Here is a 52,126-nt window from a genome sequence, read left to right on the forward strand (position 1 = left end):
TGGTAGCGGAAAGATGGGAGCGTATCGGACGTATCCACACATCAAATTCAGTTACGGATGAAGAAGGATTTATCTATTTGGCGACGGGACTGCAACCCGGCGAGGCCGAGCCGGAGGAAACCGAGGAGCTCCAATTGAAGCGGGTACCGCTGACTGAGGCGGCCGAAATGGTAATGCGCGGTGAAATCACTGATTCCATTTCCATGTGTGGCATTCTGATGGCGGCGCGGATTGTGGGCATATAATTGCTGTATTCTACTGCTCATGCAGGTTTCATAAAACGATAATTTATTGTGCGGGCTTACCCTTGCCAGCACCTAAGTTTACACCAAACTTACTATTTACTCGGTTTAAATTCGTATTTTATTCGGAGTTTATTCGGGTCTTATTCGGTAGTTAACCGAATAAACTAAAAGTAAAACAAGAAGAAAAAATAAATTTTCTAAAAGGTATAAGTGAGGTTGGTGTAGGGAAAAAGTATGGGAGGTTTAGGCAAAGCAAATAACATTGCGGTTTTTTTATTTAACGATTATCATTGCATAAAAAAGCAACTTTATCTAAGTTTGCTTCACATGAATAACATCGTTGTGTTTTGCGGTTCGAGCATAGGCGCCGATCGCATTTATGAGGAACAGGCTTACCTGTTGGGTAAAACGCTGGCCGAGTTGGGCATCGGGTTGGTATATGGCGGGGCGAAAGTGGGGCTTATGGGGGCTGTAGCCAACGGTGCGGTTCAGCACGGCGGAAGGGTAGTGGGCGTGCTGCCCTATTTTCTGCAAACCAAGGAGATCGCCCATGAAGGGCTCACGGAACTGTTCATTGTCGATACGATGCACGAACGGAAGACGAAAATGAATCAACTTTGCGATGGTGTCATCGCATTGCCGGGCGGTTTCGGCACCATGGAAGAGTTTTTCGAGATGCTTACCTGGGGGCAATTGGGGCTCCATCGTAAGCCTATGGGACTGCTCAACACCGAAGGTTTTTACGACGAACTGATCGCGCTCGCGCAGCACATGGTCGATAAGGGATTTCTGAAAGAAGTGAATCATCAGATGCTGTTGTGGAGCGCGGATATTCCGGATTTACTCCATAAGATGCAGAATTACCAAGCTCCTACGGTCGGCAAATGGATCAGTAAAGAAACCACTTGATGGCTGTCCTGCCTTATTTTTTCTACTTACAAGCCAAAAGAATACACCGCGCCATTGATGAATGGGGTATAAATCCCTGGCTTGTATACGTCGGTGCACCCGTATTGTTTGTCGGAGGTTCCATCGCGTTGTTTTCCCGTATGGTGTACGCCAGTTGGGTGTATGTAGGCGTTGCCGCCGTAGCCCTCCTTCAATTGTGCAATTCAACGCGCCTGCGTTTTCTTCGACAGGCATTCGACCGGCGGACGTACCGGCGTGTCCGTATGCTGGAGCATACGCTGCTAGTCACACCTTTCCTTGCGTTCCTCCTTTGCAGGGGTGAAATCTGGTTTGCATTGGGCTTGTTGGTGTTGGCAGCAGCCACAATACCGCTCCGCATCGGTACTGCCCGATCGGCTACACTGCCTACACCGTTTTCGGGTCGTCCTTTTGAGTTTGCTGTGGGCTTCAGAACCTCTGTCGGCCCGCTATTCATCGCCTATGGGCTGATGCTTATGGGGATGTATGTAGGCAACGGGTACCTCAGTATCGCTACGCTGTTGCTGGTTGTGTTAATATGTTTCAATTACTATGCGTGGAGCGAACCCCTGTTGTATGTTTGGATTTACCGTCTGCCACCCCGGTCCTTTCTTTTGCTGAAAGTACGTACAGCTTTTCGGTACCTGACGGTGATGCTACTCCCCATGGTGCTGGTTGTTACCTGTGTTTTTCCGGATTATTGGCCTGCTGTACTAGCCGTTGCGGCGATGGGGTATGGTTATCTTGTCCTGGCCGTGCTGAGTAAGTACGCCGCTTTTCCGCAGCGTGTAGGTATTCTGCAGGGTATCTTTATAACTTTGTCATTGGTATTTCCCCCTTTGTTGGTGATTTCCATACCTTATTTTTACCAACAGGCAAAAAATAATATAGCGCTGATTTTATGAATGTTGAAGTATTCCAATTAACGAAATCATTTGGTACGGATGAGGTGCTCAAGGGGATTGATCTGAACTTCCAAACGGGGCAGGTATATGGCTTGGTGGGGCAGAATGGGGCCGGGAAGACCACCCTTTTCAATTGCTTAGCAGGGCTGGAAACCCACGGTGGTAATGTGATTGCCGAAGGCGGGCGACTGAAAGACCGCCTTGGATTTTTGCAAACCGAACCTTATTTTCCATCAAGGCTTACCGGACGTGAATATCTGCGGTTATTCTGTAAGGCGCGTGGGGTGCCGGATGAGGGCTTGGATACGCAGAACGTATTTGACCTTCCGCTTGATCGGTACGCGCAACAATATTCTACCGGCATGAAGAAAAAGCTGGGCCTGCTGGCGGTCCTCTTGCAACGGAACGAATTTTTTATCCTGGATGAACCGTTTAATGGGGTGGATATCCATAGTGCGTTGTTGATTACCGAGATCATCCAACGATTGAAAAATGAGAAAAAGACCGTCCTGATTTCTTCACATATCTTTTCAACCCTTAAAGACACCTGCGACATTATCCACGTGTTGGACGGCGGTAACATAACGGAAATCATCGGTAAAGATGATTTTGAGCGGTTGGAGCGTGATATGGCTGCTTTTGCCATCGGGAATCGGCTTGATGCAATTCGTTTTTAGCTGAATTGGGGATCCATTTTACGGTACTTAGATTTAGCGATGGCCACTTCTTTTTCAAATTCCACTATCAATACTGCCTTATGCTAACCAATTCGATTTGAGGCTTCTCGCGACTCTTCTTTGTTAGTGTAGCATCTAAATTAACCGAGTATAAAAATCTACAGAAAGGGGAACTGTCAACCACCAAGGAGGCATTGAATTAAATTTTTGGCTTATTTATCAGTAAGTTATAACTTGGTATAAATTTTGATGATAAATATTTGCTTTGAAGAACATTACTATTTACCTGTGATTAACAAGATTTTAATAATCTATGTCTCGTACAATCTACCCCCTATTTTTGGCGCTATTCCTGTCTTTTTTTGGTTCGTGCTCAAAGGATAAATATGCAATCCAAGCGGATGATGACCCTGATGTGGATTTAAATCCAAAGCCCGATCTGGGAACACCTTTGGGGTTAGGGGGGCTATTCTTGTATGGTTCCAACATGGGATATTATTCTGGTTGGTCCGATGAACAATTGGCGGAAATGTTGATGGGCAATGCAGCAAAGGATATCGCAGGAGCAGGGGTGAACAGCCTGCGTCCAGCTATGTATGATCATTTTGTAGAACGGTGGGGTTATGACATCCGGGTACATACTTTTGAAACTTACCGGACACTGGGTGGTAAAAATCACACCATCTTTCTTAATGGGCCTGCGGATGCACATAGGGATCAAAGCCGATACTGCGATGGCGTCCAGTCGCAGACCTTTGCCAACTTGTATGAACCCATATGGTCATCAGATGGAGAAGTGAATCCGAATAACTATTATGCCAGCTATGTATACAATGTGGTAAAAACGTACAGTCCTTATGTGAAGTATTGGGAGGTCTGGAACGAACCGGATTACACCAACAACTGGTCGGCTACCCAAACGTGGTCCAAATCAGATCCCAACCCCTGCGACCTTACTAATTTTGCTGCACCTATACAGTCCTATGTGCGGATGCTTAGAGTCACCTACGAAATTGTCAAACACCTAGATAGCGAAGGAGTGGTCTGTGTCGGTGGATTGGGCTACTCCGGTTTTTTGGAAGCCATATTACGTAACACCGATAACCCAAGTGGAGGAAGTGTAAGTGCCGATTATCCAAAAAAAGGTGGTGAGTGGTTCGATGGGTTAAGTTACCACGTGTATCCGATGTATTACTTGGGCAGTGATCAACATTCCGATGCAGCGGCTGCAGCGGTAGTTAGCCATAAAAATGGGTTTCAGGATGTGCTGGATAAATATGGCTATGATGGAACGGCTAATCCAGCAAAAGAATTTATTGTCACAGAGGTCAATATTCCTCGCAAAGCCATTAATGGCTATGTTGGCGGAGATGAAGTGCAGCGAAACTTTTTGATCAAAGCGGCTGTTGTTGCGCAGAAGGCAGGCGTTCGTGGACTGTATATTTATGGCCCTGCTGAAAGTAAGTCCTTGGCTCAAGCTACTGACCCTTATCAAGCGATGGGACTTTATCAGCAGATCACGTCCGGTCCTTACCATGCAACCATTACGCCGGGAGGGGTTGCATGGCGCACAGTTAGCCACTTGCTAAGCAGCCGCCAATACGATCCGGCTGCAACAACCCGCCTGCAATTGCCCTCTCATATCGACGGCGGAGCGTTTTATTCTGTTAATGACAAAGATTATATCTATGTATTGTGGGCAAAAACCAGCGGCACATCGGAAACCACAACGGCCGAATACAGTTTCCCTGCATCGTTCAATATAAAGAATGCTACGCAGTTCAATTGGGAAAATAAGCAGACCGGTGTATCCAGTCCCCTTAAATTGACTGGTTCACCGGTGTTTATCAAACCCTAATACCGACGATAATGTTAACTACTTATCCATTTCCTGTGCTACAGGTACCGGTGGTTTTCCTTCTTTAATGCCCAGTTTCATTAGGACAGGCACAAAGAAGGAGACAATGCCGATGATACCGATTACACTGCCGAGGATCACAAACGTCAATGTGATGCCGATGTTATCGGCAATAAATCCAGTGCCCAGTAAACCGAGCATAGAGGGCAGGAGTGCAATGCTGAAATACATCGAAAATACCCTTCCGAGCATGGAGGCATCTATCTTTTCCTGAAGTACGGTGGTAAAGCTAGCATTATAAATGGATGCAGCGATCCCTCCGAGGACGGTAAGTGCCACGAAAAGAATGAATCCCGAAGCTGGTAGCAAACCTGAAGCGGCCAGACTGACCCCCAATAGGATGTGCATACCGTTGATGATGGTAATTTTATTCAGCGAAGGCTTAAAGATGCCCAGTAATCCACCACCTACTAACATACCGACACCCCAGACCACTTCGATGAGGCTCATTTCAAATTTGCCGCCACCAAAGTGCTGCAAGGTAAGCAACGGGAACAAAACGGCTACCGGCATAATGCAGAAGGTGGCCAACACGGAAAACCCGAAGAGCCACGAAATCCCTTTGTTTGACGTTACAGCGCTGATACCCAGTCGGAGATCGCGCATGACCTGCTTTATCCCCGCGCGCTGTGCTGTCTCGGCCTTTTCCGGATTCGGGATATGGACAAAAAGCAAGGAGGCAATGGCGAATAGGGCACCGCCGATGTCGAGCAGTAGGACATAGCCAATATCCATCAAGCCAATGGCCAACGCACCCAATGCCGGTCCGGCAATACTGGAAACCGATTGGATGACCTGGTTGATCCCGCTGATGCGTAGCAGCTCCGATTCCGGGGCTAATAGCGGCACAGAAGCCTGCATCGCTGGCATGTGAAAGGCCGATCCTACCGAGCGAAGGGCCAACAGGATGTAGATGAATAGCAACTCGGAATAACCGAGGTAAAAAAGCATGGACATAATACCTGTACAGGCGGCTATAAAACCATCTGCCAATATCATGGTACGCTTGCGGTCCCAGCGGTCGATATAAACACCTGCAAAAGGCCCGATAAGTGTTTGTGGCAGGAAACCTGCGATCGCGGCAAATGCCAATACTTCGGCCGATCCCGTTTCCAGGCTCAACCAGATGATGATGGCGAAGTTGACCGCGGAACTGCTTAACAGTGATATAAATTGGCCACTCCAGATGATGGCAAACGTTCGTTTCCACGTAGGTGTCATGGTATCAAGAATTCGTTATCGCCTTCTGAAAATGCAACGTCGCAAATCCGGGAAAGGCAAGGGTTAAAACTAAAACATAAAAAAACAGATTGTTTCAGGAGAAAACCTGAAAAAAGGGAACACCGAAGGCTACGCTGTCGGTGGCCTCAAGCCCTGTCCCGATAATGTGGGGCTACTTGAATGCTTTGTGCCAATTTCATTGGGATCAATTTTGTGCGTGCGAAGATACGGCAATTATTCTTAAATTTGCTTTTTTTTATAAAAATAGTGCCACATGAAGAAGTATGTAATCCTGGTAGCTTTTACGCTCGCTACCGCAGCAGCCTCTGCCCAACAGCCTCACGCCATTAACCTGGAGTTTATGGACACTTCGGTGCGCCCCCAGGACGATTTCTATAATTACGTGAACGGAAATTGGATGAAAACGGTGGAGATACCCTCAGACCAATCGCGTTGGGGGAGCTTCAATGAACTCATTGAGAAGACCAATGAAGCTACCCTGAAAATCTTACAGGAATCGTTGGAACAAACCAATCCAAAAGGATCGGACAGGCAAAAAATTGCAGATCTGTACCGGAGTTATACCGATTTCGATGCGCGGGATAAGGTAGGTATCGGGCCGATTAGGCCTTTCCTTCAAAAAGTAGATGCCATTCGGGACTTCGACGACCTGTATCGGTACCTCGTAGAAATGGCACCCATCGGGGGGAATCCGTTTTTCAGTGCAAGTGTATCGGCGCACATGAAAAACAGCAACGTTAATGCAATTTACCTGGGTGCCGCCAGCCTTGGATTGGGAAGAGCCTATTACCAAAAAGAAGACGAAGCCAACGCCAAGACCTTGGTAAATTATCAAAATTACATCAATACACTGTTTCCCAAGGTTGGGCAACTGACGCGCGACTTAAAAGGGCCAAAGATTGTTGCGTTTGAAAAAGAACTGGCAAGCCACATGCTCACCGTAGAGCAGGTCCGCAATGCATCGCTTCGCTACAATCCGGTGGCGGTGTCCGATCTGAAAAAGATGGTAAAAAATATTGATCTCGCGCAATATCTTTCGGATTTGGGATTCAGAGCGGATACGGTCATCATCGGTGAATTGGCTTATTACAAGGCGCTTGACAAGGTGCTGAAACCTGAAAACCTAGAAGTGATTAAAGATCTTCTGCGTTTTGAGATTGCAAATGGTGCGGCCACAAGCCTTACCCGAGAGCTGGATCAAATCAGTTTCGATTTTTGGGGAAAGACATTGAATGGGCAAAAAGAACAGCGTTCTTTGGATAAGCGGGGACTGCAATTCGTAAATGGAACGGCAGGGGAGCTGCTGGGAAAATTGTATGTGGACCGTCATTTTCCGGCAGAGGCGAAAAGTGCTGCAGAAGAATTGGTTACCTACCTTAGAAAGTCTTTCGCACACCGGATCGGCCAACTGCAATGGATGTCTGCCGAGACCAAGGAAAAGGCATTGGAGAAGTTGGATAAGTTTAATGTGAAAATCGGATACCCCGATAAGTGGAAAGATTATTCTAAACTTGAAGTCGGTACTTCCCTGTTTGAAAACGTGCTGAATGCCCGCCGCTGGCGGTTTGAGGAAAACCGGGCCAAGCAGGATAAGCCGGTAGATAAAACCGAATGGGGGATGACGCCGCAGACGGTTAATGCATATTACAGTCCCCTTTACAACGAGATTGTCTTCCCTGCCGCAATTTTGCAGCCACCGTTTTACGACTATAAAGCGGATCCCGCAGTCAATTTTGGAGGTATCGGCGCCGTGATCGGCCACGAGCTATCGCACGGATTTGACGACAGCGGTTCGCAGTATGATGGAGACGGAAATCTTAACAACTGGTGGACCGAGGAGGATAAAACCAAATTCGAAGCTGCAACAGCTGCGCTGGCAGCCCAGTTTGAAGCCTACGAACCGATACCGGGTGTTTTTGTGAACGGACGGTTTACGCTGGGCGAGAACATTGGTGACCTGGGAGGTGTATCTGTTGCTTATGAAGCCTTGCAGATGTACCTGAAAGACAAGGGCGAGCCCGGGAAGATTGATGGTTTTACGCAGCAACAGCGTTTCTTCCTTTCGTGGGCAACTATCTGGCGTACCAAAACCACGGAGGCATTTGTGGTCAATCAGGTAAAAACAGACCCGCATTCCCCTGCCCAATACCGGGCTGTTGGTCCGCTCGTAAATGTTGATGCGTTTTATGAAGCATTTGATATCCGGGAGGGTGACAAATTGTTTGTTCCGAAAGAAAAGCGCATCGTGATCTGGTGATGATTCGCTGCTGATACACAAAATGGCCGATCCATTCCGGGATCGGCTTTTTTTGCAGGGATCAGAGCCTACGGATTGTCGTAGATATTTTTGATTCGTGTCCGGAATTCGCCGTATCTTCGTGCGTCGTTTTTCAAAATATGTTAAAAAAGGCCATCCTGACCGTGGGGCTGCTGGTGCTGTCCAACGCGTTTATGACGCTTGCCTGGTACGGGCACCTGAAGTTCAAGGAAATGAACTGGTTCAATAACTTAGGGTTGGTTGGCGTAATTTTCATCAGTTGGGGTATTGCGCTTTTTGAGTACTCGCTCCAGGTGCCTGCCAACCGGATCGGCTTCAGTGAAAACGGCGGACCGTTCAACCTGTGGCAGCTGAAAGTCATTCAGGAAGTTATCACGCTGACGGTCTTCTCCGTATTCGCCATCGTTTTCTTCAAAAACGAACCCCTCCGCATCAATCACCTCATTGGTTTCGTATTTCTGGTATTGGCTGTGTACTTTATCTTTAAGAAGTAAGACCATTTCAACCTGGGGAGATAAGGCACATCCGGATACGTTGCGGAACGGATAAAAAGCAAAAAAACCTTGTTAGTTTAAATCATTTCCGTCATTTTTGTAGTGGAGATAGCGAATGCAAATGGCATTGCGTACTTTATTTCGTGAAACCGATTCCCTGATTTATTGCCCGCTATATGAAGTGGGAACGCTCCGCACGATAGGGAATTGAAGCAATTTTTTCAGGTAACGATTGCTCGTTTGTATCCATGCCCTTGTTTAAAGGGTGTTCCCTTTTATTTTTTTGCGTAGCCATCGATGCCCAAAGCGATTTCGGATGAAGTTATTTTGGAAACATAAATCACCAAAGCATTTGGTATTCATTGCAGGTTGTCCCCGTTCGGGTACGTCGTGGACCTGGGGTTTGTTGTCGTCCTTCAAACAGGTGGAGCCGCTCCTTATCGAGGATTTTCCCACCCTGGCAAAACGACACAGCGTCAAACAGATGAAAACAGGTGCGGGGTTTGTCACCACGGAAACGGGCATTTTTCATTGGAACCTCACAGACCGCGAAATCCGTCAAGGTATCGCCGAAAAGGCGCGCCGGTATCCCGGTGCGGTATTGCTGGAGAAAACACCGGCTAACGCGTTGCAGCTCGATCGTATCACGACCTTGTTTCCGAAAGCGAAAATCATTCATGTCATCCGCGATCCGCGCGCCGTCGTCAACAGCATGTTGCGGAGTACATTCAGCAGCGGACTGCGGTTAGCCCATACGGTTTCAGAAGCCATTGCGTTATACCGGCGGTATGCGGAGGCCGCTGAACCTTATAAGAGCTATGAACATCTGATGCGTATACACTACGAGTCGCTTTGGCGCGATCCGTTTAAGGAACTGGGAAGGATCTGCCGTTTTATTGGGGTCGATGCGAGCAGGGAAGACCTGGAACAGGTGGTTAAAGCCAATACTGCAAAAGCACAGACGCTAGCAAGCAATGATTTCAGAAAAGGAAAAATCAATTCGTATTGCGAGGAATTAGATAAACGGGGCTTGCTGCAGATTGAGCAAGAGCTGGCGGATGTGTTTGACACATATGGCTACCCATTCGAGGTGAAACAGATTTGAAAATATGATTATCCAACTGACAGGGCTTTCCGGCGCCGGTAAATCGACCATTGCACAGCATGTAGCAGGGAAGCTGGTCTCATCGGGTATACCCGCGGAGGTGATTGATGGCGACCGCTACCGAAAAACCGTATGCAAAGACCTGGGGTTCTCCAAGAAAGACCGGTGCGAGAATATCCGCCGTTTGGGTAAAATTGCAGCGGAGAAAGCCCGGGCGGGCAATGTGGTCATCTTAGCTGCCATTAATCCCTACGAGGAAGTCCGCCGTGAACTCGCACAGCAGTATCAGGCGAAGACGGTATTCATTGACTGCAACCTGCCAACGTTGATCAACCGCGACACCAAGGGGTTGTACTACCGGGCCATGCTGCCCCCGTCTCATCCTGACAAACTTCTGAATTTGACGGGCGTAAACGACACGTATGAAGCCCCCAACTGCCCCGACCTGGTACTTAGGACCGATCAGGAGCAATTGGAGGAATCCGCAGGTAAATTATACCGGTACATCGTGTCCCGGCTTCCTGCTGCGTTTATTTCGCGGTAGCCCACATAGGTTTCAACTTCAGTATTTGTGAATGCACGGGGCAATGGGTGGCGTGCGCACCTGGCAGGTAGCCCGTACTCATCAGAAACTCGTTGACGATTTCCCCTCCGGTGAATTTAAAGGTCTTCTTGAACAGCTTCATCCACTCGGGCAGTGTTTTGGGATGATGATGTTCCAGCCATTTTTCAAAGGATCCATATTCTTCTTGCAGTTGAAGTATCGCTTTCGCATTTTCAATCGCTGCGTTGATTTTAAGACCATTGCGGATAATTCCTGCATCGGCCAATAGCCGCTGCCGGTCCGTTTCGGTATATGCTGCTACTTTTCCGATATCAAAGTTATCATAGGCTTTGCGGAAGGCTTCTTCCTTACGCAGAATGGTTTCCCAGCTCAGTCCGGCTTGGTTGATTTCCATAATGAGTCTTCCGAACAGTTCGTTGTCATCGTGGAGGGGGAACCCGTAGTGGTTGTCGTGGTAATTTTTGTGCAGCGCCTGGCGTGTTTCGGGCTGCATGGTGGGTATGTAATCGCAGTAGGACATCGTTGTAGCGTGTTGGAATATGGATGCGAATTTAAGCAAAAAAAATTAGCATAATCCGACAGACTTACGTTTTATGTCATTTTTTATATAAGTTTAAGCATGGATAAATGGTCGTCATTGATACAGGATGCTTTTTCTGACTTCTCGGTTCCCCAGCGTTGGGCCGATTTGGGATGCGGGGAAGGTACTTTTACCTACGCACTCGGCAGCCTGTTGCCTGATGGCAGCATGCTATATGCGATCGATGCCGAACCACAGAAATTGAACAAACGGGAAGGAGGGACGGATATTACTTTCCGGCAAATGGACTTCGAACGGGAACCTTTACCGTTGCAGGATCTGGACGGTATTATGCTCGCAAATGCCCTCCATTACGTGCACGATAAAAAAACCTTAATTGGCAGGCTGTCACATAGCTGTAAACCGCAACATGCATTCCTCATTGTGGAATACGACACCCTGACCGCTAATCCGTGGGTACCATATCCCATTGATTTCCCGACATTGGTAACACTGTTCCAGCGGGTAGGCTATCGGAAGGTGGTACGACTGGGTGAACGCAAATCGCGGTATGGCGGAAAGATGTATGCTGCATGGATTGAAAATGACTAAATCAGCGTAAGAGTCCGTTCGGTATGGACTTGCTTTAAAAAATAGTCATCGTGGGATACCACAATCAATGTGCCCTGGTATTCGTTGATGGCTGCCGTCAGTATTTCAACGTTTTGTATATCCAGGTTATTCGTCGGTTCATCCAGCACAATAACATCGGGCGATTGGTTGCCGATCGTCAGGCAGCAAAGCATCAGCCGCATCCGTTCGCCGCCGCTCAGAGCACTGCAGGGTTTGTTCCAGTCGTTTTTCGTAAATAAAAAGCGATTGAGCCGGATTTTGATTTCATGCTCCTGCAATGCGGACGCATTGAATGTTTGGGCCTGTTCGTAAACGTTGAGCCTGTTGTCAATCAGTGAATAATCCTGGTCTATGTAGACTGAACGGGTAATTGACCGGTGTATTGTTCCCGTTTGCGGTTCCAGTGCGCCCAGCACGATCTTGATAAGTGTTGTTTTGCCGGAACCATTCAATCCGCGGAGTGCAATCCGTTCGCCACTGGCAATTTGGAACGTCAATTTTTCTTTCCAAAGCAGCTGGTTATGGTACGAAAAATTGATAGCATCTGCTGAAAACAGTAGCTTTCCGCGATGTAAAGCGGAATTGTCAAAACCGAATTTCATTTGGTCAATGCCGGGTAGTTCTTTCCGTAAATCTTGTAGTTCTCTCGAAATACCACTGATTTTTTCGGTATGTACACCTTTTAGTTTTGCGGTGCTTTTTTCGGCACTGTTGCGCAGCGTGTTCATCATAATTCGCGCGACACCGGCTTTCTCTTGCTTCTTTTTTCCGCGTACATCCTGCCGCTGTTGCCTTTCCTGGGTTTGCCGCTCTTTTTCCCGGGCTTTCCGAAGTGCTTTTTCCCTGGTAAGGATATCATGCTGCCGTGCATGGTCTGCCAGTTGTTTTTGTTCCCTATAAAAGTCGTAATTGCCCCCGTAGGTAGTGATCCCTTGTTTATCCAATTCGGAGACCGTATCCAACAGGTTCAGCAGGACCCGATCGTGACTCACAACGATCAATGTGCTGGATGTGGATTCAACCAAATTATAGAGCAGATTCCGGCCAGCCGTATCCAGGTGGTTGCTGGGCTCATCCAGTAAGATGAGCTTCGGCTGATGGATGGAAATTCCCGCCAGGAAGACCTTAGTCTTTTGCCCACCGCTCAGGAATGCCAGTTGCTGGGATAAATCCAGGTCGGCCAACTCCCATTTGCTAAGCGCTTCGGTGCAACGGTCTTCAATGGTCCAGTCATCGTCCAATACAGTAAGATTGTGTTCGGTCACATGTCCATTCAGGATTTCATGGAGTGCATTGATCTTTTCAGCCACCTGCAATGCCTGTGCAATGGTCAGGTGATTCGATTGCCCGAACAACTGTGGCACATAGTAGGGCGAGGCATCGACGTGCAAAAGGCCGTCAGCAGGGGGAAGTTCGCCCGCAATGATTTTCAGCAATGTGGATTTTCCGGCACCGTTGGGGCCGATCAGGGCAACTTTATCGGTTTTGTTGACCGATAAATGGATATTGCTGAATAGTAAGTCTTTATTGGGGAGTAAATAAGTTATATTTTCTAACGTAATCATCATTTCTTTCTTTAGCGTGTGGGTATGGTAGCAACCGTGTTTTTGGAACGATCGGGGCTGTTACTGCGCGAAAGAAATGACTATTACATAAATATGTTGTCTGTTATAGGGGCAAAGATAAGAGAATCTTCACTATTTCTGTGCTTGGCGTTAATAATAAACGCAAGTTATAACGATTCTGCAGGGAGTCATCATTTCAATCCAGATCAAAAGACATGGATACCGGTCGCTGCTTTGAGAAGAGCGACCGGTACCGTGGCCTTTATTTGTGAACAGCCTTCGCGTATTCCACAAAAATAAGATTGTATTCGGGGAGAAAAATGGCGGAAATCAGGGGTTTTTAAGCTGTGCTGCCTCGATTTGGGAAAATATGGCGAATTTTGTGGTCAGAATTTGCAGACTATGACATCCATTTTCATCACCGATGACCACCCACTTGTATTGGAGGGACTGAAAAATATACTGGCGGAGGCAAATACACTACAGGTTGCAGGATGTTTTGCCAATGCCGCAACCACCTTGGAAGCGATCAAAGAAACCTTTCCCGATGTACTGTTGCTGGATATCAACCTGCCTGACGCCAACGGGATTGAGCTGGTGCAAAAAGTGAAATCTTTGTCGCCCAATACTCGTATCATTGCGCTTAGCGTGCATAATGAATATGCCGTAATTAATAGCATGTTCAACGAAGGGGCCGACGGCTATATCCAAAAAAATGCGTTGGGCGATGAGATCATCGAGGGTATTAAGACGGTGCTGGAAGGCAGGCGTTTCCTCTGTTCACAGTCGGCCGCAATTATGTGCCAGAAAGACAAAGATGGCCTGCAAAATGTGCCGAAAGTGACCCGGCGGGAGAAAGAAATTCTGCAACAGGCTGCCAAAGGGTTAACCACGCAGCAGATTGCTGATGTACTGTTTATCAGCCCACATACGGTAGAGAGCCATCGTAAAAATCTGATGGAGAAATTCGAGGTAAAAAACCTGGCCTCGGCCATCAAACTGGCCACGGAATACGGCCTTATCCGCGAATGATCGGATACAGATCAGCCCACTTTTCTCAGCGTATCGTTGGTTGCGGTGATGGGGCATTCGACCGTGAAAGTGGTGCCTACACCTATATCCGACCGGATTTCCAGGGTGCCATGAAGTAACCCTACCCGCATGGCAACGTTTCGTAAGCCGGCACCTGCGTAGGGTTCTGCCGTATCAAAGCCCACTCCGTCGTCTTCGACCGTCAGCGTAATCGCCTCATCCGTTTGCTGTAACTGGACAAGTATTTCTTTGGGATGCGCATGTTTTACGCAGTTGTTTACTAATTCCTGAACAATGCGGTAAAGCAGCAGTTGGCGGGGTTGTTCCATGGAGTTTTCATAGCGAAAAGCCTGAAAGAAAATGGGGCATCCGGCCCGTTTCAGTTTGTCGCAATATTCCCGCAATGCTTCGGCAAGGCCATAGTTGGTCAGCATGGAAGGCATCATGCTATGTGCGATGCCCCGAAGTTCCTCTACGGCATCATCCAGATTATTTACGACGATGGCAAGACCTTTTCGCTGGGCGACGTCTGCAGACATGGCGGTAGAAATCCGTGATAAATCCATCTTGATACTCGAAAGAATACCGCCCAAACCGTCATGGAGGTCGCGCGCCAGGCGTTCGCGCTCTTTCTCCTGTCCTTCCAGCAGGGCGGATAACAGTGAATTCCGGTGCACATGTTCGACCCGTTCCATGTCAATGGCGTGTATTTGTTGTTGCTGCACCAATAACTTCTTTTTATTTCGATACAGCAGGAATACGAGAATGCAACAAATGAAGAGGGGAACGGCGATGCCGATCAGCAGCCCGATGTATAGGCGGTTCCGTTCCAGTACAAAGTCTTTTTGCTGATTTTCCCGCTGTAGCACCAATAGTTTGTTCTCCGCTTCTGAGAGGTTGTATTTTTCCTCCATTTCATGCAGTTTTGCGGTCACCTCATTGTAATGTAAGCTGTCAGAAAGTTCAATGTAGGCGGTTAGGTAGCGATATGCTGCTTCCGGTTTTTTCAGGCGGTATTCCATGCGTGAGAGCGTACGGAGTGCTTTCAGTTGGTAGGTACCCACTTGATTGGTCTGACCGATGGTCAGCAGTTCGTCTAACAACGGGCGCGTATTTGCAAATTCGCCGCGCTGCTCGTACAATTCGGAAAGGTGAAGCAAAATATCGCTGGTTGTATAGGTGTCGTTATAGAGCCGGGCGATGGGCAATCCCTGTTGAAAGGACTGTTCGGCTGCGTTCAGATCGCCTGTTAGCAATTGGTAGCGACCCCGCATGCTGTAATAATCGGCCCAGACGCGATGTTGCCTGTCCACATGCTGCAGGTGATTGAATGCGCTGTCCAGATCCATCATTCCTTTTGCTTTTGAGAGTGTATCGGCATTCAGGGCATTCATGGAAAGCATAACGTATACATCCGCGATTTCAGCGTGGCTATCCGGCAATAAGCACTTATACTGCTGGACGCTTTCAAGAAAATACTGATTGGATTTATGGTATTGTTTTTGGTTGCTGAATAAAATCGCGATATTGGTGTTTACTAGCGCAAGGGACTCCGTGTCTGCCAGGTGAGTAAGCAGGGGGATAACCTCGAGGTATCCGCGCAGTGCCTCTTCGATGCGGTTACGCTGCCAGAAGATATTAGCCGTGTTGATCTGGCTTTTTGCCAATAGGATACGGGCTGAGTGGGATGTATCCTGTTTCACCATTTTCTGTGCAATCTCGTTGTAGCGTTGGGCCTCTTCCGTGCGGTAATGGTCGTAGTGCCAGGATCCGATGTTGAGGTAGGTCTTCGCTTCGCTGAGCGGATCACGGCTTTCACGGGATAATGTCAATACTTTTTTCCACAACGCCATTGCGCGGGCAGAATCTCCATGGGGCACCTGCCTTGCCATTTCGGTTAACAGGTTTATTTTAGCCGAATCAGTCTTCACCTGCTCTAGTTCCCGTGACAAACTGTCAACCGAGTTTGGTGCGGCTCCTACTACATGGGTGGCAGGGAAGTACACCAAAACAACTAAAGTTAACCACTGGTAGGTAATGTGCATCTTCATTTAACCGTTTTGTTATTTTCAGTTACAAAATAAATAATTATTTGAATAGCAGGGGATGAATGCCTAATTCTGCAAGAAATTGGCTGAAATCAGGGAGCTGGCTTATTTTTTTGTACCTTTGTCATTGGCTTTAGGGGTATTCTGTGAAAAGAATTGAGAGAGACCCTTCGAACCTGATCCGGTTTATACCGGCGTAGGGAAAAGTTCAATCATCACTTCCTAGCGTGGTGCTGTTGCGCTTCTTAATCCTTCCGGAGAAACCTGCTTTAGCCGTTGAATTTTTTGAGATTTTGGATATGGAAAAGCGACTTTGGAATCATGTACTAACGGTCAGGCGGCAAGCTCCGCTGGTACAGAACATCACGAATTTTGTAGTTATGAATAATACGGCTAACGCGCTGCTGGCGGTAGGCGCTTCGCCTATTATGGCGCACGCGGAAGGGGAGCTGGCTGACATGACCCAGATCTGCCAATCGTTGGTCATCAACATCGGTACGTTGGATGAACACTGGTTTGAATCCATGTTGCAGGCATCGGCCACGGTCCGGCGTGCCGGTAAACCGTGGGTGTTGGATCCCGTCGGTGCAGGTGCTACCCCGTACCGTGACCACGCCATTAGCCAACTACTGGCGATGCGGCCCACGGTGGTCCGGGGCAATGCCTCCGAAATTATGGCGCTGGCCAAGTCAAATCACAACGCTACCAAAGGGGTGGATAGCACCGCCGCGAGCATTGATGCGCTGGATGCTGCACGGTTTATCCGGAAACAATATGGTAGCGTTGTATGTATTTCGGGTGAAGCCGATATTGTTGTGGGTGAGGACCAACCGGTATACATCCGCAACGGCCACCCATTGATGACCAAGGTCACCGGCTTGGGGTGCTCTGCCACTGCCATCATCGGAGCATTTTTGGCGGTGGTGGAACATACAGAGGAAGCCGTAAGTGCAGCTATGGCACTATTGGGCGTCTGCGGTGAGTTAGCGGTTGCGGTGAGCAACGGACCGGGCAGCTTACAAGTAAACTTATTGGATAAGCTATACAACATTACCGATGACGAGTTTATCACGAAGCTCCGCATAGCGTATGAAGCCTGATCTTTTATTTCCATACCGGCTGTATCTGGTAATTTCCGAAGCAGACTGCCAGGGAAGGGACCCGCTATGGGTGGCTGAACAGGCGATTCTTGGCGGAGTGGATATCGTTCAATTGCGCGAAAAGCAGTTGGATACTGACGCTTTCTTATTAAATGCAGCTCGGTTAAAGGCGGTTACCGACCGGTATGGTGTGCCCTTGGTCATCAACGATAACCTGGCCGTGGCGGTGCAATTGGGGGCCTGGGGTATCCATGTGGGGCAGCGGGATCTGCCTCCATCTTTAATCCGAAAAGTATGGACCGATGGCTGCTCCGTCGGTTATTCAATTGAGCAACCGGAACAGTTGTACAGTAAGGAAACAGAAGCATCCGATTATTTAGGGATCAGTCCGGTTTTCAGTACGGCTACCAAAACCGACACGATAATCGAGTGGGGGACGGACGGCATCCGGCAGATCCGGCAGCGTACCAGCAAGCCCCTTATTGCCATTGGCCGTATGGACCGGACGAATGCCGCGGATGCCATCCGGGCAGGGGCCGATTGCATCGCGGTTGTCTCCGCCATCTGTTCGGCAGATAGTCCCCGTGATGCAGCCGCTGAACTGAAGGAACTTATCAATAACGCGCTATGAATACGAAGAAATACCGATACCCCTCGGTCTTGACCGTTGCAGGGTTTGACGGCAGCGGCGGAGCGGGGATACAAGCAGATATCAAGACCATTTCGGCTTTGGGATGCTATGCCACATCGGCACTGACGGCACTGCCTGTGCAGAATACACAGGGGGTCCGGACCATCTACCCGATTCCCTACCAGGCTGTGCAGGAGCAGATCGAGACCATTCTCGATGATATTTTTCCCGATGCCATCAAAATCGGCATGGTGCATACGTCCGAGCTGGTAGATACCATCGTGGATACGTTCGCGCGGTACGCGGACACACCTCCGGTGGTATTTGATCCGGTGATGGTGGCAACGAGTGGCGACAAGCTTATTGCGGATCAGACGATCACTACAATTGTAGAACGGCTGTTTCCCATCGCAGCCGTGATCACTCCGAATATGGATGAAGCCGCCATCCTCGCCGAAATGCCGGTGCGTACGCTGGATGATATGTACCTTGCGGGAGAAAAAATACAGAAATTAGGGTGCCGTTCGGTGTTGCTGAAAGGCGGTCACTTGGAGGCACCGCGTCTGATTTCGCTGTATTTTGAGGCAGGAGGTGCCGTTCATGAGTTCAGTTTTGACAAGTTCGATACCAATAATACGCATGGCTCTGGCTGCACACTGTCTTCGGCAATTGCCAGCTACATCGCATTGGGAAATAACTTGTTGGATTCGGTATCCAACGGACAAAAATACGTCCATGAAGCCATTTTCCGGGGGCGGGATGTACAGATTGGCAAGGGAAATGGACCGTTGAATCATTTTTTTAATCCGCAGCAACTTACAAAATATGACCTGGTCTGAACAAGCTTGGGTGGCCATTGAGCCTATTTATCAATCCATCGTTGCCATGCCGTTTATCACCGAATTGCAGGAAGGCAACCTACCGCTGGAGAAATTTCAATTCTACATGACACAGGATTCCGGTTATCTGGAGCATTTCGGGCGAGCGCTGGCGCTTATCGGTGCCCGGGCCAGCGATATCAACGATGCATTGGCTTTCATGCGTTTTGGGGAAAATGCAATCGTTGTGGAAAATGCATTACATGCGTCTTATTTTCAGGATTTCGGTATCGTCGAACGCGGCGTGCTCGAACCGGCGTGCCACCACTACGTGCATTACCTGAAAAGCACCGCTGCCTTGGATGCCGTGGAAGTGGCGATGGCTGCCGTACTGCCTTGTTTCTGGATCTATAAGGAAGTGGGCAATTACATCTACACCCACCAACGGGCAATTGGTAATCCATACCAACGGTGGATAGATACCTACGCCGGTGAAGATTTTGCGGTATCGGTGCGGCGGGCCATTGAATGCTGCAACCGGGTGGCGGACACCGCGACGGACTACATGCGTGTGCGGATGATCGATGCCTTCGTTACCGCCAGTCGACTGGAATACCGGTTTTGGGACAGCGCTTATAGGCTGGTCAGGTGGGAGTAACTTTTCTGCCATTTGTGATCTGACCAAAATACCCTACATTTGGAGCCATGTATAACAGGAAAAATTTATTTCTCCTACTTTGTTTATGGGGAATTTCGGTGTCTGCCTCATGGGCACAGCGCTATCAGTATACCGTGGATTTGACGCAGCTCCAGGACGATAAATTCAAGGTATCTCTGCTGGCACCCAAGGTAACGGAACGCAATGTCATTTTCGCGTTGCCAAAGATTATTCCGGGTACCTATGCCATCAGCGACTATGGTGCATTCACATCCAACCTCGTGGCTACCGACCGAAAGGGGAGGCGCCTGCCGGTGAAGCAGCTGAATACCAATCAATGGGAAATTGGCAAAGCCAAGAAACTCTATAAAATCAGTTACGAAGTGGAGGATATCTTTGATACGGGCAAAGAGCACAACATCTATCCGATGGCGGCCACGAACATCGAAGATAAAAATATTGTTGTCCACACACCCGGTATTTTCGGATACGTGGAAGGACAGAATAAGTTACCCATTGAACTGACCTTTGAAAAGCCAACCGGTTTCTATGGCTCGTCGGCCAAGCTCCCCGTAGAAAGCACGGCTACGCGTGATGTTTTCCATATGGAGAGTTTGGATGATCTATACGATACACCCATCATGTATGGCGTTCCCGACACGACAACGGTACAAGTGGGTAATTGCGAGGTGCTGGTATCCGTCTATTCGCCGAATAAGCTGATCCAGTCGCGGGAAATTGCCAACTGGCTGACCGATTTGCTTCAGGGGGCTAAAAAATACCTTGGGGGCAAACTGCCCGCGGATCGTTATGCTTTCCTGTATTATTTTAAAGATATGGGCATCAAGCAGTCTTTTCCGCTTGGATTAGCCGGTGCGTTGGAGCATACGACTTCGTCTTTTTACTACATTCCTGAAATGCCGTCGGATGTATTAAAAAACATGATTGTCGATGTGTCTTCGCATGAGTTTTTCCATATCATTACACCGCTTACTATCGCTTCAAGGGAGGTGAAAGAATTTAATTACGACACAGCAGTTCTGTCCAAACACCTGTGGTTGTACGAAGGTACGACCGAATATACAGCCCATCATGTGCAGGTACAAAACGGTATAAATACCCCTGAACAGTTTTTGGATAAACTTGCCGAAAAAATCGCAGATTCACGCGAGAACTATAACGATACATTGGCGTTTACCCAGTTGAGTAAATACGCAGCTTCGACCTATGCCGATGAATATGGAAATGTTTATCAAAAAGGAGCATTGATTGGCGCTTGCTTGGATATGTATTTATTGCATTTATCTGACGGGGGATACGGACTGAGAAACCTGACCCATGACTTGGGGATCCGCTATGGAAAAGAACGATTTTTTGAAGACGATGAGCTTTTTGACGAAATTGCCAAGCTAAGCTTCCCGGAAGCCAAGGAGTTTCTTGTAACCTATACACAGGGAAATCGTCCCATTCCGTATGAATATTACTTCAGTTTAGTTGGAGTGCGCTATCAGCCGGACGGAGAGAAGAAATTGGTGATGGACGAATCTGCAAGCGACCAGGCAAAAAAACTGAGGTCAATCTGGCTAACGGGTACCACTCCTTGCGAGTAGCCTTCCGTTTTTCGCGGTCTTAGTCGAGGTGTTTTTCAAAAAAAACTTTCATGTCGTTCCATGAGGCTGTATCTGCCGCTGCGTTGTAAGCAATGGGAATATTGAGTTTCTGGCCTGTTTCAGTAGCTTTCGGGTTGGTAAACGCGTGCGTGGCACCTGGATATTCCTTGAATACATAGTCGGCTCCGATTTCATCCAATTCTGCCCTGAACGCCTTTACCTCACTTTCGGGTACATTGGCATCCTCAGCACCGTGGCAAATGAGAACAGGGGTTTTGAGTAGTTCCTTATCGGCGGGCACACCTTTGAACCCACCATGGAAACTCACGGCCGCTTGCAAGGAATCGCCTAATTTAACAGCATTCAGCACCATAGATCCTCCGAAACAATAACCAATGGCTGCAATCCGGTTTGTATCCACCTGTGGAAGTGCTTTAAGCTGAGCCAATGCGGCATCGAAACGCTGTTTGGCGGCTTGCGGATCCTGGTAGTTGGGGCCAGCCAAAGCCATCGCAATTTCGGGATTATCGGCAGTTTTACCCTGTCCATACATATCCACCGCAAAGGCCACATACCCTAGGTCGGCCAGTTCGCGTGTTCGGCGTTTGGTATAATCGTCAAGTCCCCACCATTCGTGTACGACCAGCACGCCGGGCTTTTTCTCGGTGTCTTCACAAAATGCAACATAGCCGACCATGGTATCGCCCAGTGCTTGGTAGCTTACTGATTTTGCCGCCACCGAGTCGGTGAGATTCAATTTTTGTGCCGTTGATGTACGATTGTTTGATGCACCATCACATCCGATAGCTAGCAGCGCTGCGGAAATTGAGGTTATTATTGTTGTTTTCATCGCTTTTGGTATACAGGTTTTATCGATTGGATTTTCAATGCTTTGAAGGTAAACAATTTTACGAGGATAATGTTTTAAGTCGGTGATGGAATTAAGCTATAAATAGCTGAAATTCTTTATTTTTGAATAAGAGGTATTGAAGGAAACCTCAAACACATATCCGACCATACGGATGAATAAATTATGAAGAAAATACTTGCCTTTAGTTTTGCCGCCATTGGATGGTTTGCCATCGTCGCACAGTATGTGCTGATGCTGGGGAATCGCGTAACTTCCGTAGGAGAAGCCACGATCCGGTTTTTTAGTTTTTTTACCGTATTGACCAATATATGGGTTGCGCTTTATTTCAGTTTTCGAGTTTTTGGAACGAAGCATCGGAAATCATCCATCCACAGTGGGGGAACATTGACGGCCTTGACGGTTTATATCACCGTGGTGGGACTCGGTTATCAGATTTTGCTAAGGCACCTTTGGAATCCAACCGGCCTGCAATGGCTTGTTGACGAATTGCTCCATTCTGTCATCCCGATTTTGGTAATCTTATACTGGTATGGGTATGAGCGTACAACCGACATTCATTTTAGGCAGATAACCGGGTGGCTGTTGTATCCTTTTGTTTATTTGATATATGTATTGATAAGAGGCAGTTATTCAGGTTTTTACCCTTATCCATTTGTGAATGTTATTCATCTTGGACTTATTCAGGTATTAATCAATTCGTTTTTGTTTGCATTGGTTTTTGTTGTGATCTCCTGTGCGTTTGTCGGTTTAGGCAGGAAAATCGGACGATAAATGGGGTCAGTCAAAAACGTCTTTTACGAATGTTGGGGCTCGCGGCCAAATGCTTTTCGCAGTTCATCCTTTGCTTGCTCCAATATATCCTTCTGTTGTTTGTCGAGATTTTTTCCGGCGCGATTGATGTAAAACGTCAGCATAGACATGGCCGAACGGAACGGTTCCGATTTCTTACGGTCGCTTCGTTCGGCAGACTGCTTCAGCGATTGGGCGATTTTTTTTGGATCTTTTGTTTCAAAAATATGCGCTTCCAGATCCAGTGCGTCGCTCTTTTCGGTCACCTTGGCAGACCATTTTCTGCCTGTTCCGGTTTTCTTCTTTTGTGCCATGTCGTTACACTTTTGGTTCCCGGTGTATGCATGCCGGGGCTTTTAAAGAGCAAACCATTTAACACGGTCGATGTTTGGAGTTATTGCAAATAACCTGTGTGATTCTTCTCAATCCAATTCGATCCAAACCGGCGCATGGTCACTGGTTTTTTCCCATCCCCGTACCTGGCGGTCTACACCGGCAGCACGAAGCCTAGGCACTACGGCGGGGCTGAGCAGGAAATGATCGATGCGCATACCGGCGTTGCGGCCAAATGCATTACGGAAATAGTCCCAAAAGGTGTAAATGGTTTCATCGGGATACAATTTCCTCAACGCATCGGTCCATCCCTGGGTAACCAGTTTGCGGAAGGATTCCCGGATTTCGGGGCGGAAAAGTGCATCGTCCACCCAACGTTCGGGTTTATACACGTCAAATTCAGTGGGGATAACGTTGAAGTCACCTGTCAATATCACGGGCGGGCCCTGTTCGAGCAGGGACTGACCATGGGCAATGAGACGATCTAACCAGCGGAGTTTATAGTCAAACTTTGGCCCGGGCGCCGGATTGCCGTTGGGAAGATACAGGCAACCAATCACTACTTCATTAATCTTTGCTTCGATGTAGCGACTATGTGTGTCTTCGGGGTCTCCGGGTAGCGTGCGGCAAATTTCTTCAGGTTGCCCGATCCGCGAAAGAATGGCCACTCCATTCCAGCTCTTTTGGCCATGCCAGATGGAGGTATAACCGGCGTTCTCCAACGCTTCTGCCGGAAAATTTTCCTGGACAGCTTTTAATTCTTGGAGGCATACAACGTCGGGCTGGCATTCGTCCAGCCAGCGTAATACAACCGGGAGCCGCGCATTGATGCTGTTTACGTTATAGGTGGCAAGTTTCATTTGAAATAAAATAATTGTTTTTACGGCCTCATGAAACCTGCGCTTTCGGCCCCTTTTTTATGGGGTGCTGACGTGGCAGGTTTCATTTGAGAGTTATTGTTCTTTATGGTTTCAAGCGCTAAATATGGCAAAATTATTTGATTGGTTGTTCAATTCAGGTTGTCATAATCTATTTTTACACCTGTCTTTTCATCGACTTCAGCAATGAGCTGCCCCACAACCCTGCAATATCCAAGTCCGTTCGTCTGACAGAATCGTGTCGCCTCTTCCCAGGTCAATGCATCAATATGTGGCCCGCCGTAGGTTTTTAACTGACCGCTTACGGGATCAATAGCCAGAATTTCGGTTACCCACTTTTTCATCTTTCGTGACACTTGTTAATTGGTTCACAAAGAATGATTGATATTGTTTGGAAAAGCCTACAACGGATGTGTGGTTTGGGGTTAACAAATTTGGGGTTAACAAATAAAGCGAAAAGCCCGGTATTTTGGGATAACCGGACTCTTCAAATCAACCTAAACCTATCAAAGTAACAACACCGGAGCCGAATTGTTTTCGATGTCAGAATTTTTTTACTACGATCTTTCACAGGGTGTCAGATGACTGTAACGAAAAAAAGAAATACCTATCTTTGCATATCGCACCAGATCCAACGTAAAAATGGGGCATATCAGGGTATATTACGAACGTGTAGCGGATTTAAGCCAATCCGATTGGCAATATATTGCTGCATTATTTGAGTGCGTAAGGTTTTCGAAGGGTGAAACCGTTACGGAGCAAGGTGATGTTGAGCAATTCCTTTATTTCATCGAAAGCGGTATCATTCGGTATTATGTCTGTGATGATACCACGGAAACTACTTTTGACTTCTGTTTCGAGAAGGCATTTGCCAGCGCATATGACTCGCTGGTTAATCAAACTCCATCGTCATATCGGCTCAGCACGCTGTCTGACACAATTGCCTGGCGGATATCCTATGATAACCTTCAAAAGATGTATCAAAAAACCCAAGTGGGAAATGTTGTCGGCCGTGTCCTTGCAGAAAAGTTATATAGCGCCAAAAACCAGCGGGAATTGGCACTGCTAAGGCTAACGGCCAAAGAACGTTACCTCAGTCTTTTTTCAGAACGTCCCGAAATTATCAGGCAGATTCCACTGAAACACATTGCATCTTACATAGGCATTACACCGCAGGCACTTAGCAGAATACGCAGGGAAATTTGTTAACATAGATTCATTGTGCCTCGCTGCATTTCTTCGGACCTTTGTTCCAAAGATTGACTGGACAATGATTTTACCCATACTATCCTACGGACATGCCATTTTAAGGCAGAAATGCCAACCCGTTACCGTAGATTATCCGGAATTGAATGCCCTGATAGACAACATGTGGCATACCATGTATCGTGCGAATGGATGCGGATTGGCTGCTTCGCAGATCGGAAAACCGATTACCTTATTTGTCGTGGATAGCAAACCGACTTTTGAAAATTACACGGCCGAAGAACGCTCGCGTTATTTTCCGCAGGGAGACGAAGGAATCACGGAAACGTTCATCAATGCCCGGATAACCCAGCGGTTTGAAGAAACCTGGGAAGACGAAGAAGGCTGTTTAAGCATTCCTTCCCTGCACCGAAAAGTGGAAAGACCGTGGAGCATTGAGGTCGAATACACAGATCGTCATTTTGTCAAGCAGCACAGAATGTTCAGTGGCATCACCGCCCGCATGATACAGCACGAATACGACCATACGCAGGGGATTTTGTATCTCGATTACCTGCAGCCGCTTACCCGGAAAATGCTGGAAAGCAAACTCAGGAAAATCTCAAAAGGACACATATCGGTCAATTACCCCATGCGGTTCAGGAAATGATTGCTCCGTTTTCCAAAGCGGCTAATTGAGAAATCCCATTTAAACCTATTTCCATGAAATAATATTTTTCTATATTTGCACCAGAATCAAAAAACACCAACGATTACAGCAGACTCCGTAGCTCAGTTGGTAGAGCAACTGACTCTTAATCAGTGGGTCGAGAGTTCGAGCCTCTCCGGGGTCACCTCTTGGGACAAGTCTAAAAAAGAAAGACTTGTCCCATTTTTTTTGCTCTGTAACTTACTGTTATTCTGATAGATAAGAGCAATCACAGAATTTAGCCTCGGAGTTCGATGTTGTGTTCCGTCAAATTCCAAAAAATCGGGGAACATCGAACTCACTATAAGCCTTTTTTCCTCAATATCGCCGTTTTCATAGCGTCTATCAATGTTTGCGACCTTTTTTAAGGTGGATGCTACTAAGTCTTTTATCTCCGTTCCCACTACTGCCAAGTCGTTTAATCTACGTTCCAAAACCTCAATCTTTCCTTTGGTCAATTTCTTTACTTCTTGGAAATCGTCATCTGCCATTTCTCCATCGGCATTTTTTAAAAGCGCATTTTGATAACGTTTATTCAACGCATCAATCTCACCTATGATATTTGCCCGTTCGGTGTTTTGGGCTTTGGTTTTGTTGTTGAAGTCTTTTATAAAGGCTTCGATAAAAACATCGACCATGCCCTCTTTTGGCGACATATACCGTAATTGCTTTAGGAAAGCCTCGTTGGCGGTTTCGGCTTTGAACCGTACTCCGCAGGAGGAAGTGCAATGATAGTAGTAATAGTAATTGCCCATCTTTCCCTTTGAGGCACTCCCTGTGAGCATCCTATTACAGTTAGGGTTAGGGCATTTAATAAACCCTCTAAGCGGTAGATTGTCCATAGCCACGATTTTAGGCTTTACAACCCTCTTTCTCCCATCGAGAATATCCTGTACATCCGCAAACGTCTTTTCGCTGATTAATGGCTCATGTTGCCCTTTGACAAAATATCCCTTTTCCTCTTTGTAGGGAGGAATGAATATTTTGCCACAGTACAAGGGGTTTCGGACGGCTACCCTAAAGTTATTTTTGCTGAACCGACCTTTTCCATTGGCTTTCTCCCGAACCATTTTCCATATCTGTTCGGTATTGAAGTTATTGGAAACGATTTGTTCAAACGCCCATTTCAAAAGCGGTGCTTCAAAATCATGGGGTGCAATGAACTTCTTTTTGCCCTCTGTTATCTTATTGACATATCCCAAAGGAGCAGTACCCATATACCGCCCCTCTTTCTTTGCCCTGCGCATCCCGTGAAAAACGTTCAATGCACGTCTGTCGTTCTCAACTTCCGGTGAAGCGAGATAGAATGCAAGCATGATTTTATTTTCGGGAATGGTAAGGTCTAAGGGCTGTTCTATCGCAACAGGCTCAACACCATGTTTCCGCAACTGGTTAATCATTTGATACGCATCCCCTGCGTTCCTACTGAACCTATCCCATTTGGTAAATAATATTATTGACCCCGCTTTGTTGTTCTTTGTTTTACGTAGGTTGGATAAATATTTCTGCCACTCTGGACGTTTGAAAGATTTTGCCGAATGGTCTTCTATGTAAACATCCCTTACCGGAATGCCCTTTATCTCACAATATTTTCTTAATCGGTCTTCTTGGTCACGTTGCGAATATCCTTTGTCCGCTTGCTCGTCTGTCGATACACGTATGTATAAATCTGCCTTTCTCATCACAACAATTTTCCTTTTTCATTAGATTAAAGTTTTCCTCTTAAATACTGGTTAACTGCAATGTGAGCTATCTTCTTGACAAACTCCAAAATAGCTTGTGCTTCCTCTAAATCGACTTCCGTTCCTTTCTTTTTCAAGATTTGCTTAACTCTTTCGGGGGTTAAATCGTTCGTTTTTTCTTTCTTCATCTTCACTCATTTTGCCTGTTAAACAGAGCGGTTTTAATCCGCACAGACAAACTTATTGCACTGATGGAGTGGATATTGGATTGTGTCTTTGGGTTGAATTACTTGGCATAGTATGCCTGTTTAGAACCATTTCGGCAATGCTGTTCCTCATTACTTCCACGTTTGGTTATGCCTAAAAAGCGAGTATGCCTGTTGTTCACGTTTCATGGAGCAAAGGTTGGACGTGTTCTTAACGGAAGCAAAAGGTCATGCAAGTTTGAAAAAAAATCTCCACCCGTTGGGTAGTATTTGTTTTCCAAAACCTTGTGCATCCTAAACACTAACCTAAACTGCTCCCGAAACGAAACACAGCATACTCCGGCTCTTTACACGAATAAAAAAAATGTCAGGCATGAGGAATATAAGCATTGGAAATGGTATTGAAACAAAACAACAGCACCACCTCTCATTGCCGAATAAATCAAAAAAATTAATTCAAAACAGTAAAGAAATGACACATCAAATAAACACATCGGAAGCAAGGGTATATGTCGGCACATACGCAAAATATAATGACGGTTCAATCTTCGGGGAATGGCTAACGCTATCCGACTATGCGGACAAAGACGAATTTTACGATGCTTGCAGGGAGTTGCACAATGACGAGGAAGACCCCGAATTTATGTTTCAAGACTACGAAAACATCCCGAACGGCTTAATCGGCGAAAGTTGGATAAGCGATAGCATAATTGAGGTTTTGGAGGCTTTGGAAGATATGGACGAAACCCGAAAAGAGGCATTTCTAATATGGTGTGACAATGGACACCGTAAGCTGTCCGAGGGGGATATTGACGACCTAATAAGCGACTTTGACGATGACTATATAGGGGAATACGAGGACGAGGAAGATTTTGCCTATGAACAGGTAGAGCAAATGGACTTGCCCGAATTTGCAAAAACGTACTTCGATTATGAGGCTTATGCCCGTGACCTATTTAGCGGTAACTATTGGAGCAATAGCGGTCACGTATTTTATAATTGCTAACCCACAGGCGACCGCCTACAAAGGTGGTCGCCTATTAAAAATCAAAACCATGATAATAGAAACTTATAGAGCGACCCTAAAACATGATACGGGCATGATACGGATAAAAGTAGTATCGCTAAGCGGTGAAAGGGGCGCAATACAACAGATAACCACCGCCGAGCATTGCCCCGAATGTGCCATTATAAAATTAAAGAAGATTAACACTAAAAAAGTATAACGACATGAAAGCATTAAACGACATGAACAACGTTGAAAGAGGGTATTTGCTTGCTAAGCTATTCCCCGAAAACCTTAAAGATTTGACCCTTTTTGTACAACAGGAAACGGAACGTTTCAGAGCGCACGAGGAATATATACGCAGTATTTGGGCTAAAAGAACGCTTTTAACAGTCGATTATTGGTTCAGCTTGGTCAACAATACCGAACAGGTTTTAAAGCGGTACAACGTCATGTTACACCGTAGCACACGGGTATTTTCTGACCAGTTATTTGACGGTCACAATGCCATATTTCTAATAAACTGCCTTGTTGAGTATGCGGACAGGGAAGAATGTAACCCGAAGTTAAAAGAGGCTATACACTTGCTATTCGGGCATGATAAAATGATTGTAACCAGTTGAATTTTTTAAGGGAGCGGTACGCCGTTCCCGTTTTTGCCTCAAAAATTGGACGGCAAAAAGACAGATCCTCCCGATGGTCGGGACCGTCTTTTTGCGGAAAGCGGAACAACCCCTTTGTTAAATGCTTCCGTTCCGCCGTTCCTTACCTGCATTTTCCAAATAGGTTGCATCGGGATAGACTACTTTCTTTCATGAGTTGAGACGGAAAAGAAAGTAGCAAAGAAACCCAAGTTTATGATTGACTTTTAAAATATTCCGTTGCTATCCTACTAATCCCAACACTGAAATATTTTTTGTTTTCGCTCAATGCTTTAACGGCGGTTAGCATTTCATCGGGGTCAGCGTATTTCAGTATATAGCCCGAAACACCAGTTTTCAGCATATCCAGTACATTTTCCTCGTTGTCGTTCGTACTGGAAATTAGGACTTTCAAATCGGGATGCTTTTCGAGCAGAAGTTTAGCCGTGGCAAAATCTTCCTCGATAACACAGACATTGGGCAATGCCCCATCCTCTTTTATTTTTTGGAGTGCTTTCTGTCCGTTGCTCACTTGAAACTGTACGATATAGCCGGAGTTTTCAAGTTGATTTACGGAAATAGCCCTAAGCTGTGCATTGTCATCCACAACTGCAACCCGAATAGTTTTTTTATTATTGCTCATAACGATATTGTTTATTTTTTGCGTTTAAACCATCCCAACCAACTTATGTTGTTGGTAACAACGACAGGTTTTGCCTTTTCTTCCTTTTGTATATCCCTAATGCCGTGAGCGCTTAGCTAATCGTAAAAAATTTGGGTATTATCGGGTTGAAAGTGTATTATTTCTCCATTTTTGAGGGATAGAATAAAATAGTTGATAGCAACCGCAAAAGCCGATATTTCGGAAGCAGGAAACGCTAAGGCAGGATAGGTAATATTCGCAGTGTCCATAATATCCATTTTTAAGTAACGACACCTGCAATAAAAAAAGCGCAGGCAACTACACTTACCGACACTAAGGCACTGGTACGCCTTTCCCCGAATAAGCGAGCGCCCACGCCATAACGTGAGCGTTCTTACTTATGTCTCGGGGATTAAAAATTACCAGTTTTTAGTATCGAGACTTAAAGCAAAAACACTTTAAGATTTTTATATTTTCTAATAGCAAAGATAGCAATGTGGATTTTCTTATACAACAGCCATCTGTCTTTTCAATTTGGGTTTAACATGGGAAGATTGCAAAACAAAAACAGTACAGACCGCAAAGACCTGTACCGTTTCCTAATGCTATATCGTTGCTTATCGTGGGTTCTGTATCTCCGTATTTTGGGATGACTTTTCTTTTGCCTTTTTCTGCCTTGAATAACTCCATAAGAACAGCACACCGAATATAATCAAAGCATAAGCTATCCATTTGCCCAAACGTTCAGAAGTTTTAATAATAACGGATTTCTCATAAGATGAAAAGCCTTCCGCTCCGGTCGGGCTACGCCTGTAAAACTTCCTGCGGTTAATCCAGTAACGCAGACCTAATCCCAAAACCGATGCTATTATGCCTAAAACCAATGATGCACCCATAACGATAGCTATTATAATTCGACACTTTGAATTTACGAAAAAATATCTATTCCGCTATGAACGAAAAAAGTATCGCTTTAACCGTCATAATAAAAATTGTACATCACCAACAGTAGGAATGTTAAAAAAAGATAATATCACATTATCCTTACTTATTTTTGTTTAAGTTTATCCTTTAAAAAAATGAAGAAACATGAAGTGTCCGAATTGTAACGAAACCTTATTGATGACGGAGCGTCAAAATGTCGAAATTGATTATTGTCCGCAATGCAGAGGAATTTGGTTAGATAAAGGTGAACTGGATAAGCTATTGGAGTATTCCGCTCAAAGAACCGAGGGGAATAATTATGAAAAACAGTCCTTTAATGACGAAAAACACCCTTATTCGCAGGACTACGAAAGAACTGATAAATATTCAGACAGAAATAAATATCCCCAACATGGACGTAAAAAGAAGTCTTTTTTGTCTGATTTTTTCGATTTTGACTAAGATAGAATTATCTTCAACAATATCACTGAAAGAAAGGAGTTCCCATACTGTATAGAACTCCTTTCTATTTGAGTTAAGGAATAATAAAAAAGTCAAACTGCAAATCAATCACGGCTGTTAAACTGGAAACTTATTTGCTTTTCGTTCCCGAAGTTGTCCGAAATCCAAATATCAAATGACTGTGATACGGTGGATTGCGAGGTGTAATACAGCCTAAATTGTGTCTGTGGCAATAGGTACACATCATTGGGCATATACGGCGGTTCGCTGTAATACCGCAATGCTCCCTGTCCGTCAAACTGGAAATAGCGGATAAAGTATTTCGCATCACTGAAATTTCCGCTTCGCTGTATCGTTACCCTTATTTCTACGGTTTGACCATTTGAGACATCCTTTGGAACAGGCATCACCTGTACCTCAAAAGGGTAATTCTGTTGTATATCGAGGTCGTCTTTTTCACACGAAGTCAGCACCACGGCGCAGGCCAACATCGCCATGAGCATGAACATTGCCTGCAAATGTAGCCCGTACTTTCTGATTAATATTTTCATCGTAAATCAATTTTAAAAGTTAAACCTTAGTCCAATCCCTGCCGATGGACGGAACTGTTTCAAATCCGTACTCCATAATACTTTTGTCCGCCCTTGCAGGAGCAGGACAAAACGGTCGGACAGGTACGTTTCGAGCGTGAGCCGTCCACCAGTACCATAGACGAAATTGTCTTTGTCGAGGATGGTCGAGCCGTCCGGTAACATGGCTTCGCTCCGGTTGATGGTTTCGTAACCTGCCACGGCGGTAAGCCCTGCATTGAGCGTAACGGTCTTTCTCGCATCGCCCATTAGCTGAAGACTGTAACCCACCTCGCCCGTATAGGTTTCAAGCGGTATCTGTACATCCCTGTAACCGGAAAACTGATGGGTGTACTCCGCACCCCATATCCAGTAATTGCCGTTCTTTCCGTTCACGGTCAACGTCAAATTCAGATAGTAATTGTCGCTTATCTCTTTAGACAGCATACCTGCGTTTATTTCCAATCCATTTTGTTTGGGGAGCATCCGTTGTGCCTGTACCGCCGTGATGCTAAGTGTGGCAAGCACCACGGCAAAAATGTATCTCATCATTGTTCGTTCTTTTTGGGTTAATTAATCTTTAGGTGCATATCGCTTATCAGCTTGGCGTGTACGAGGTCGGAGTTTTCCACCTGCAACACCTGTTGTCTGCCACCGTTCTTTTCAAAGATTTCAATCACAAGTACCTTGTCATCCGTGATGGTAAACTGGTCAAGCAGGAACACGTTCTGGTCGGTGGTATTGCCCGTTATTTCACCGAGCGTTTTGTACATACGCAACGGGTTCATTGCCTTTTCCTGTACCACGGTACGCTTGGCGACTTTCTTATCCACGACCTTGAAATTCACAAAGTCAATGTTGAACGGAACATTGCTTTTGTTGCGCAGTTCCGTATGGAAATAGAATTTTCCGTTATGGACGTAGATACCTTTTAACAGGAATTGTATGCCGTAGCTTTTTGCCCCGATATGCTTTACAATCCTTTTGTCCTTTTTGTAAATCGTTTCCATGAGCAAGCCTGCCAGTGACGGCGAATTGCCCCCCAATTCCTCAAACAGAACATCGTTGCCGTTTTCCCTATCCGATGCCTTTTGCATCGTTAGCAGGTCATAATTCAGCGTTGAGGGATAAGGGCTATAAAAGACATTGAAATTGTAAAACCGACCATCGTCCGTGATGACCGAAAAATTGGTTTCCTCGTCAAAATCCCTTACGCTTGCCTTGATGCGCAGTACGTTTTCCGCATCCTCGGCTTTGCCTGCAATAAGGTATTCACTGCCCAAATCCACATAGCGGATAGCGGACGGGAATATGAGGTGCGAGGTTTTGCTGTACGTCACCTGCATTTCGTAAGGGTCAACCTTGCCCATGCTCAATTTTGTTGTACTGGATGCAATTTGCTGTGCATTTGCACCTGTGATAAAGACCGTTAAACAGACCATTGCCATGAGGCTTTTAAATATTGCTTTCATTTTCTTTTTGATTTTAGTTAAACATTAATTTTTTGAAACGAGGAATAGCTGATGACCGGCTTTGACGGTTACTTTCGGTGTGCGTACCTTTTTGGAGAAGTAACCCGATACGCCCTGCACCAATCCACGAGAAAGGTCGCCTGCCATCTGTTGCCCTGCCGAGCGTGTCATCATAATGGAAGTGCCGGAGGTTTGGCTCATATTGGAGGCAATCTCTGACAGGGCATTCATTTCGGGTGAATATGGCACATATAGCCCTTGTTGTCCGTCCACATCATACACGGTTATATCGACCGGAATAATGTTGCCCTCAAATTCGATGGACGTTACCTTTAACTGCAACCTGCCACTTTGAAACTTAGCATTAGCCGTCAGTACCGTTCCTGCCGGAATGGAACGGACGGGAGTTTGCGCCGTTTCTAACAAACGCAACCGTACACCGCTTTCGCCCGTTACGGTCTGTGTTTCCTGTACTACCGCCCTAATGCTGTTTTTTGGTTGTATGACCTGTTCCGAAACGCCTGCCGTATAAAATCCACGGTTTCGGGTTTCGTTCCAGTTCGCCAAAAAAGCACTGTCGGTCGGTTCACGGTACAATGCGGAAACCGCATTTTTCCTTACGGGGGTGAACGCCACGAAATGTTCTTTTAGAGAGGCACTCTTTGCTGAAACCGTTGTGTCCGCATTACCCGTCTGTGCCGGAGTTGACGGCAGGTAACGGGATGCCATTTCGTATGACTTTTCCATCAAAGCCAGTTGGTCTTCTACGGTCGTATTTGGTGGTACGTCTTTTTCTGCCAGTTGCTCTTTCAGTTCCTCAACCTGTCTGCGGAGTTCCTGCGTTTCGTAATCGCTGTTGTCGTAGAACGAGGTCAGCGTACTTTGCGCACTTCGATAAGTGTTCAGGGCAGGGTTGCTGTTCCTGCGTGTACCACCGCCGTAAGCGTAGCCGTCTTCGTAGTCCTCATCCGGTTGCTCCGCTTCCGGATCGGCGGTACTGTCCTCGCTCCAATAGTCGGACAGTGACAGGAGCGCATTGCGTTTTTCCTGCATCTTCTGTTCGAGCATTTCCTGTTCATAAGCCTTTTGCTTATCGGATTGAAGCCCTGCATCGGTCGCCTGTGGTACGGCATCGTTCAGACCAATATCCTCAACCGCTTTCTTGTCGGAGGACGGTTTGAAGATTAGGTACATACAGCCGAGGAATACCACGCCCATGAGTGCAAAAATGATGGGCTTTTTCAGCTTTTCGGCTTTGTTCTGCGCACTGTCCTGCGGTGCATCCATTCCGTTTTTTGGGTCGCCATCTTCGACCAAAAAACTTACCCTTTTGTTTTCACTGTTTTTCATCTCTATAATTTGTTTTTTAAAGGCGATGAAGCTTGCATGAGTTGATATAATTCCCCCTTTAGGGGCAACTCATGCAGGTTTCATACATTTTACGTTTTAAGATTTTGTTAATACTGTCCTGCGGAGAAACCGAGGATTTGTTTTGCCCGTTAATCGGGTTTTCGATATGCTCTATCGTCATGGTATTATCGGAATGCGCTACATCGTAGCACACTTTCAACAGTACGGCAACGGACAATAGCGCATAGCCCAAAAAGAGCAGTAGCGTATAGCGGTGCTGTTTTTTAACAGGCATCGCTCGCCACTGTCCATCGAGCTTGTCAAACCAATTGTTGATTGTTATTCTTAGATTTTTCATGCCTTAATTGTTATTCCGTTCCACTGCATCGTTGACCATAGCGATTGCCTCTTTTGCTTTGGGAGCGGTCACGACCGACAGGTGGGTCAGTTCCGATTGTTTCAGCACTTGCCCGTAGCGGTCTTTTTTAGCAACTTCCATGCTGTTAAGGAAGAATTTGCCGTTTAGGTACTTCACCCTCATAAGGCATTCTACCCTGGGCAGGTCTTCGCCTGCCCATTGCAGAAAGCAGGTCAGCAACAACTCCTGTTTAACCACACCTTTGGGGCTGTTGGCGAGATATTCGCTGATGCTTGCTTTCAGTTTTCCGGCATACGCACCCTGCGTATGGAAATAGCCGTCATACCCTTTTGCGGTAAGGATTTTGGCGAACGTGTTTAAATCTGATATTGCTTCCATAATCTTGGCTTTAACGGTCTACGACTTCTATATCCCTGTTTTCCAACACGGCAAACTTTTCGATATTGAAGCCCTGTGGGTTGTTGTCAGACTTGACCGAGTTCAACAATAGGCATGAAGTGACCAAATTCCGTTTGGTCACGTTGCTTGGACGGATGATATACTGTTTGGCATACGTTCTTACGGCATAGGGATAGGTGTCGAAGTTGCAGACCACGCTGTCCACCTCGATACGCTGTTGCACATTGCCCGAAATGATACGGTTGTAATATCCTTTTTCCGAGAGGTCTTTGTAATAATCAAAAGCCGATTTGTCGGCAAGGTTAAAAGCCCGTTTCATGTTGCTTTCGATAGCGTTCTTATCCGGTGCGAGCGTAAAGAACAGTTCATGGAAACGCTTAACGTGTTCCCTTGCCTCAACAGGTCTGTTGATGCTTGCATCCTGTGAAAGTGCCAACATCAAGGATTTGCCTTTGTCCAGTACATATATTTTTTGGCGTTGTGCCTCGGCAAACTGGTAGGACTGCCATACGGCATAACCTACCACAGCGATGCAGAGTACGGCAAATACAATGGCGTACAGCCGTATTTGCCTAAAGCTGTTTTCGATATTTCTTAGTGTCTTAAATTCCATTGCTTCTTGATTTTTATTTGTTCATTAACCTGCCACCGATATTGCCTGCAACAGCCCCCGTTCCGGCTCCGGCGATGTTTCCGGTTTTCGATGCCGTAGAGTTTACGTTGCGCATGAAGTTCCCTGCGCCCCCTGCCTGTATTACCCAACCTGCCACCGTTGGAACGGTGAAGTAGCCCACGATGCCAATTATCATGAAGATGATATACACGGTGTTGGATGTGTCGGGGATGTAGGTCGGGTCGGCAAGCATATCAATATCCCGTTCGATGATGAGGGATTGAATTTTTGCAAGCATGGAGCTGAACATATCGGCGATGGGCAACCACAGGTATACGCTGATATATCGGGTCAGCCATTGCGTAAGCGTGGATTGAAAACCATCCCATGCACTTATCGCAAAGGCTATCGGCCCGAGTATGGACAGCACGATAAGGAAGAACGTCCGTATGGTGTCTATGACCAAAGCGGATGCTTGGAAAAGGACTTCCAGTAGTTCCCGAAACCAGTCACGGATGCTTTTCTTTAAATCGTACATTCCACGCTCCATGTACATACCCGATATGGCAACCAAATCGGACGGCGACCATCCCAATTCTTCGAGTTTCTTATCAAATTCCTCATCGCTTACGAGGTAAGCGGTTTCGGGATTGCGGAGCATCGCCTCTCTCCCCAACAGGTCTTTTTGTTCCTGCAATTTGTTGAGGTCAAGCACTTGGTTTTCGAGCATGGCGTTTGTGCCTTTTACGACCGGACTTAATACCGCATTTATAGTTCCCAATACGATGGTCGAGAAGAACATAATGCAAAGCCCGATGGCGAAAGGTCGCAGGAGCGGAAACACGTCTATCGGTTCTGCACGGCTCAATGCCTGCCACACTTTCAGTGCCACGTAGAACAGTGCGCCCAATCCGGCGATGCCCTTAGCCACTGTCGCCATATCGGCGGACAGTGGGAGCATCTCATCATACAGCGAGCGCAGGAGTTCGTGAAGATTGTTCCATTCCATAGCTTACCAGTATTTTTGTTCAGCAGTTCCGTACAGTTCAAGCACCCTTTTGGTGTTGTTCTGTTTCTTAGCCCTCAAAATGCTTACGGAGATATTCTTGTTGGTGAAATAGCGGACAAGGCTATGGTAGTCCTTGACCTCTTTGTAAACCCTGTCGATGATGTCCATACGCTCTTTATCGTTCAGCGAAAGCGAGGTCGAGGAAACAATCTGTTTCAGTTCTTTGAGCAGTTCGGTACTCTCGTTCAATAGCGTGGAATAACCGTTGGCAATTGCCGTCAGTTCCTGCGGACTGAAATTTGGGTCGTTCATCATTTTACCGAAGTTCTGCACGTACATTTCGGACACATCGCCCACGAGCAACACGGTCTGTTGAACCTTACGGGCATCTTTCACCAAGTTGTTTACGGCTTTCAGTTTGTCGTAGTATTCCTTGCCCTGTTCATACACTTTTTTTACCTCGTTGAAATTCTTTACCACGTTTGAAACGGTGGATGAAGTCTGTATGATTTCATTGGCACTGTTGATGATACCCGATGCAAGGTTTGCAGGGTCTGTAACAACAAATTGTGCCTTAGCGGACGGTGCAACGGCAAGCATAAATGCCATACACACCAGTAACATTGTTTTCTTCATGTCTCTGATTTTTTAAATGATTAATAATTATTTGCGTTCTCACGTCTCTGTTGGGCAATGCGTTTTATCGCCAGTTCCACATTGCCGTCCAGTTCGGATGCCAGTTGCATGACTTCCATTTTTTCGGTTTCCTCTGTGGTGTATGCCAAATATTCTTCGAGCGAAACCTCTGTGGCATAAACGGCGGAGTGCGTACCGCCAAGCCCAATCCATACCTCTTTGTAAAGCCTTGACGGGTCATTGTTCTGATTGATGGAAAGGATTTGGGATTTTTCCTTTTCTGTAAGCCCCAACATTTCCTGTATCGCATCAAATTTGTTCATGTACTTGCGTTGGTCAAGCAGGATTTTACAGTCGGAATTGTTGATGATACTTTCCTTGACCACGGGTGACTGGATGATGTCGTCCACTTCCTGCGTGACCACGATAGCCTCACCAAAAAATTTGCGGACGGTCTTAAACAGGTACTTGATGTACTCCGCCATTCCCTCTTTGGCGATGGCTTTCCACGCTTCCTCAATCAGTATCATTTTGCGCACACCTTTGAGCCTGCGCATCTTATTGATGAATACTTCCATAATGATGATGGTCACTATGGGAAAGAGGATTTTGTGGTCTTTAATCGCATCAATTTCAAACACGATAAAGCGTTTGGAAAGCAGGTCAAGTTGCTTGTCGGAGTTCAACAGATAGTCGTACTCTCCGCCCTTGTAATAGGGTTCAAGCACGTTCAGAAAATTTGCGAGGTCAAAGTCTTTTTCCCTTACCTGTTTGTCTTCCAGTACCTTTTTGTAGTCACCTTTTACATACTCGTAAAATCCATTGAAAGAGGGATATTCACCGCTTTGCTTGATACGGTCGATATAACCGCTCACGGCATTGGACAATGCCACTTCCTCTGAACGGGTCGGCGGTTCATCGTCACGCTTCCAAAGCGTAAGAATGAGCGTTTTGATACTTTCCCGTTTCTCAATGTCGAATACGCCGTCATCCGTATAAAATGGATTGAATGCTATCGGGTTGTCTTCGGTGTAGGTAAAATACACACCGTCTTTTCCTTTTGTCTTCCCTTTAATCAGTTCGCACAGCCCTTGATAGGAGTTGCCCGTGTCGACCAATAGTACATGAGAGCCTTGCTCATAATACTGCCTCACCATGTGATTGGTGAAGAATGATTTTCCACTTCCAGTTTGGAGGGTTGGCGGGCTACTCAATTAAGAATAGCCCGCCAACCCCCAGATGGGCCTAACACGAAGCGATTGCGATTTGTGATAATACCTCGCTTCATAGGCAAATCTGATATGTCCAAATGGATGGGCTTTCCTGTCAATCGGTCTGCCATCTTGATACCGAAAGGCGATGGCGAATTTTGGTAGTTGGTTTCCTCGGTGAAGAAACACAGGGCAGGTTCAATGAACGTGTAGAAACTTTCCTCTGCCGGAAAGTCGCCTGCATTGCCTGCCATACCTGCCCAATACAGTGTCGCAACATCCACCGTATTATGCCTCGGCTTGCATTCCATCAAAGCAAGCGCACTGCCCGTATCGTTCTTTAGCTGTTTGAGTTCGTTCGGGTCATCCGACCACGCCATCACATTGAAGTGCGCACGGATGGAGGATAGCCCGAAGCTGTGCGCTTCGTTCAGATACCTTTCAATCCACTCTTTGTTAATCTGATTGGCACGGCTGTACCTTGCCAGTGAGTGCATGTTACGGGCTGACTTCTCAAACTTGCGCAGGTTCTCATCGTTGTTATCCAAAAACAGGTATTGGTTATAGATATGGTTACAGCTAAGGAGCAAGCCCACCGGAGATGCAAAGGACAACAGGCAATCGCTCCTGTCCGTGGACAGCTTTTCATACCTCGTATTTGCCGATACCGTGTTGGGCAAATCGTCCGTATCGGACAAGGTGTGCAGGCACAGCCTTTTGTTGCCGATACGCACGTCCTCGCTTCCCAAAGCTATATCCTGCATGGGCGTTCCGGCTTCCCTCGACAGGGTAAGGTACTGTTCGAGCAATCCCTGTTGGTCGCCTGTGCCGATGATGTCATCCTCGGTCAAGCGTTCCAGTTTTACAAAACCGCTATCGTTGACAATGCGCTCAAACTGTGCCACCGCTTCCATGAACTTTCGGACGGTTTCTTTATCCCTTATTTCTTTCGGGATAAGAACGCCTTTGCAAAGCGAACTAAAGTTGCTCTGCATCCGCATCCGCTCTTTGGTCGTCTTGGTTAGGAACAGGTAGCAGTAATGGTTTAAAAATGGACGTTCGTTGAAATGTTGCTGATAGGACTTTGCAAGGAAACTCAACCCGTCCTGTGCAATATCCGGCGCATAGCTTTCCTTGATGTACCAGTCCTGTTTATGGACAATGGTATAGTCCGGCAAGGTCTTGATAGCCTTATGCCATGCCGAGTGTATGGCATCGTACTCCGCCGATGCCACCGTGAATAACTCCGGCAGGTGTACCCGAAAGCAAGCCGTGATGTCTGCATCCTTTGAAATGATGCAGTTGTGTTCCACCGCCAGTAATGGAAACTTGCTTTCCAACGTTGTGGCTTTTCCTGTATTTCTCATAAATGACTGGATTTAGAAGTGAATTTTAAATAGCGGTGTACGGCTCTGCGACAAATGATGTATTTCGGATGCCTTTTCTTTGCCCCGACTTTCATCAATCCGTATTCGCCATATTTGCCGTTCAATGCGAATGTTTGCCAAACGATGAGCGATGCACCGCCTGCCCCGATGAACAAGCACACGTAGGAGTTTACGCCTGCCATGTACATGACCATGACGAGGATAAGCACGCCGAGCAGACCACCTGCGAAGATGAACAGGTACTGTGCTTTCAGTCCTTTGAACTCGACCGTTCTACCGATGCCTTTATTGATATTGTAATTGCTCATAGACCATCGGCTTAAAGGAAGAATGAGCGGAGAATGGTCGCCGCTACGATGAGGAAGATACAAGCCCCAAACCACGACGCCGCAGTCTTGCTTGTATCAGGGTCACCGCTACTGAATTTGTTGTACACCTTTACGCCACCAATTAACCCGACCACAGCCCCAATCGCATAAATTAATTGGGTAGCAGGGTCGAAATAGGATGTCACCATCTGCGTGGCTTCGGTGATACCTGCCGAGCCGTTGCCCTGTGCGAACACACCGAATGCCGACAGGAACGCAACGCCTGTCAGCAACACTTTTTTGCTTTGTTTTACCATGATTTAACTGAATTAAATTGTTACTACTTGCCCACCTCGTGCGGGCTTTCGCAACAAAAGTCTTATGGAAATCGAAGCGTTATGGGAAACTGGAAATCAGTGGAATGAATTGGCAGTGAGTGGCTGTTAGAGCAAAAAAATTATTATATTTAGTACATATATAGCAGGATATATTTTACCAACTAATACGAATTAATTAACATGGCAATTATTGGGTCAAAATGGAGAAAATGGAACTTTCACGTTCACACTAAAGGAACGAATAAAAACGACCAGTTTTCGTCATCTTCAATGGATGACTTCTTTCACATATTTTTTAAAAAGGCTTTTGAAAATAAAATTTCAGCCATAGCTATAACCGATTATTTTTCTATTGATAGGTATCTTGAAGCCATTGAATACCGAAATACTATTGAGAATAAAACAGACTGGTTAGACGATAAGCTATTTGATGATAATGAAGTTGAGTTTATCAAAAAAATATTCATTTTCCCAAATGTTGAGCTTAGAATGTTACCCTCTACTGATAGAGGACGTTTGATAAATATTCACTGTTTGTTTAACCCCGATTACATTCAAGATTTGGAAAATGATTTCTTTTCTCATATCGCAAATCAAGACGGGGTAAAAATGAACCGACATGGCATAACAACCTATGGAAAGAATTTAGACCCGAATATTATTGAACCACATAAACAATATGAAAAAGGTATTGAAAATTTCGTTATCGACTTAAAATCACTAAAGGAATTAATAGCGAATAATAAGAGATTTCGGGATAACACATTGCTTGTAGTAAGTAATTCAAACAATGATGGGGCTTCTGCAATCCAAAAGCACTATGATTTATTCGAAAATGAAAATGGCAGTTTAGATGGGCTAAGGAAATCCATTTACAAGGTTTCAGATGCAATATTTTCAGCCAATCCAAAAGATATTAAATATTTTATTGGAAAAAGATTAGAGGGAACAGACGGGTATAATGAAAAAATATATAAACAGGAAGTTGACAGTGTTATTGAACACAGGGGTTCGTTAAAGCCGTGTATTGTTGGCTGTGATGCTCATAAGGAAGATGACTTATTTTCTAAGTTTACTTGGGTAAAGAGCGACTTGAATTTCGAGGGGTTAAGGCAAATTTGCTTTGAACCTGAACATAGGGTTAAAATTCAAAATGACACTCCCGATTTTAAGGAAGAAAAATTACTAATAGAAAAAGTCTCCTTTCTATCTCCCAATAGTGTATTCTCAACTAAGCCTATACATCTCAATCCTAATCTCAATGTTATAATTGGGGGAAAATCTTCGGGCAAATCAATTCTACTTTATGCAATAGCAAAGACCCTTTCAGCAGATGAAACAGTATTAAAAAATGATGATGGAACAGAAAAGTATGACTTAGATAAGATTGAAAATGGATTTGATTTCCAAATAACAACCAAAGGAGGTTTCACACAAAACTTGAAAAGGCAATCGGACGAAAACTCAATACTTCCAGAGATTAAGTATATCCCACAGAACTATTTAGTGAAACTCGCAGAACCCGAACTAAACAAAAAAGGAAAGTCCTTAAATAAACTTGTAAGGGATTTGATTACCGAGGACGATACTTCTAAAGAGTGGTATCAAGATTTTGTAAATAAGGTTTCTCAAAATGACAAGTTGAGAAATGCGCAAATTGATATTTACTTTGAAACTCAAAAAGAGATACAAGATTTGGAGGATGAGCTGAAAACGAAATCCAACAGACTTGTGCTGGAAAAAAATATTGAAACAAATTCACAAAAAGTGGAAGACCTAAATAAAAGTACTGGTCTTACCTCTGAACAAGTCGCAGAATACAAAGAACTTCAAGGTAAACTTGAGGCTAATAATACAAAACGTCAAAATTTCAAAGACGATTTTTCAACCATCCAAAACTTCAATAGCGAGTTCATTCAAGCAATGAAAAGCTTAAAGCAAAAAAAGGATGCTGTATTGCAACAATTGCAATTACAAGAGATAAAAGATTTTTATGAAATAGCTTATGCTGATATAGATGCCTTATTGACCAAAGCAAATGATATTGCTACTGCGATAGAAGTCCAAGTGAAAGAAGACGGTATGCGTTCCTTTATAAGGGAATGTAAATTTGGAGAGGTACTTAATACTATACATAGCGAGCAGGTTGAAATAAAGAAGTTGATACAGCCGTATTTGCAAGATGAGCAGGTTAAAAAAGCTGTCGAAGCGTTAAATCTATCCATCGCAAATGATAAAAAAGCTCTGTATGATATTGTGGTTTTAACCAAGAAAATACAAGAAAAAAGCAAACTTCTTGCAGATACTAAGGACGAGATATTTGAGATTTACAAAAGTAGTTATCAGGAGTATATTAATATCATAACAGCCTTAAAGGATAGAACTATTGAATTAGAAAAAGATGGATTAGGGATAGTTGGAAAAGCACAATACAACTATGTCAAATTACGCAAGGATATGTATGCTATAAGTGATGGCAGAAGTGCTTCCTATAACCAATATAACATTTTGTCGGATAGCAAAAAAGCTACTGATGAAGCTGATTTTGAAACAATATTAGAGGATGTCAAAAAGCTATTTAATGATTTGATTGATAAGAAGTATGTTCTGACAAATAGAACATCCATCCAGTCGGCAGTAAAAATCGTTTTAGATGACTATTTCTTTGATTATTGGGAGATAAACTATAAAAATGATAAACTTGGAGAAATGTCTACTGGTAAGGCAAGCTTTATTATCTTGATGCTGATTATTGGTCTAAGTAAATCTAAAGCACCTATATTAATAGACCAACCCGAAGATAACCTTGATAATAGGTCAATCACGACAGATTTAGTCAATTACCTTAGAAGTAAAAAACTCGAACGTCAGATAATTATAGTCACACACAATGCAAATATTGTAGTGAATGCGGATGCTGAAAATGTTATCGTAGCTAATCAAAAGGGTCAAAACGATGAACAATCAACAAGTATTTTTAAATTCGATTACATAAACGGAGCTATTGAAAACTCTTTTGACAAAATCGCCACGGAAACAGATGTTTTAAAATCAATGGGTATTAGGCAACATATTGCGGATATTGTCGAGGGAGGTAAAGATGCGTTTATTATGCGAGAGAAAAAATACAGGTTTCACTAATTGACAATCGGGGAGTTTAAACAAACTCCCCAATGTCGAAATCCTCTAAATCACTTTTCCGCAAATCGGGAGAACTGAAATCCGTTCCGGCGGAGAGGCTCTTGTCCAACAACTCTGCAATCTTCCGTGAAGTCCCATCCATTGAGTTTTCGAGCAGACTTAACAATTCCGTTCCCTGTAATCGCTGAACTATGTCCACCGCTTTCTGTTGCTGGGCAGGTTCAAGTGTATCTTGCTCCAACCATGCCCCCACGGTCGTCAGTTCATCAAAGGTAACCCCTGTGGCAAACTCATTATCGCTGTCCTCAAACCCGTACTCATCCCATTCGTCTTCCTCATTTTCAAAATCGGACATACTCCCGAAAACTTCATCCGGCTCTCCCTCAATCTGCGGATTTTCCAATCCAACACCTATCCCGTAGGTTTCTGCACCAAAATTATCAGCTATTCCGTCACGTTCGTCCGATTGTCTCTTTGTGGCATTCGGTGGCAAGGTGTGGCGTTCCACAGGCTTGGGAAGCCCCATAATATCCGGCAGGTCGGAGCTTTTCTTTTCCGGTTTTATTTCCCTGCGGACGTGCTTATAGATGACCACCTTATCTTTCAGCAAAAGGATAATGACGATGATAAGGCATATTACAATCAATGTTTCCATAGCTATAATATTGGTTTTTGGTTTCGGGCATGGATTGTATTTATTTCCTCGCCGAAATCCTCAAAGTGGTGTTTCAATACACTGTGCAGGTAATCGGTAAGCGTAATATCTCCCTCTCCGAGAATACAGACGATACGGGATAATTTCTTGTGGAAGTCGGGGCAGATATATACCGACTTTCCGCACCGTGCGACAACTCCGGTTGGTCTTAAAAAAGCCGACTTATATCGGGCTATTTGCAGTACCTTTTTAGGTTGGTTTTGCTGTTGCTTTTTCATCTTGATATAAAATTGATTTTTAATGGTGATGAAGCTATCCGCCAGTTGGCGGATGGCTTCATAATCGAATATTTTAAAAAATGGGTTTAAACTTATTGTTGAAATCATCGGTAATGGCTTTCTCGAACTGTTCAAAATGATGTTCGAGAATATTGTCCAAATAGGCGTACATAGGTATTTTATCCTCACCGATAACCTGCACGATACGGGAAAGCCGTTCGTGGTATTCCTGCCGGATGTAGATGCTCTTATCACCACGGCGTGTCATGGTGTGGCTGTTGAGAAACCGCTCGCCATAGCCCGTATCGGAAATCCTCTTTTGTCGGGTACGCTCTTTGGCTACGGGCTTTTCCATTGGCGTTTCATTTGTCGGCTCTGCGCTCGGCTCTTGCGGGGCTACCGCCTGTTGGGGCTTCTTTGTTTCACCTGCCATAATGGACATGAGATATGCCTCGTCAATCGGGGCATTCGGCTTTTTCTTGTTTTCATTCTCCATAGCGGTTACAGTTTGACGGTTCTTAAAAATTCACTGATGAACAAATCCAAGCCGGAGGCTTTCATCAATCTTTTGTCGGGAGGTAACAGCGTGGAGCGGAAGACGGTCTTTGCCGTTGCCTCGCTCTCCTTGCGGAAGCGTTTGCTATCGGCAATGCGTGTTTCCATTGCTTGCAGTCCGACCTCGTTAATGACGTTGCCGTAGATTTCGTACAGTTGCGATTTTTCCCTGCCATCGACCATGTTCCAAAACAGCCGTATGGTTTCGATGGAGGTCTGACCTTGTTTCATAAGGACATTGGTCAGTACATCGGTAAAGCTCAATGTGCTTTCCATGACCACACGGTCTGCCGTGATGGGCGAAAAGATATGGTGCATTCCTGCCAGTGTGTTCAGCAAACCCGAAGTGTTCACCGTTCCGGTCAAATCAAAGAAAACCACATCCACGGGAACGGTCGAGGACTGTACGAATGCTTCCGCATCCGTTAGGGCATTGTCAGCCTTGCTTTGCAGTACCGGATAGGCTTTCTTGTTGATGGTGGAAAATTGGCGGTGCGCCAGTTTTTTCAGCACCTCGTTTTGCATGACCGCTTTCAAATCCCGTTCCCTCATTTGGCAGATGCTGTGCTGTGGATAATCGCAGTCAAAGACGGCTACATGATAACCCATTTGGTAATGAAGTATGCTTGCCATAACCGTTGTAAACGTGCTTTTCCCAACGCCCCCTTTTTGGCTTGAAAAAGCAATGAATTTTGTCCTGTTTGTTGCTTCCATTTCTATTCTATTTTTAAGTTTCTATTTCCGTGGACTGCCTGCCATCCGGCGTGAAACAGGGCTGTCATCCCTGCACACCGTCCGGCAGTCTTGATACAATCCCGTCTGTCGGGCTTGCCATCGTTCGTTCAATCAGCCGTGCCGTCATTCCGGCTTTCACACGGGCAAGACCGATGGCTTGTCTGTCGTCCTGCCTGTTGGAATGGCTACCGGATAGTTTTCATGCCGTCCGGTATTCCTGCCTGCCATGCGGAACGCCGTCATGTGTTCCGGCATTCCTGCGCTCCGTCTTTCACAACTGCCATCGGGAGCGGATGCCTGCAAACAGGCTTGCGTGACTGATAGCGCAAAGAAGCAGGTTATTCCGTTCCATTGATTTAAAGCGGTAATCCACGGCATTTTTTGGCAATGTTTGGTCGTGACGGATAGGTCAATGCTTTGAAAAAGCTACCCTTACTTTGTAAGGGCTTAAATGCAAGGGGTGAATGGAAAAATCATTGGAGTATGGACGTTATGGGCGGAACGGCACAAAGCCGTTTTTTTCCGCTTTATCCAATCCGCATCCGCCGATAGGCGGACGGATTTTCTGTTCACCCGAACAGAGCAAGTTATGTTTTGAGATGCTCGAAATAAATTCCCGCACCTCAAAACCACTTGCTCCGCCAGTTGGCGGAGAGCTTTTAAAACACCCTCCGAAGTCGGGGTTTATGTTAATCAACTAAAGTTGAGCTTGCTGAAGCTCGGTTATTAATGGATTTAGATATGGAAGACAACAAAAGAAACCGAAAAAACAAAGTTGGTCGCAAGCCTAAGAAAGACCCTGCCATCCACCGTTATTCGATTAGTCTCAACGACACGGAAAATGTACAGTTCCTTACACTGTTCGAGCAATCGGGAATGAAAGTAATGGCGCATTTCATTACAGCCTGCATCTTTCAGAAGCCAATCAAGACTGTAAAAATTGATATGGATGCAGTCGATTTTCATACGAGGCTCACCAATTTTTACAGCCAGTTTAGAGTGGTCGGCGTGAATTACAACCAAATCGTGAAGATACTTTACCGCAATTTCTCGGAGAAAAAGGCATCGGCTTACCTCTTTAAACTGGAAAAGCAGACGGCAGAAATGGCGGAATTGTGCCGGAAAGTGATTGAGCTAACACAGGAATTTGAAAGAGAACACCTGCAAAAACACGGATAGGATGATAGCAAAAATTGGAAAGGGTGAGAATTTATACGGGGCTATCTCCTATAACCAAAAGAAGATTGACAGTGAAAACGGGCAGGTTTTGTTACTAAATAGAATACCCGAAACATTAGACAATACCTATTCGACCAGTTACCTGCACCAGTGTTTTGAGCCGTATCTGTCCGCAAATATCAGAACGGAAAAGCCAGTGCGCCACATATCGCTGAACCCCGATCCTGCGGATAGGGTCAGCGATGGGCAGTTCGTAAAAATGGCGCAGGAGTATATGGAGCGTATGGGGTATGGCAAGCAACCTTATATCGTTTTTAAGCATACCGATATTGAACGTACCCATATCCATATCGTAACGGTCTGTGTGGGTTTGGACGGGAAAAAGCTACCGGACAGTTACGACCATCCACGTTCGATGGCAATCTGTCGGGATTTGGAACAAACGTACAATCTTATACCTGCCACGGAAAAACAGCGTACTGGAAACGAGCAGGTATTCCGTCCGGTGGATTACAGAGCCGGAGACGTTAAGAGCCAAATCGCATCGGTGGTGCGACACCTGCCGAAGTATTACAGTTACGCAAGCCTCGGAGCGTACAACGCTTTGCTATCGCTTTTCAATATCACGGCGGATGAAGTCAAAGGGGAACTGCATGGACAGCCTAAGAACGGTCTTGTCTATTTTGCATTGAACGAACAGGGAGAAAAAGCGAGCAATCCTTTTAAGGCATCCCTTTTCGGTAAGCAGGCAGGACTGGACGAACTGCAAAACCAATTCGCACAGGCTAAGGAGAAAATGAAAGCAGACCCCGTAAGAGCCGTACTCAAAAGCACCATTGAAGTGGCGATGCACACCGCTACAAACGAAACCGATTTTAAAAAGCAGTTATTGGAACAGGGTATCAATACCGTGGTACGGCGCAACGATGAGGGGCGTATATATGGTATGACTTTTATAGACCACGAAAGCCGTACCGTTTGGAACGGTTCAGCTTTGGGCAAAAACCTATCGGCTAATGTCTTTAATGATTGGTGGAACGGGCAGGCGGTCGGGCAACGCCAAGAAACTGAAAAAGCAACCGCACAAAATCAGTCATCGACCACAGGCAACACCGTAGAGAAAGAGGAAGCCCATGCACTTTTTAACTTCCTAAATAAAGAACAGCAGACCGATGATTTGTTGATAGACGGATTGGGTGGGCTACTACCGGAGGCACAGGGCGAAGACTACGAGGAACAGGAATTTGCCAACCGTATGAAGAAAAAGAAGAAACACCGAAAACGGGGAAGACAACAATAGCTTTTTTGACCATCAAAGACCAGGATTAACATCTTGGTCTTTGTGGTTTTTAAAGTTACTGTCAAACTAAGCCACCAAAAGCCATCCGACCCCCCTTTGTATAAGTGCTTTTAAATAGCCTCTAAATTCCCTACACTAATTTTTTTTGTTATGCAAGGAGAAGACGATTTGAGAGGATTAGCCAAAATCATGGCTTTTATGCGTGCCGTAAGTATTCTTTTGGTACTGATGCACTTTTATTGGTTCTGTTACGGGTTCTTTGCCGAACGTGGATGGACACTGGAAATTATCGGTAAGATACTGACCAATTTCAACCATACCGCAGGACTTTTTTCGCACACGCTTTACACCAAGATTTTTGCCTTGCTGATGTTGGCGTTAAGCTGTCTCGGCACTAAGGGCGTAAAGAATGAAAAGATAACATGGGCTAAGATTTACACCGCCTTAGTTATCGGCTTTGTGCTGTTCTTTCTGAACACGCCATTGTTAAAGCTGTCGGCAGGGGTTGCCACATCGCTTTACATCCTTACAACGAGTTTGGGTTATATAGCCTTGCTCATGGCAGGGGTATGGATGAGCCGACTACTTCGCAACAATCTGATGGACGATGTTTTCAATAATGAAAACGAGAGTTTCCAACAGGAAACCCGTCTGATAGAAAATGAATACTCGGTCAATCTTCCCACAAGGTTTTTTTACAAAGGCAAGTGGAACAATGGATGGGTTAATATCGTCAACCCTTTTCGAGCTTCGATTGTACTTGGTACTCCCGGCTCCGGAAAATCCTACGCCATCGTAAACAACTACATCAAGCAACATATCGAAAAAGGGTTTGCGATGTATATCTACGATTTCAAGTTTGACGACCTTTCCACGATTGCCTACAACCATTTGCTGAAACACTCCGATAAGTATAAGGTAAAGCCCAAGTTTTATGTTATCAACTTTGACGACCCACGCCGTAGCCACCGATGCAATCCGCTAAGCCCTGCCTTTATGACGGATATATCCGATGCCTACGAAGCCTCTTATACCATCATGCTTAACCTTAACAGGTCGTGGATTTTGAAGCAAGGGGATTTTTTCGTGGAAAGCCCAATTATATTGCTTGCCTCAATCATTTGGTTTCTGAAAATCTATGAAGATGGAAAGTACTGCACGTTTCCCCATGCTATTGAATTGCTGAATAAAAAATACGCAGACGTATTTACGATACTGACCTCATACCCCGAACTTGAAAACTATCTTTCGGCTTTCATGGATGCGTGGCAGGGCGGAGCGCAAGACCAATTGCAGGGGCAGATAGCATCGGCAAAAATTCCATTGTCACGGATGATTTCGCCACAGCTTTATTGGGTGATGACGGGGGATGATTTTTCACTGGACATCAACAACCCCCAAGAGCCGAAAGTCTTGTGTGTGGGCAATAATCCCGACCGTCAAAATATCTATTCGTCCGCTTTGGGATTGTACAATTCGAGGATTGTAAAACTCATCAATAAGAAAGAACGGTTAAAAAGTTCCGTTATCATAGACGAGTTGCCTACCATATATTTTCGGGGATTGGATAACCTTATCGCCACGGCACGTAGCAATAAGGTTGCGGTATGTTTAGGCTTTCAAGACTATTCGCAATTGATAAGGGACTACGGCGACAAGGAAAGCAAGGTCATCCAAAATACCGTGGGCAATATTTTCTCCGGTCAGGTAGTGGGCGAAACAGCTAAAAACCTAAGTGAACGCTTCGGGAAAGTGTTGCAGAAACGGCAAAGCATCACCATTAACCGCAATGATAAATCCACTTCCATATCCACCCAATTGGACAGCCTTATTCCGGCTTCCAAAATATCCACCTTGACACAGGGAATGTTCGTGGGGTCTGTTTCTGACAACTTCGATGAACGCATCGAACAGAAAATATTTCATGCTGAAATCGTGGTGGACAACGAAAAGGTTTCTGCCGAAACCAAAGCCTACAAAAAGATACCAAAGATATTATCCTTTACCGATGAACACTGCAACGACAATATGAAGCAGGTCATTGAAGCCAATTACAGGCAGGTTAAAACGGACGTTATGCAGATTGTGGAAAGCGAAATGGAGCGTATCAAGAACGACCCCAATTTACAGCATTTGGTGCAACAGGAATAATTTTTTTATAAATTTCTTGTGTGATTAAAAGATGCATCGTAATATTGCGATATAAAAGAAAAGTTATGGGGCTTACCAAATCAGAAATATTTTCGGACGAACAGAATAAGCTGTCTTCACTATTTAAGGTTTTGGCACATCCGGCAAGGATTGCTATACTTCAATATATAATCAATCAAAAAGCCTGTATTTGTAATGATTTGGTTGAGGAATTAGGTTTGGCACAGGCAACCATTTCACAGCATTTAAAAGAGTTAAAGAATATCGGTATCATACAGGGAACTATTGAGGGTAAATCTGTTTGCTATTGCATTGATGAAAATATATGGAAAGAAATTCAAGCCGAATTGAACACTTTTTTTAATCAAAATGTACAAGTTACCAAGTGCTGTACGTAGTGTTTTTTTTAGCATTTAACATCGTTATATTGCAATATTAAGTTTACTATTTCATTTTTTAAATTCAGTTATTATGAAACTATCAAAAATCAAAGAAATCTTGCCAACATTGGACAATGTTGAATTTCAATTAGAGAACGGAACATTTGTTCCCGAACATTTCCACGTTACGGAAATAGGGCAAATCACTAAACATTTTATTGATTGCGGTGGTGTAGTCCGTATAGAGAAAGCGGTAAACTTTCAACTGTGGGATGCCAACGACTATGAACACAGGTTAAAGCCCGCCAAACTATTGAACATTATCAAGCTATCAGAAGAAAAACTGGGAATGGAAGATGCCGAAATCGAAGTAGAATATCAAAGCGAAACGATTGGCAAATTTGACTTAGACTTTGACGGTCAACATTTCATCCTAAAGAACAAACAGACGGCTTGTTTGGCAAGCGATGCCTGTGGCATTCCTGCCGAGAAGCAAAAAATAAACTTATCAGAACTGAACAGCACTTGTTGTACACCTAATTCGGGATGTTGCTAAACACTAAAAACAAATCGTAATGTATAAAAATTTAGCTGAAACCATAAACGGGATTATTGACGTCCAAACCGTAAAAGAGGAACGTAAAACCACACTGCAACCGCTGATAGATTTTGTACGGCAAAAAGCAAACAGCGGTGAGGTGTAAGCGGTAATTAAGAGTGCAGAGTTTTTGGCAATTAGGAATACACAGTTTTCGGCAACAATGAATGCAGAACAATGGC

The 52,126-nt window shown here is 45.4% G+C and carries 57 protein-coding genes, 1 tRNA gene, 1 pseudogene and 1 riboswitch (1 of these 60 only partly in view); of the genes and pseudogenes, 30 read left to right on the plus strand and 29 right to left on the minus strand.

Features of this window, described 5'->3' with window-relative positions:
• The 5 genes from IEX60_RS15675 to IEX60_RS15695 all read left to right on the plus strand — a co-directional run.
• On the plus strand, nt 1–245 hold the end of the coding sequence (locus IEX60_RS15675; protein WP_188752276.1) for an NUDIX domain-containing protein. It extends 292 nt beyond the left edge of the window; the window shows 245 of its 537 coding nt (coding positions 293–537); its start codon lies off the left edge, out of view; it ends in the stop codon at nt 243–245.
• 327 nt (nt 246–572) lie between these two features.
• Complete coding sequence (locus IEX60_RS15680; protein ID WP_188752277.1) at nt 573–1,154, plus strand: LOG family protein; 582 nt, start codon at nt 573–575, stop codon at nt 1,152–1,154.
• Nucleotides 1,154–2,077 carry a hypothetical protein gene (locus tag IEX60_RS15685; protein ID WP_188752278.1) on the plus strand — a complete coding sequence of 308 codons (924 nt, stop codon included), beginning with the start codon at nt 1,154–1,156 and terminating at the stop codon, nt 2,075–2,077. The genes IEX60_RS15680 and IEX60_RS15685 overlap by 1 nt, the downstream gene beginning before the upstream one ends.
• Nucleotides 2,074–2,754 (plus strand): ABC transporter ATP-binding protein, encoded by a 681-nt coding sequence (locus tag IEX60_RS15690; protein ID WP_188752279.1) that lies wholly within the window; start codon nt 2,074–2,076, stop codon nt 2,752–2,754. Before IEX60_RS15685 ends, IEX60_RS15690 begins: the two co-directional genes overlap by 4 nt.
• A gap of 313 nt (nt 2,755–3,067) precedes the next feature.
• Nucleotides 3,068–4,612 (plus strand): hypothetical protein, encoded by a 1,545-nt coding sequence (locus IEX60_RS15695; protein WP_188752280.1) that lies wholly within the window; start codon nt 3,068–3,070, stop codon nt 4,610–4,612.
• A gap of 18 nt (nt 4,613–4,630) precedes the next feature.
• On the opposite strand, the gene IEX60_RS15700 is transcribed toward IEX60_RS15695, so the two are convergent.
• Nucleotides 4,631–5,893, minus strand: coding sequence for an MFS transporter (locus tag IEX60_RS15700; protein ID WP_188752281.1), 1,263 nt, complete (start codon nt 5,891–5,893; stop codon nt 4,631–4,633).
• 274 nt (nt 5,894–6,167) lie between these two features.
• On the opposite strand from IEX60_RS15700, the gene IEX60_RS15705 reads away from it, so the two are divergent.
• The 4 genes from IEX60_RS15705 to cysC all read left to right on the plus strand — a co-directional run bounded on the left by IEX60_RS15705 (nt 6,168) and on the right by cysC (nt 10,335).
• A complete protein-coding gene (locus IEX60_RS15705; RefSeq protein WP_188752284.1) occupies nt 6,168–8,171 on the plus strand; it encodes a M13 family metallopeptidase in 2,004 nt (667 codons plus the stop codon).
• A 140-nt stretch (nt 8,172–8,311) separates the two neighbouring features.
• Complete coding sequence (locus IEX60_RS15710; protein WP_188752286.1) at nt 8,312–8,686, plus strand: DMT family protein; 375 nt, start codon at nt 8,312–8,314, stop codon at nt 8,684–8,686.
• A 316-nt stretch (nt 8,687–9,002) separates the two neighbouring features.
• Nucleotides 9,003–9,791, plus strand: coding sequence for a sulfotransferase family protein (locus tag IEX60_RS15715; protein WP_188752287.1), 789 nt, complete (start codon nt 9,003–9,005; stop codon nt 9,789–9,791).
• Between the two features lie 4 nt (nt 9,792–9,795).
• Complete coding sequence (cysC, locus tag IEX60_RS15720; RefSeq protein ID WP_188752289.1) at nt 9,796–10,335, plus strand: adenylyl-sulfate kinase; 540 nt, start codon at nt 9,796–9,798, stop codon at nt 10,333–10,335.
• Here cysC and IEX60_RS15725 read toward each other — a convergent pair.
• Nucleotides 10,322–10,876, minus strand: coding sequence for a DNA-3-methyladenine glycosylase I (locus IEX60_RS15725; protein ID WP_188752291.1), 555 nt, complete (start codon nt 10,874–10,876; stop codon nt 10,322–10,324). The two genes, cysC and IEX60_RS15725, sit on opposite strands and share 14 nt — an antisense overlap.
• A 99-nt stretch (nt 10,877–10,975) precedes the next feature.
• Between IEX60_RS15725 and IEX60_RS15730 the strand changes: the two genes are divergently transcribed.
• Entirely contained in the window at nt 10,976–11,488 is a 513-nt protein-coding gene (locus IEX60_RS15730; RefSeq protein ID WP_188752293.1) for a class I SAM-dependent methyltransferase, read from the plus strand.
• On the opposite strand, the gene abc-f is transcribed toward IEX60_RS15730, so the two are convergent.
• Nucleotides 11,485–13,077 (minus strand): ribosomal protection-like ABC-F family protein, encoded by a 1,593-nt coding sequence (abc-f, locus tag IEX60_RS15735; RefSeq protein ID WP_308420756.1) that lies wholly within the window; start codon nt 13,075–13,077, stop codon nt 11,485–11,487. The genes IEX60_RS15730 and abc-f overlap by 4 nt on opposite strands.
• A 399-nt stretch (nt 13,078–13,476) precedes the next feature.
• On the opposite strand from abc-f, the gene IEX60_RS15740 reads away from it, so the two are divergent.
• Nucleotides 13,477–14,106 carry a response regulator transcription factor gene (locus IEX60_RS15740; protein WP_188752295.1) on the plus strand — a complete coding sequence of 210 codons (630 nt, stop codon included), beginning with the start codon at nt 13,477–13,479 and terminating at the stop codon, nt 14,104–14,106.
• An 11-nt stretch (nt 14,107–14,117) separates the two neighbouring features.
• On the opposite strand, the gene IEX60_RS15745 is transcribed toward IEX60_RS15740, so the two are convergent.
• Nucleotides 14,118–16,157, minus strand: coding sequence for a tetratricopeptide repeat-containing sensor histidine kinase (locus IEX60_RS15745; protein ID WP_188752297.1), 2,040 nt, complete (start codon nt 16,155–16,157; stop codon nt 14,118–14,120).
• A 122-nt stretch (nt 16,158–16,279) separates the two neighbouring features.
• Nucleotides 16,280–16,374: riboswitch (TPP riboswitch) on the plus strand.
• A gap of 79 nt (nt 16,375–16,453) precedes the next feature.
• Here IEX60_RS15745 and thiM point away from each other — a divergent pair.
• Genes thiM through IEX60_RS15770 form a run of 5 tightly spaced genes read left to right on the plus strand, consistent with a single transcriptional unit; the run spans nt 16,454 to nt 20,971 of the window.
• Nucleotides 16,454–17,254, plus strand: coding sequence for a hydroxyethylthiazole kinase (gene thiM / locus IEX60_RS15750; protein WP_188752299.1), 801 nt, complete (start codon nt 16,454–16,456; stop codon nt 17,252–17,254).
• Complete coding sequence (gene thiE / locus IEX60_RS15755) at nt 17,244–17,885, plus strand: thiamine phosphate synthase (RefSeq protein WP_188752301.1); 642 nt, start codon at nt 17,244–17,246, stop codon at nt 17,883–17,885. The genes thiM and thiE overlap by 11 nt, the downstream gene beginning before the upstream one ends.
• Nucleotides 17,882–18,724 carry a bifunctional hydroxymethylpyrimidine kinase/phosphomethylpyrimidine kinase gene (gene thiD / locus IEX60_RS15760; protein ID WP_188752302.1) on the plus strand — a complete coding sequence of 281 codons (843 nt, stop codon included), beginning with the start codon at nt 17,882–17,884 and terminating at the stop codon, nt 18,722–18,724. Before thiE ends, thiD begins: the two co-directional genes overlap by 4 nt.
• Entirely contained in the window at nt 18,711–19,361 is a 651-nt protein-coding gene (gene tenA, locus IEX60_RS15765) for a thiaminase II (RefSeq protein ID WP_188752303.1), read from the plus strand. Before thiD ends, tenA begins: the two co-directional genes overlap by 14 nt.
• 47 nt (nt 19,362–19,408) lie before the next feature.
• Nucleotides 19,409–20,971: a M61 family metallopeptidase gene (locus IEX60_RS15770; protein WP_188752304.1), complete on the plus strand. Its 1,563-nt coding sequence runs from the start codon at nt 19,409–19,411 to the stop codon at nt 20,969–20,971.
• A 19-nt stretch (nt 20,972–20,990) separates the two neighbouring features.
• Here the strand turns inward: IEX60_RS15770 and IEX60_RS15775 are convergent, their stop codons facing one another.
• The gene (locus IEX60_RS15775; protein ID WP_188752305.1) at nt 20,991–21,821 is read right to left on the minus strand and encodes a dienelactone hydrolase family protein; all 831 of its coding nucleotides are present in this window, start codon (nt 21,819–21,821) and stop codon (nt 20,991–20,993) included.
• Between the two features lie 183 nt (nt 21,822–22,004).
• On the opposite strand from IEX60_RS15775, the gene IEX60_RS15780 reads away from it, so the two are divergent.
• Nucleotides 22,005–22,613, plus strand: a complete 609-nt coding sequence (locus tag IEX60_RS15780) for a Pr6Pr family membrane protein (protein WP_188752306.1) — start codon at nt 22,005–22,007, stop codon at nt 22,611–22,613.
• A 23-nt stretch (nt 22,614–22,636) separates the two neighbouring features.
• On the opposite strand, the gene IEX60_RS15785 is transcribed toward IEX60_RS15780, so the two are convergent.
• From IEX60_RS15785 to IEX60_RS15795, 3 genes are all read right to left on the minus strand, one after another.
• Nucleotides 22,637–22,945 (minus strand): DUF3175 domain-containing protein, encoded by a 309-nt coding sequence (locus IEX60_RS15785; RefSeq protein WP_188752307.1) that lies wholly within the window; start codon nt 22,943–22,945, stop codon nt 22,637–22,639.
• 108 nt (nt 22,946–23,053) lie between these two features.
• Nucleotides 23,054–23,824 carry an exodeoxyribonuclease III gene (gene xth, locus IEX60_RS15790; protein WP_188752308.1) on the minus strand — a complete coding sequence of 257 codons (771 nt, stop codon included), beginning with the start codon at nt 23,822–23,824 and terminating at the stop codon, nt 23,054–23,056.
• A 149-nt stretch (nt 23,825–23,973) separates the two neighbouring features.
• Nucleotides 23,974–24,186, minus strand: coding sequence for a hypothetical protein (locus tag IEX60_RS15795; RefSeq protein WP_188752310.1), 213 nt, complete (start codon nt 24,184–24,186; stop codon nt 23,974–23,976).
• 298 nt (nt 24,187–24,484) lie between these two features.
• Here IEX60_RS15795 and IEX60_RS15800 point away from each other — a divergent pair, with 298 nt between their 5' ends.
• From IEX60_RS15800 to IEX60_RS15810, 3 genes are all read left to right on the plus strand, one after another.
• A complete protein-coding gene (locus tag IEX60_RS15800; RefSeq protein ID WP_188752312.1) occupies nt 24,485–25,051 on the plus strand; it encodes a Crp/Fnr family transcriptional regulator in 567 nt (188 codons plus the stop codon).
• 61 nt (nt 25,052–25,112) lie between these two features.
• Nucleotides 25,113–25,697 (plus strand): peptide deformylase, encoded by a 585-nt coding sequence (gene def, locus IEX60_RS15805; protein ID WP_188752314.1) that lies wholly within the window; start codon nt 25,113–25,115, stop codon nt 25,695–25,697.
• Between the two features lie 111 nt (nt 25,698–25,808).
• Nucleotides 25,809–25,881 (plus strand) — tRNA-Lys (locus IEX60_RS15810).
• Here IEX60_RS15810 and IEX60_RS15815 read toward each other — a convergent pair.
• Both IEX60_RS15815 and IEX60_RS15820 read right to left on the minus strand, forming a co-directional pair.
• The gene (locus tag IEX60_RS15815) at nt 25,847–27,418 is read right to left on the minus strand and encodes a recombinase family protein (protein ID WP_188752316.1); all 1,572 of its coding nucleotides are present in this window, start codon (nt 27,416–27,418) and stop codon (nt 25,847–25,849) included. The genes IEX60_RS15810 and IEX60_RS15815 overlap by 35 nt on opposite strands.
• Nucleotides 27,419–27,444: 26 nt before the next feature.
• The gene (locus IEX60_RS15820; RefSeq protein WP_188752318.1) at nt 27,445–27,606 is read right to left on the minus strand and encodes a hypothetical protein; all 162 of its coding nucleotides are present in this window, start codon (nt 27,604–27,606) and stop codon (nt 27,445–27,447) included.
• Between the two features lie 490 nt (nt 27,607–28,096).
• On the opposite strand from IEX60_RS15820, the gene IEX60_RS15825 reads away from it, so the two are divergent.
• Together IEX60_RS15825 and IEX60_RS15830 are read left to right on the plus strand one after the other, a co-directional pair.
• Entirely contained in the window at nt 28,097–28,630 is a 534-nt protein-coding gene (locus tag IEX60_RS15825) for an antirestriction protein ArdA (protein ID WP_188752320.1), read from the plus strand.
• A 224-nt stretch (nt 28,631–28,854) separates the two neighbouring features.
• On the plus strand, nt 28,855–29,253 hold the full coding sequence (locus IEX60_RS15830; RefSeq protein WP_188752322.1) for a hypothetical protein: 399 nt from the start codon (nt 28,855–28,857) through the stop codon (nt 29,251–29,253).
• A 232-nt stretch (nt 29,254–29,485) separates the two neighbouring features.
• Here IEX60_RS15830 and IEX60_RS15835 read toward each other — a convergent pair whose 3' ends face one another.
• Both IEX60_RS15835 and IEX60_RS15840 read right to left on the minus strand, forming a co-directional pair.
• Nucleotides 29,486–29,914 carry a response regulator gene (locus tag IEX60_RS15835; protein ID WP_188752324.1) on the minus strand — a complete coding sequence of 143 codons (429 nt, stop codon included), beginning with the start codon at nt 29,912–29,914 and terminating at the stop codon, nt 29,486–29,488.
• Between the two features lie 617 nt (nt 29,915–30,531).
• The gene (locus IEX60_RS15840) at nt 30,532–30,810 is read right to left on the minus strand and encodes a molybdenum ABC transporter permease (protein WP_188752327.1); all 279 of its coding nucleotides are present in this window, start codon (nt 30,808–30,810) and stop codon (nt 30,532–30,534) included.
• A 193-nt stretch (nt 30,811–31,003) separates the two neighbouring features.
• Between IEX60_RS15840 and IEX60_RS15845 the strand changes: the two genes are divergently transcribed.
• The gene (locus IEX60_RS15845) at nt 31,004–31,300 is read left to right on the plus strand and encodes a TFIIB-type zinc ribbon-containing protein (protein ID WP_188752328.1); all 297 of its coding nucleotides are present in this window, start codon (nt 31,004–31,006) and stop codon (nt 31,298–31,300) included.
• Nucleotides 31,301–31,404: 104 nt separating this feature from the next.
• On the opposite strand, the gene IEX60_RS15850 is transcribed toward IEX60_RS15845, so the two are convergent.
• The 12 genes and pseudogenes from IEX60_RS15850 to IEX60_RS15905 form a co-directional block, all read right to left on the minus strand.
• Nucleotides 31,405–31,809, minus strand: a complete 405-nt coding sequence (locus tag IEX60_RS15850) for a DUF3872 domain-containing protein (RefSeq protein WP_373285055.1) — start codon at nt 31,807–31,809, stop codon at nt 31,405–31,407.
• A 54-nt stretch (nt 31,810–31,863) separates the two neighbouring features.
• Nucleotides 31,864–32,421, minus strand: a complete 558-nt coding sequence (locus IEX60_RS15855) for a conjugal transfer protein TraO (RefSeq protein ID WP_188752332.1) — start codon at nt 32,419–32,421, stop codon at nt 31,864–31,866.
• 17 nt (nt 32,422–32,438) lie between these two features.
• Nucleotides 32,439–33,341, minus strand: a complete 903-nt coding sequence (gene traN / locus IEX60_RS15860) for a conjugative transposon protein TraN (RefSeq protein ID WP_188752334.1) — start codon at nt 33,339–33,341, stop codon at nt 32,439–32,441.
• 24 nt (nt 33,342–33,365) lie between these two features.
• Nucleotides 33,366–34,691 (minus strand): conjugative transposon protein TraM, encoded by a 1,326-nt coding sequence (gene traM / locus IEX60_RS15865; protein WP_188752336.1) that lies wholly within the window; start codon nt 34,689–34,691, stop codon nt 33,366–33,368.
• A 58-nt stretch (nt 34,692–34,749) separates the two neighbouring features.
• A complete protein-coding gene (locus tag IEX60_RS15870) occupies nt 34,750–35,049 on the minus strand; it encodes a nitrogen regulatory IIA protein (protein ID WP_188752357.1) in 300 nt (99 codons plus the stop codon).
• 3 nt (nt 35,050–35,052) lie between these two features.
• A complete protein-coding gene (locus IEX60_RS15875) occupies nt 35,053–35,448 on the minus strand; it encodes a hypothetical protein (RefSeq protein ID WP_188752358.1) in 396 nt (131 codons plus the stop codon).
• A 10-nt stretch (nt 35,449–35,458) separates the two neighbouring features.
• A complete protein-coding gene (gene traK, locus IEX60_RS15880) occupies nt 35,459–36,082 on the minus strand; it encodes a conjugative transposon protein TraK (protein WP_116776440.1) in 624 nt (207 codons plus the stop codon).
• A gap of 13 nt (nt 36,083–36,095) precedes the next feature.
• Nucleotides 36,096–37,091, minus strand: coding sequence for a conjugative transposon protein TraJ (traJ, locus tag IEX60_RS15885; RefSeq protein WP_188752360.1), 996 nt, complete (start codon nt 37,089–37,091; stop codon nt 36,096–36,098).
• Nucleotides 37,092–37,094: 3 nt separating this feature from the next.
• A complete protein-coding gene (locus tag IEX60_RS15890; RefSeq protein ID WP_188752362.1) occupies nt 37,095–37,727 on the minus strand; it encodes a DUF4141 domain-containing protein in 633 nt (210 codons plus the stop codon).
• 20 nt (nt 37,728–37,747) lie between these two features.
• Nucleotides 37,748–40,305, minus strand: a pseudogene (locus IEX60_RS15895) (TraG family conjugative transposon ATPase).
• On the minus strand, nt 40,302–40,634 hold the full coding sequence (locus IEX60_RS15900) for a DUF4133 domain-containing protein (RefSeq protein WP_188752365.1): 333 nt from the start codon (nt 40,632–40,634) through the stop codon (nt 40,302–40,304). Before IEX60_RS15900 ends, IEX60_RS15895 begins: the two are co-directional and overlap by 4 nt.
• A gap of 11 nt (nt 40,635–40,645) precedes the next feature.
• Complete coding sequence (locus IEX60_RS15905) at nt 40,646–40,951, minus strand: DUF4134 domain-containing protein (RefSeq protein ID WP_045756338.1); 306 nt, start codon at nt 40,949–40,951, stop codon at nt 40,646–40,648.
• Between the two features lie 201 nt (nt 40,952–41,152).
• Between IEX60_RS15905 and IEX60_RS15910 the strand changes: the two genes are divergently transcribed.
• Nucleotides 41,153–44,113 carry a TrlF family AAA-like ATPase gene (locus tag IEX60_RS15910; protein ID WP_188752367.1) on the plus strand — a complete coding sequence of 987 codons (2,961 nt, stop codon included), beginning with the start codon at nt 41,153–41,155 and terminating at the stop codon, nt 44,111–44,113.
• A gap of 16 nt (nt 44,114–44,129) precedes the next feature.
• Here the strand turns inward: IEX60_RS15910 and IEX60_RS15915 are convergent, their stop codons facing one another.
• The 5 genes from IEX60_RS15915 to IEX60_RS15935 form a co-directional block, all read right to left on the minus strand.
• Nucleotides 44,130–44,768 carry a conjugal transfer protein TraD gene (locus IEX60_RS15915; protein ID WP_188752369.1) on the minus strand — a complete coding sequence of 213 codons (639 nt, stop codon included), beginning with the start codon at nt 44,766–44,768 and terminating at the stop codon, nt 44,130–44,132.
• A 2-nt stretch (nt 44,769–44,770) separates the two neighbouring features.
• On the minus strand, nt 44,771–45,154 hold the full coding sequence (locus IEX60_RS15920) for a DUF3408 domain-containing protein (RefSeq protein ID WP_229717596.1): 384 nt from the start codon (nt 45,152–45,154) through the stop codon (nt 44,771–44,773).
• Nucleotides 45,120–45,542 (minus strand): DUF3408 domain-containing protein, encoded by a 423-nt coding sequence (locus IEX60_RS15925; protein ID WP_188752371.1) that lies wholly within the window; start codon nt 45,540–45,542, stop codon nt 45,120–45,122. The genes IEX60_RS15920 and IEX60_RS15925 overlap by 35 nt, the downstream gene beginning before the upstream one ends.
• Nucleotides 45,543–45,547: 5 nt before the next feature.
• A complete protein-coding gene (locus IEX60_RS15930) occupies nt 45,548–46,315 on the minus strand; it encodes a ParA family protein (protein ID WP_028069450.1) in 768 nt (255 codons plus the stop codon).
• 156 nt (nt 46,316–46,471) lie between these two features.
• Nucleotides 46,472–46,714 carry a hypothetical protein gene (locus IEX60_RS15935; RefSeq protein WP_028069449.1) on the minus strand — a complete coding sequence of 81 codons (243 nt, stop codon included), beginning with the start codon at nt 46,712–46,714 and terminating at the stop codon, nt 46,472–46,474.
• Nucleotides 46,715–47,077: 363 nt separating this feature from the next.
• On the opposite strand from IEX60_RS15935, the gene mobA reads away from it, so the two are divergent.
• From mobA to IEX60_RS24990, 6 genes are all read left to right on the plus strand, one after another.
• Entirely contained in the window at nt 47,078–47,515 is a 438-nt protein-coding gene (gene mobA / locus IEX60_RS15940; protein WP_188752373.1) for a conjugal transfer protein MobA, read from the plus strand.
• A gap of 1 nt (nt 47,516) precedes the next feature.
• A complete protein-coding gene (mobB, locus tag IEX60_RS15945; RefSeq protein WP_188752375.1) occupies nt 47,517–48,815 on the plus strand; it encodes a conjugal transfer protein MobB in 1,299 nt (432 codons plus the stop codon).
• 150 nt (nt 48,816–48,965) lie between these two features.
• On the plus strand, nt 48,966–50,966 hold the full coding sequence (gene mobC / locus IEX60_RS15950) for a conjugal transfer protein MobC (RefSeq protein WP_188752377.1): 2,001 nt from the start codon (nt 48,966–48,968) through the stop codon (nt 50,964–50,966).
• A 65-nt stretch (nt 50,967–51,031) separates the two neighbouring features.
• Nucleotides 51,032–51,364, plus strand: coding sequence for an ArsR/SmtB family transcription factor (locus IEX60_RS15955; protein ID WP_028069444.1), 333 nt, complete (start codon nt 51,032–51,034; stop codon nt 51,362–51,364).
• 73 nt (nt 51,365–51,437) lie between these two features.
• The gene (locus tag IEX60_RS15960; protein ID WP_028069443.1) at nt 51,438–51,902 is read left to right on the plus strand and encodes a DUF6428 family protein; all 465 of its coding nucleotides are present in this window, start codon (nt 51,438–51,440) and stop codon (nt 51,900–51,902) included.
• Between the two features lie 19 nt (nt 51,903–51,921).
• Nucleotides 51,922–52,050, plus strand: coding sequence for a hypothetical protein (locus IEX60_RS24990; protein ID WP_262892323.1), 129 nt, complete (start codon nt 51,922–51,924; stop codon nt 52,048–52,050).
• The last annotated feature ends 76 nt before the right edge of the window (nt 52,051–52,126 follow it).

The organism is Parapedobacter defluvii (assembly GCF_014642075.1).
Classification (GTDB): domain Bacteria; phylum Bacteroidota; class Bacteroidia; order Sphingobacteriales; family Sphingobacteriaceae; genus Parapedobacter; species Parapedobacter defluvii.

Bases quoted from the DNA above. Each gene is read 5' to 3' on its own strand.
- IEX60_RS15680 (WP_188752277.1), top strand. From the start codon at position 573: ATGAATAACATCGTTGTGTTTTGCGGTTCGAGCATAGGCGCCGATCGC.
- IEX60_RS15685 (WP_188752278.1), top strand. From the start codon at position 1,154: ATGGCTGTCCTGCCTTATTTTTTCTACTTACAAGCCAAAAGAATACAC.
- IEX60_RS15690 (WP_188752279.1), top strand. From the start codon at position 2,074: ATGAATGTTGAAGTATTCCAATTAACGAAATCATTTGGTACGGATGAG.
- IEX60_RS15695 (WP_188752280.1), top strand. From the start codon at position 3,068: ATGTCTCGTACAATCTACCCCCTATTTTTGGCGCTATTCCTGTCTTTT.
- IEX60_RS15700 (WP_188752281.1), bottom strand. From the start codon at position 5,893: ATGACACCTACGTGGAAACGAACGTTTGCCATCATCTGGAGTGGCCAA.
- IEX60_RS15705 (WP_188752284.1), top strand. From the start codon at position 6,168: ATGAAGAAGTATGTAATCCTGGTAGCTTTTACGCTCGCTACCGCAGCA.
- IEX60_RS15710 (WP_188752286.1), top strand. From the start codon at position 8,312: ATGTTAAAAAAGGCCATCCTGACCGTGGGGCTGCTGGTGCTGTCCAAC.
- IEX60_RS15715 (WP_188752287.1), top strand. From the start codon at position 9,003: ATGAAGTTATTTTGGAAACATAAATCACCAAAGCATTTGGTATTCATT.
- cysC (WP_188752289.1), top strand. From the start codon at position 9,796: ATGATTATCCAACTGACAGGGCTTTCCGGCGCCGGTAAATCGACCATT.
- IEX60_RS15725 (WP_188752291.1), bottom strand. From the start codon at position 10,876: ATGTCCTACTGCGATTACATACCCACCATGCAGCCCGAAACACGCCAG.
- IEX60_RS15730 (WP_188752293.1), top strand. From the start codon at position 10,976: ATGGATAAATGGTCGTCATTGATACAGGATGCTTTTTCTGACTTCTCG.
- abc-f (WP_308420756.1), bottom strand. From the start codon at position 13,077: ATGATGATTACGTTAGAAAATATAACTTATTTACTCCCCAATAAAGAC.
- IEX60_RS15740 (WP_188752295.1), top strand. From the start codon at position 13,477: ATGACATCCATTTTCATCACCGATGACCACCCACTTGTATTGGAGGGA.
- IEX60_RS15745 (WP_188752297.1), bottom strand. From the start codon at position 16,157: ATGAAGATGCACATTACCTACCAGTGGTTAACTTTAGTTGTTTTGGTG.
- thiM (WP_188752299.1), top strand. From the start codon at position 16,454: ATGGAAAAGCGACTTTGGAATCATGTACTAACGGTCAGGCGGCAAGCT.
- thiE (WP_188752301.1), top strand. From the start codon at position 17,244: ATGAAGCCTGATCTTTTATTTCCATACCGGCTGTATCTGGTAATTTCC.
- thiD (WP_188752302.1), top strand. From the start codon at position 17,882: ATGAATACGAAGAAATACCGATACCCCTCGGTCTTGACCGTTGCAGGG.
- tenA (WP_188752303.1), top strand. From the start codon at position 18,711: ATGACCTGGTCTGAACAAGCTTGGGTGGCCATTGAGCCTATTTATCAA.
- IEX60_RS15770 (WP_188752304.1), top strand. From the start codon at position 19,409: ATGTATAACAGGAAAAATTTATTTCTCCTACTTTGTTTATGGGGAATT.
- IEX60_RS15775 (WP_188752305.1), bottom strand. From the start codon at position 21,821: ATGAAAACAACAATAATAACCTCAATTTCCGCAGCGCTGCTAGCTATC.
- IEX60_RS15780 (WP_188752306.1), top strand. From the start codon at position 22,005: ATGAAGAAAATACTTGCCTTTAGTTTTGCCGCCATTGGATGGTTTGCC.
- IEX60_RS15785 (WP_188752307.1), bottom strand. From the start codon at position 22,945: ATGGCACAAAAGAAGAAAACCGGAACAGGCAGAAAATGGTCTGCCAAG.
- xth (WP_188752308.1), bottom strand. From the start codon at position 23,824: ATGAAACTTGCCACCTATAACGTAAACAGCATCAATGCGCGGCTCCCG.
- IEX60_RS15795 (WP_188752310.1), bottom strand. From the start codon at position 24,186: ATGAAAAAGTGGGTAACCGAAATTCTGGCTATTGATCCCGTAAGCGGT.
- IEX60_RS15800 (WP_188752312.1), top strand. From the start codon at position 24,485: ATGGGGCATATCAGGGTATATTACGAACGTGTAGCGGATTTAAGCCAA.
- def (WP_188752314.1), top strand. From the start codon at position 25,113: ATGATTTTACCCATACTATCCTACGGACATGCCATTTTAAGGCAGAAA.
- IEX60_RS15815 (WP_188752316.1), bottom strand. From the start codon at position 27,418: ATGAGAAAGGCAGATTTATACATACGTGTATCGACAGACGAGCAAGCG.
- IEX60_RS15820 (WP_188752318.1), bottom strand. From the start codon at position 27,606: ATGAAGAAAGAAAAAACGAACGATTTAACCCCCGAAAGAGTTAAGCAA.
- IEX60_RS15825 (WP_188752320.1), top strand. From the start codon at position 28,097: ATGACACATCAAATAAACACATCGGAAGCAAGGGTATATGTCGGCACA.
- IEX60_RS15830 (WP_188752322.1), top strand. From the start codon at position 28,855: ATGAAAGCATTAAACGACATGAACAACGTTGAAAGAGGGTATTTGCTT.
- IEX60_RS15835 (WP_188752324.1), bottom strand. From the start codon at position 29,914: ATGAGCAATAATAAAAAAACTATTCGGGTTGCAGTTGTGGATGACAAT.
- IEX60_RS15840 (WP_188752327.1), bottom strand. From the start codon at position 30,810: ATGGGTGCATCATTGGTTTTAGGCATAATAGCATCGGTTTTGGGATTA.
- IEX60_RS15845 (WP_188752328.1), top strand. From the start codon at position 31,004: ATGAAGTGTCCGAATTGTAACGAAACCTTATTGATGACGGAGCGTCAA.
- IEX60_RS15850 (WP_373285055.1), bottom strand. From the start codon at position 31,809: ATGTTCATGCTCATGGCGATGTTGGCCTGCGCCGTGGTGCTGACTTCG.
- IEX60_RS15855 (WP_188752332.1), bottom strand. From the start codon at position 32,421: ATGATGAGATACATTTTTGCCGTGGTGCTTGCCACACTTAGCATCACG.
- traN (WP_188752334.1), bottom strand. From the start codon at position 33,341: ATGAAAGCAATATTTAAAAGCCTCATGGCAATGGTCTGTTTAACGGTC.
- traM (WP_188752336.1), bottom strand. From the start codon at position 34,691: ATGAAAAACAGTGAAAACAAAAGGGTAAGTTTTTTGGTCGAAGATGGC.
- IEX60_RS15870 (WP_188752357.1), bottom strand. From the start codon at position 35,049: ATGAAAAATCTAAGAATAACAATCAACAATTGGTTTGACAAGCTCGAT.
- IEX60_RS15875 (WP_188752358.1), bottom strand. From the start codon at position 35,448: ATGGAAGCAATATCAGATTTAAACACGTTCGCCAAAATCCTTACCGCA.
- traK (WP_116776440.1), bottom strand. From the start codon at position 36,082: ATGGAATTTAAGACACTAAGAAATATCGAAAACAGCTTTAGGCAAATA.
- traJ (WP_188752360.1), bottom strand. From the start codon at position 37,091: ATGGAATGGAACAATCTTCACGAACTCCTGCGCTCGCTGTATGATGAG.
- IEX60_RS15890 (WP_188752362.1), bottom strand. From the start codon at position 37,727: ATGAAGAAAACAATGTTACTGGTGTGTATGGCATTTATGCTTGCCGTT.
- IEX60_RS15900 (WP_188752365.1), bottom strand. From the start codon at position 40,634: ATGAGCAATTACAATATCAATAAAGGCATCGGTAGAACGGTCGAGTTC.
- IEX60_RS15905 (WP_045756338.1), bottom strand. From the start codon at position 40,951: ATGGTAAAACAAAGCAAAAAAGTGTTGCTGACAGGCGTTGCGTTCCTG.
- IEX60_RS15910 (WP_188752367.1), top strand. From the start codon at position 41,153: ATGGCAATTATTGGGTCAAAATGGAGAAAATGGAACTTTCACGTTCAC.
- IEX60_RS15915 (WP_188752369.1), bottom strand. From the start codon at position 44,768: ATGGAAACATTGATTGTAATATGCCTTATCATCGTCATTATCCTTTTG.
- IEX60_RS15920 (WP_229717596.1), bottom strand. From the start codon at position 45,154: ATGATTTCAACAATAAGTTTAAACCCATTTTTTAAAATATTCGATTAT.
- IEX60_RS15925 (WP_188752371.1), bottom strand. From the start codon at position 45,542: ATGGAGAATGAAAACAAGAAAAAGCCGAATGCCCCGATTGACGAGGCA.
- IEX60_RS15930 (WP_028069450.1), bottom strand. From the start codon at position 46,315: ATGGAAGCAACAAACAGGACAAAATTCATTGCTTTTTCAAGCCAAAAA.
- IEX60_RS15935 (WP_028069449.1), bottom strand. From the start codon at position 46,714: ATGCCGTGGATTACCGCTTTAAATCAATGGAACGGAATAACCTGCTTC.
- mobA (WP_188752373.1), top strand. From the start codon at position 47,078: ATGGAAGACAACAAAAGAAACCGAAAAAACAAAGTTGGTCGCAAGCCT.
- mobB (WP_188752375.1), top strand. From the start codon at position 47,517: ATGATAGCAAAAATTGGAAAGGGTGAGAATTTATACGGGGCTATCTCC.
- mobC (WP_188752377.1), top strand. From the start codon at position 48,966: ATGCAAGGAGAAGACGATTTGAGAGGATTAGCCAAAATCATGGCTTTT.
- IEX60_RS15955 (WP_028069444.1), top strand. From the start codon at position 51,032: ATGGGGCTTACCAAATCAGAAATATTTTCGGACGAACAGAATAAGCTG.
- IEX60_RS15960 (WP_028069443.1), top strand. From the start codon at position 51,438: ATGAAACTATCAAAAATCAAAGAAATCTTGCCAACATTGGACAATGTT.
- IEX60_RS24990 (WP_262892323.1), top strand. From the start codon at position 51,922: ATGTATAAAAATTTAGCTGAAACCATAAACGGGATTATTGACGTCCAA.